60 protein-coding genes and 2 pseudogenes (1 of these 62 running past the window's edge) are annotated in these 54,836 nt (G+C 61.8%); 23 read left to right on the forward strand and 39 right to left on the reverse strand.

What is annotated here, in order from left to right:
* Positions 1-74 precede the first annotated feature (74 nt).
* The 8 genes from CK224_RS27030 (at position 75) to CK224_RS27065 (ending at position 8,393) form a co-directional block, all read left to right on the forward strand.
* Positions 75-1,094 carry a substrate-binding domain-containing protein gene (locus tag CK224_RS27030; protein WP_095779522.1) on the forward strand — a complete coding sequence of 340 codons (1,020 nt, stop codon included), beginning with the start codon at positions 75-77 and terminating at the stop codon, positions 1,092-1,094.
* A gap of 99 nt (positions 1,095-1,193) precedes the next feature.
* A complete protein-coding gene (locus CK224_RS27035) occupies positions 1,194-2,408 on the forward strand; it encodes a cytochrome P450 (RefSeq protein ID WP_095783898.1) in 1,215 nt (404 codons plus the stop codon).
* 2 nt (positions 2,409-2,410) lie between these two features.
* Positions 2,411-3,226, forward strand: coding sequence for an MBL fold metallo-hydrolase (locus tag CK224_RS27040; RefSeq protein WP_095783899.1), 816 nt, complete (start codon positions 2,411-2,413; stop codon positions 3,224-3,226).
* Entirely contained in the window at positions 3,223-4,245 is a 1,023-nt protein-coding gene (locus CK224_RS27045; protein WP_245426258.1) for a zinc-binding alcohol dehydrogenase family protein, read from the forward strand. Before CK224_RS27040 ends, CK224_RS27045 begins: the two co-directional genes overlap by 4 nt.
* Positions 4,242-5,096, forward strand: coding sequence for a fumarylacetoacetate hydrolase family protein (locus CK224_RS27050; protein WP_095783900.1), 855 nt, complete (start codon positions 4,242-4,244; stop codon positions 5,094-5,096). The genes CK224_RS27045 and CK224_RS27050 overlap by 4 nt, the downstream gene beginning before the upstream one ends.
* A 5-nt stretch (positions 5,097-5,101) precedes the next feature.
* Positions 5,102-6,169, forward strand: coding sequence for a Gfo/Idh/MocA family oxidoreductase (locus CK224_RS27055; protein ID WP_095783901.1), 1,068 nt, complete (start codon positions 5,102-5,104; stop codon positions 6,167-6,169).
* Positions 6,166-6,504: an antibiotic biosynthesis monooxygenase gene (locus CK224_RS27060; protein WP_095783902.1), complete on the forward strand. Its 339-nt coding sequence runs from the start codon at positions 6,166-6,168 to the stop codon at positions 6,502-6,504. Before CK224_RS27055 ends, CK224_RS27060 begins: the two co-directional genes overlap by 4 nt.
* On the forward strand, positions 6,501-8,393 hold the full coding sequence (locus CK224_RS27065) for a hypothetical protein (RefSeq protein ID WP_176478035.1): 1,893 nt from the start codon (positions 6,501-6,503) through the stop codon (positions 8,391-8,393). The genes CK224_RS27060 and CK224_RS27065 overlap by 4 nt, the downstream gene beginning before the upstream one ends.
* A 194-nt stretch (positions 8,394-8,587) precedes the next feature.
* Here the strand turns inward: CK224_RS27065 and CK224_RS27070 are convergent, their stop codons facing one another.
* From CK224_RS27070 to CK224_RS27085, 4 genes are all read right to left on the reverse strand, one after another.
* Positions 8,588-9,958 carry a TRAP transporter large permease subunit gene (locus CK224_RS27070; RefSeq protein WP_095779517.1) on the reverse strand — a complete coding sequence of 457 codons (1,371 nt, stop codon included), beginning with the start codon at positions 9,956-9,958 and terminating at the stop codon, positions 8,588-8,590.
* A gap of 3 nt (positions 9,959-9,961) precedes the next feature.
* Positions 9,962-11,062, reverse strand: a complete 1,101-nt coding sequence (locus tag CK224_RS27075; protein WP_095783903.1) for a TRAP transporter small permease subunit — start codon at positions 11,060-11,062, stop codon at positions 9,962-9,964.
* 60 nt (positions 11,063-11,122) lie between these two features.
* Positions 11,123-12,241: a TRAP transporter substrate-binding protein DctP gene (gene dctP, locus CK224_RS27080; protein WP_067320507.1), complete on the reverse strand. Its 1,119-nt coding sequence runs from the start codon at positions 12,239-12,241 to the stop codon at positions 11,123-11,125.
* Between the two features lie 635 nt (positions 12,242-12,876).
* Complete coding sequence (locus CK224_RS27085; protein ID WP_095783904.1) at positions 12,877-13,449, reverse strand: DUF1003 domain-containing protein; 573 nt, start codon at positions 13,447-13,449, stop codon at positions 12,877-12,879.
* A 182-nt stretch (positions 13,450-13,631) separates the two neighbouring features.
* On the opposite strand from CK224_RS27085, the gene CK224_RS27090 reads away from it, so the two are divergent.
* Both CK224_RS27090 and CK224_RS27095 read left to right on the forward strand, forming a co-directional pair.
* On the forward strand, positions 13,632-14,264 hold the full coding sequence (locus tag CK224_RS27090; RefSeq protein WP_095783905.1) for a hypothetical protein: 633 nt from the start codon (positions 13,632-13,634) through the stop codon (positions 14,262-14,264).
* Between the two features lie 253 nt (positions 14,265-14,517).
* Positions 14,518-15,492, forward strand: coding sequence for a nucleoside hydrolase (locus CK224_RS27095; protein WP_095783906.1), 975 nt, complete (start codon positions 14,518-14,520; stop codon positions 15,490-15,492).
* Positions 15,493-15,650: 158 nt separating this feature from the next.
* Here the strand turns inward: CK224_RS27095 and CK224_RS27100 are convergent, their stop codons facing one another.
* From CK224_RS27100 to CK224_RS27145, 10 genes are all read right to left on the reverse strand, one after another.
* Positions 15,651-16,550: a DUF3618 domain-containing protein gene (locus CK224_RS27100; RefSeq protein WP_095783907.1), complete on the reverse strand. Its 900-nt coding sequence runs from the start codon at positions 16,548-16,550 to the stop codon at positions 15,651-15,653.
* Positions 16,547-16,939 carry a phage holin family protein gene (locus CK224_RS27105; RefSeq protein WP_066994794.1) on the reverse strand — a complete coding sequence of 131 codons (393 nt, stop codon included), beginning with the start codon at positions 16,937-16,939 and terminating at the stop codon, positions 16,547-16,549. The genes CK224_RS27100 and CK224_RS27105 overlap by 4 nt, the downstream gene beginning before the upstream one ends.
* Positions 16,936-17,772, reverse strand: coding sequence for a hypothetical protein (locus CK224_RS27110; RefSeq protein ID WP_245426260.1), 837 nt, complete (start codon positions 17,770-17,772; stop codon positions 16,936-16,938). The genes CK224_RS27105 and CK224_RS27110 overlap by 4 nt, the downstream gene beginning before the upstream one ends.
* Positions 17,738-18,067, reverse strand: a complete 330-nt coding sequence (locus CK224_RS27115) for a hypothetical protein (RefSeq protein WP_095783909.1) — start codon at positions 18,065-18,067, stop codon at positions 17,738-17,740. The genes CK224_RS27110 and CK224_RS27115 overlap by 35 nt, the downstream gene beginning before the upstream one ends.
* A gap of 2 nt (positions 18,068-18,069) precedes the next feature.
* Positions 18,070-18,429, reverse strand: a complete 360-nt coding sequence (locus CK224_RS27120) for a hypothetical protein (RefSeq protein WP_095783910.1) — start codon at positions 18,427-18,429, stop codon at positions 18,070-18,072.
* A complete protein-coding gene (locus CK224_RS27125; RefSeq protein WP_095783911.1) occupies positions 18,429-19,649 on the reverse strand; it encodes a divalent metal cation transporter in 1,221 nt (406 codons plus the stop codon). The genes CK224_RS27120 and CK224_RS27125 overlap by 1 nt, the downstream gene beginning before the upstream one ends.
* A complete protein-coding gene (locus CK224_RS27130) occupies positions 19,646-20,077 on the reverse strand; it encodes a hypothetical protein (protein ID WP_141245488.1) in 432 nt (143 codons plus the stop codon). The genes CK224_RS27125 and CK224_RS27130 overlap by 4 nt, the downstream gene beginning before the upstream one ends.
* Positions 20,078-20,170: 93 nt before the next feature.
* On the reverse strand, positions 20,171-21,145 hold the full coding sequence (locus tag CK224_RS27135) for an alpha/beta hydrolase (RefSeq protein WP_095783913.1): 975 nt from the start codon (positions 21,143-21,145) through the stop codon (positions 20,171-20,173).
* Positions 21,146-21,234: 89 nt separating this feature from the next.
* A complete protein-coding gene (locus CK224_RS27140) occupies positions 21,235-21,489 on the reverse strand; it encodes a hypothetical protein (protein WP_095783914.1) in 255 nt (84 codons plus the stop codon).
* Between the two features lie 113 nt (positions 21,490-21,602).
* On the reverse strand, positions 21,603-21,920 hold the full coding sequence (locus tag CK224_RS27145) for a hypothetical protein (protein ID WP_095783915.1): 318 nt from the start codon (positions 21,918-21,920) through the stop codon (positions 21,603-21,605).
* Between the two features lie 176 nt (positions 21,921-22,096).
* Here CK224_RS27145 and CK224_RS27150 point away from each other — a divergent pair.
* Positions 22,097-22,337 (forward strand): annotated as a pseudogene (locus CK224_RS27150) (hypothetical protein).
* A gap of 56 nt (positions 22,338-22,393) precedes the next feature.
* Here CK224_RS27150 and CK224_RS27155 read toward each other — a convergent pair.
* A complete protein-coding gene (locus CK224_RS27155; RefSeq protein WP_095783916.1) occupies positions 22,394-22,786 on the reverse strand; it encodes a low affinity iron permease family protein in 393 nt (130 codons plus the stop codon).
* 66 nt (positions 22,787-22,852) lie between these two features.
* On the opposite strand from CK224_RS27155, the gene CK224_RS27160 reads away from it, so the two are divergent.
* Positions 22,853-23,062 carry a hypothetical protein gene (locus CK224_RS27160; RefSeq protein WP_095783917.1) on the forward strand — a complete coding sequence of 70 codons (210 nt, stop codon included), beginning with the start codon at positions 22,853-22,855 and terminating at the stop codon, positions 23,060-23,062.
* Positions 23,063-23,078: 16 nt separating this feature from the next.
* Here CK224_RS27160 and CK224_RS27165 read toward each other — a convergent pair whose 3' ends face one another.
* Both CK224_RS27165 and CK224_RS27170 read right to left on the reverse strand, forming a co-directional pair.
* Complete coding sequence (locus CK224_RS27165) at positions 23,079-23,600, reverse strand: ferritin-like domain-containing protein (RefSeq protein WP_066994822.1); 522 nt, start codon at positions 23,598-23,600, stop codon at positions 23,079-23,081.
* Positions 23,601-23,709: 109 nt separating this feature from the next.
* On the reverse strand, positions 23,710-24,012 hold the full coding sequence (locus CK224_RS27170) for a DUF982 domain-containing protein (RefSeq protein ID WP_095783918.1): 303 nt from the start codon (positions 24,010-24,012) through the stop codon (positions 23,710-23,712).
* Positions 24,013-24,413: 401 nt separating this feature from the next.
* Between CK224_RS27170 and CK224_RS27175 the strand changes: the two genes are divergently transcribed.
* From CK224_RS27175 to CK224_RS27185, 3 genes are all read left to right on the forward strand, one after another.
* A complete protein-coding gene (locus CK224_RS27175; RefSeq protein WP_095783962.1) occupies positions 24,414-25,403 on the forward strand; it encodes an SDR family oxidoreductase in 990 nt (329 codons plus the stop codon).
* 217 nt (positions 25,404-25,620) lie between these two features.
* Entirely contained in the window at positions 25,621-25,803 is a 183-nt protein-coding gene (locus CK224_RS27180) for a hypothetical protein (RefSeq protein ID WP_095783919.1), read from the forward strand.
* The gene (locus CK224_RS27185) at positions 25,800-26,027 is read left to right on the forward strand and encodes a DUF768 domain-containing protein (protein ID WP_095779498.1); all 228 of its coding nucleotides are present in this window, start codon (positions 25,800-25,802) and stop codon (positions 26,025-26,027) included. The genes CK224_RS27180 and CK224_RS27185 overlap by 4 nt, the downstream gene beginning before the upstream one ends.
* Before the next feature lie 40 nt (positions 26,028-26,067).
* On the opposite strand, the gene CK224_RS31025 is transcribed toward CK224_RS27185, so the two are convergent.
* Positions 26,068-26,376: a hypothetical protein gene (locus CK224_RS31025; protein ID WP_141245885.1), complete on the reverse strand. Its 309-nt coding sequence runs from the start codon at positions 26,374-26,376 to the stop codon at positions 26,068-26,070.
* 67 nt (positions 26,377-26,443) lie between these two features.
* Here CK224_RS31025 and CK224_RS32140 point away from each other — a divergent pair, with 67 nt between their 5' ends.
* Positions 26,444-27,163 (forward strand): KTSC domain-containing protein, encoded by a 720-nt coding sequence (locus tag CK224_RS32140; protein ID WP_245426262.1) that lies wholly within the window; start codon positions 26,444-26,446, stop codon positions 27,161-27,163.
* Positions 27,164-27,256: 93 nt separating this feature from the next.
* Here the strand turns inward: CK224_RS32140 and CK224_RS27200 are convergent, their stop codons facing one another.
* Together CK224_RS27200 and CK224_RS27210 are read right to left on the reverse strand one after the other, a co-directional pair.
* A complete protein-coding gene (locus CK224_RS27200; protein WP_095779497.1) occupies positions 27,257-27,442 on the reverse strand; it encodes a DUF3606 domain-containing protein in 186 nt (61 codons plus the stop codon).
* A 1,532-nt stretch (positions 27,443-28,974) separates the two neighbouring features.
* On the reverse strand, positions 28,975-29,298 hold the full coding sequence (locus tag CK224_RS27210; protein ID WP_082953717.1) for a hypothetical protein: 324 nt from the start codon (positions 29,296-29,298) through the stop codon (positions 28,975-28,977).
* 1,402 nt (positions 29,299-30,700) lie between these two features.
* Between CK224_RS27210 and CK224_RS27215 the strand changes: the two genes are divergently transcribed.
* Entirely contained in the window at positions 30,701-30,910 is a 210-nt protein-coding gene (locus tag CK224_RS27215) for a hypothetical protein (RefSeq protein WP_066994857.1), read from the forward strand.
* Between the two features lie 1,138 nt (positions 30,911-32,048).
* Here CK224_RS27215 and CK224_RS27220 read toward each other — a convergent pair.
* Together CK224_RS27220 and CK224_RS27225 are read right to left on the reverse strand one after the other, a co-directional pair.
* Positions 32,049-32,261 (reverse strand): hypothetical protein, encoded by a 213-nt coding sequence (locus tag CK224_RS27220; protein ID WP_141245886.1) that lies wholly within the window; start codon positions 32,259-32,261, stop codon positions 32,049-32,051.
* Positions 32,262-32,663: 402 nt separating this feature from the next.
* Positions 32,664-33,026: a hypothetical protein gene (locus CK224_RS27225; RefSeq protein WP_095783922.1), complete on the reverse strand. Its 363-nt coding sequence runs from the start codon at positions 33,024-33,026 to the stop codon at positions 32,664-32,666.
* Between the two features lie 483 nt (positions 33,027-33,509).
* On the opposite strand from CK224_RS27225, the gene CK224_RS27230 reads away from it, so the two are divergent.
* Positions 33,510-33,737 (forward strand): hypothetical protein, encoded by a 228-nt coding sequence (locus tag CK224_RS27230; protein WP_095783923.1) that lies wholly within the window; start codon positions 33,510-33,512, stop codon positions 33,735-33,737.
* 68 nt (positions 33,738-33,805) lie between these two features.
* On the opposite strand, the gene CK224_RS31030 is transcribed toward CK224_RS27230, so the two are convergent.
* Complete coding sequence (locus tag CK224_RS31030; RefSeq protein WP_141245887.1) at positions 33,806-34,039, reverse strand: hypothetical protein; 234 nt, start codon at positions 34,037-34,039, stop codon at positions 33,806-33,808.
* Positions 34,040-34,398: 359 nt separating this feature from the next.
* Here CK224_RS31030 and CK224_RS27235 point away from each other — a divergent pair, with 359 nt between their 5' ends.
* Complete coding sequence (locus CK224_RS27235; RefSeq protein WP_095783924.1) at positions 34,399-35,313, forward strand: YihY/virulence factor BrkB family protein; 915 nt, start codon at positions 34,399-34,401, stop codon at positions 35,311-35,313.
* A gap of 231 nt (positions 35,314-35,544) precedes the next feature.
* On the opposite strand, the gene CK224_RS27240 is transcribed toward CK224_RS27235, so the two are convergent.
* Positions 35,545-35,982: a CBS domain-containing protein gene (locus CK224_RS27240; RefSeq protein ID WP_095779493.1), complete on the reverse strand. Its 438-nt coding sequence runs from the start codon at positions 35,980-35,982 to the stop codon at positions 35,545-35,547.
* Positions 35,983-36,300: 318 nt separating this feature from the next.
* Here CK224_RS27240 and CK224_RS27245 point away from each other — a divergent pair, with 318 nt between their 5' ends.
* The 4 genes from CK224_RS27245 to CK224_RS27260 all read left to right on the forward strand — a co-directional run bounded on the left by CK224_RS27245 (position 36,301) and on the right by CK224_RS27260 (position 42,274).
* Entirely contained in the window at positions 36,301-37,401 is a 1,101-nt protein-coding gene (locus tag CK224_RS27245) for a chemotaxis protein CheB (protein WP_095783925.1), read from the forward strand.
* Complete coding sequence (locus CK224_RS27250; RefSeq protein WP_095783926.1) at positions 37,355-40,948, forward strand: CheR family methyltransferase; 3,594 nt, start codon at positions 37,355-37,357, stop codon at positions 40,946-40,948. Before CK224_RS27245 ends, CK224_RS27250 begins: the two co-directional genes overlap by 47 nt.
* Entirely contained in the window at positions 40,945-41,349 is a 405-nt protein-coding gene (locus CK224_RS27255) for a response regulator (RefSeq protein ID WP_066991949.1), read from the forward strand. The genes CK224_RS27250 and CK224_RS27255 overlap by 4 nt, the downstream gene beginning before the upstream one ends.
* Before the next feature lie 361 nt (positions 41,350-41,710).
* Positions 41,711-42,274: a sigma-70 family RNA polymerase sigma factor gene (locus CK224_RS27260; RefSeq protein ID WP_066992285.1), complete on the forward strand. Its 564-nt coding sequence runs from the start codon at positions 41,711-41,713 to the stop codon at positions 42,272-42,274.
* A gap of 9 nt (positions 42,275-42,283) precedes the next feature.
* On the opposite strand, the gene CK224_RS31545 is transcribed toward CK224_RS27260, so the two are convergent.
* The 15 genes and pseudogenes from CK224_RS31545 to CK224_RS27335 form a co-directional block, all read right to left on the reverse strand.
* A complete protein-coding gene (locus CK224_RS31545) occupies positions 42,284-42,460 on the reverse strand; it encodes a hypothetical protein (RefSeq protein WP_082980368.1) in 177 nt (58 codons plus the stop codon).
* Positions 42,461-42,643: 183 nt separating this feature from the next.
* Positions 42,644-42,862 carry a hypothetical protein gene (locus CK224_RS27270; protein WP_095783927.1) on the reverse strand — a complete coding sequence of 73 codons (219 nt, stop codon included), beginning with the start codon at positions 42,860-42,862 and terminating at the stop codon, positions 42,644-42,646.
* 64 nt (positions 42,863-42,926) lie between these two features.
* Positions 42,927-43,874, reverse strand: a complete 948-nt coding sequence (locus tag CK224_RS27275; RefSeq protein WP_245426264.1) for a methyltransferase domain-containing protein — start codon at positions 43,872-43,874, stop codon at positions 42,927-42,929.
* Positions 43,832-44,824 carry a GNAT family N-acetyltransferase gene (locus CK224_RS27280; protein ID WP_095783928.1) on the reverse strand — a complete coding sequence of 331 codons (993 nt, stop codon included), beginning with the start codon at positions 44,822-44,824 and terminating at the stop codon, positions 43,832-43,834. Before CK224_RS27280 ends, CK224_RS27275 begins: the two co-directional genes overlap by 43 nt.
* Positions 44,821-45,885 carry a glycosyltransferase gene (locus CK224_RS27285; protein ID WP_095783929.1) on the reverse strand — a complete coding sequence of 355 codons (1,065 nt, stop codon included), beginning with the start codon at positions 45,883-45,885 and terminating at the stop codon, positions 44,821-44,823. The genes CK224_RS27280 and CK224_RS27285 overlap by 4 nt, the downstream gene beginning before the upstream one ends.
* Positions 45,886-45,907: 22 nt before the next feature.
* A complete protein-coding gene (locus tag CK224_RS27290; RefSeq protein WP_095783964.1) occupies positions 45,908-46,840 on the reverse strand; it encodes a beta-xylosidase in 933 nt (310 codons plus the stop codon).
* Positions 46,833-47,594: a TIGR04290 family methyltransferase gene (locus tag CK224_RS27295; RefSeq protein WP_095783930.1), complete on the reverse strand. Its 762-nt coding sequence runs from the start codon at positions 47,592-47,594 to the stop codon at positions 46,833-46,835. Before CK224_RS27295 ends, CK224_RS27290 begins: the two co-directional genes overlap by 8 nt.
* Positions 47,595-47,596: 2 nt before the next feature.
* Positions 47,597-48,400: a sugar phosphate nucleotidyltransferase gene (locus CK224_RS27300; protein WP_095783931.1), complete on the reverse strand. Its 804-nt coding sequence runs from the start codon at positions 48,398-48,400 to the stop codon at positions 47,597-47,599.
* Positions 48,400-49,500: a glycosyltransferase gene (locus CK224_RS27305; protein ID WP_095783932.1), complete on the reverse strand. Its 1,101-nt coding sequence runs from the start codon at positions 49,498-49,500 to the stop codon at positions 48,400-48,402. The genes CK224_RS27300 and CK224_RS27305 overlap by 1 nt, the downstream gene beginning before the upstream one ends.
* A 13-nt stretch (positions 49,501-49,513) precedes the next feature.
* Positions 49,514-50,107, reverse strand: a complete 594-nt coding sequence (locus tag CK224_RS27310) for a histidine phosphatase family protein (RefSeq protein WP_095783933.1) — start codon at positions 50,105-50,107, stop codon at positions 49,514-49,516.
* On the reverse strand, positions 50,104-51,207 hold the full coding sequence (locus CK224_RS27315) for an inositol-3-phosphate synthase (protein WP_095783934.1): 1,104 nt from the start codon (positions 51,205-51,207) through the stop codon (positions 50,104-50,106). The genes CK224_RS27310 and CK224_RS27315 overlap by 4 nt, the downstream gene beginning before the upstream one ends.
* 191 nt (positions 51,208-51,398) lie before the next feature.
* The gene (locus CK224_RS27320; protein ID WP_066991972.1) at positions 51,399-51,557 is read right to left on the reverse strand and encodes a DUF3309 domain-containing protein; all 159 of its coding nucleotides are present in this window, start codon (positions 51,555-51,557) and stop codon (positions 51,399-51,401) included.
* Between the two features lie 452 nt (positions 51,558-52,009).
* A pseudogene (locus CK224_RS27325) lies at positions 52,010-52,966 on the reverse strand (UDP-glucuronic acid decarboxylase family protein); the annotation flags it as partial.
* A 23-nt stretch (positions 52,967-52,989) separates the two neighbouring features.
* Positions 52,990-54,099 carry a glycosyltransferase gene (locus CK224_RS27330; RefSeq protein WP_095783936.1) on the reverse strand — a complete coding sequence of 370 codons (1,110 nt, stop codon included), beginning with the start codon at positions 54,097-54,099 and terminating at the stop codon, positions 52,990-52,992.
* A protein-coding gene (locus CK224_RS27335; protein WP_095783937.1) for a glycosyltransferase crosses the window boundary here: on the reverse strand, positions 54,096-54,836 show its 3' portion. 354 nt of this gene lie beyond the right edge of the window; only the last 741 of its 1,095 coding nucleotides appear in the window; the start codon falls outside the window, past its right edge — the gene reads right to left on this strand; the stop codon is at positions 54,096-54,098. Before CK224_RS27335 ends, CK224_RS27330 begins: the two co-directional genes overlap by 4 nt.

Below are 54,836 nucleotides of genomic sequence, written 5' to 3' on the forward strand. Positions count from 1 at the left end.
GGAACCGAGGGGAATCCGGCAAGGCCGGTGAACTGCAAAAACTGGGAACAGAACCCAATCAGGAGGAAACGGGAATGCGCTTTATGATGAAATCGACATTGGTCGCCTTGGGGATAACGGCGCTCGCGGCAGCCGTGACGGCACCGGCGCGCGCGCAGGAATCGTCTTTCGGCCCGGCCGACGCGAAGGAAACCTACTACTGGATTTCCAACAAGGCCAACCTGCCGCTCTTCGTGCAATACGACTATGTCGGCATGAAGAAGATCGCCGAGGAGCTCGGCGTCAAGGTGGTTGTGGCCGGCCCGACCGATTTCGACCTGCCAGGCTTCATCGCCGCGGTCGATCAGGTCTGCGCCCAGAAGCCGAACGGCGTGTCCGTGGTGGGCGGCTGGGATCCGTCGCTGACGGAATCGGTCAAGAAGTGCCTGGAGCAGGGCGTCCCCACCGTCGTCGATGACGGCGACCTGCCGGACTCCGGACGTCTCGCCTACATCGGCACGAACTGGACGCAGGTCGGTGTTGCTCAGGCCAAGAAGATGATGGAGAAGCTGCCCAATGGCGGCAAGCTCGCCATGATGTCGATCATCAACGCCGGTAACATGCGGGAGGCAGTCGCCGGCTTCAAGGCCTATATCGAGGCCAATGGCGGCGGCAAATACAACATCGTCTCCAACGAGGACGACGGCGGCGATGCGCAGAAGGCGGCGCAGGTGACGGCCGCGATCCTCGCTGCCCATCCCGACATCGCCGGCTTAGCGGGCTTCGATTCGGAGTCGGGCGCCGGCATCGTGACCGCGTTGCGTGAGGCCGGCAAGAATCCGGGCGACATCAAGGTGACGGCGATGGAGCAGACGCCGGACTTCTTCAAGACCGCCAAGGAAGGCTGGGTCGACGGCATAGTGGTGCAGAACCGCGAACTGTTCATCTACTACGCGGTCAAGATCCTGCACGACTACAACCACAACGGACTGAAGTCCGCCGGCCTCGGCGCCAGCGACGGTGGCCGCCCGGTTCCGGACACGCTCGACACCGGCGTGCTGCTCGTCACCAAGGACAATGTCGACAAGGTGACGGCCGCGCTCGGCGTCAAGTAGTCGACCGCCACACTGAGGGCTCTGCCCTCTTGCCTCCGGCGTTTCACTCCCCGGCCGTCGGAGGCAACATCGAAGCCAGCCAACCCAGAAGTCGCGCCCATGGCCGCAATGGTGACAACGGACGAACCGAACATCCCGGACGAGGTGGACATCCACGATCCGGCGTTCGTTGCCGATCCATTCTCGGCTTTCGAGCATTTGCGCCGGAAATGTCCGGTAGCACGCTCGAACAAATACGGGGGCTTTTGGTTGCTGAGCCGATACGACGATGTACGGAGCGCCGCAATCAATTGGCGCGACTACACGTCCAGCGTTCCCGGCGTGACGGCCATTCCCGTGATCACGCCGCGGACCGAACCCCAACTGCCGATCGAAATCGATCCGCCCCGGCATTCGCGTTATCGCGCCCTGGTCAACCCGGTCTTCGCGCCGCAGCGAATTGCCGCGATCACACCTCGCGTAAAAATGCTGGCCCGGTCGCTCTTCGAAAAGATGATCGCTGCGGGAAAGGCCGAGGCCGTTGCCGAATTCTGCGTGCCGGTTGCGATCACGTCGCTCGCGGCCTTCACCGACGTGCCGCTGCAAGACTCGGACAAGTGGGTCGGCTGGATCACCAGCATGTTCAACGTGAAGGACCCGAGCGCTGGAGCGACGGCAAGCCGCGAACTCAACACCTATATCGAGACCCTCATTGCCGCGCGGCGCGCCAAGCCGACGGGCGATTTCGTCAGCATGCTGATAGCGGCCGAGATTGACGGCGAAAGGCTCGACGACATTCAGATCCGCTCGTTCATGACCGTCGTGTTCGGCGCGGGTTTCGAGACCACGGCGGACGCCCTTTCGGTCATGCTGCTCTGGCTGGCCGAGCATCCGGAGGCGCTGGATCGGCTTGCAAGCGAACCGAAGCTTGTTCCGACCGCGGTGGAGGAGTTCCTGCGCCATTCCTCGCCGATCGAGATTTTCGGCCGCAATGCCTCGCATGATTTGTGCCTGCACGGTCGCGATATAAGGCGGGGCGACATTGTGGCCCTTGGTTTCGGCGCGGCGAACCGGGACCCGTCGGTATTCGATGCGCCGGACGAGATGCGCCTCGATCGCAGTCCCAACAAGCATCTCACCTTCGGAGCCGGCCCGCATCTGTGCGCCGGCGCCGGCGTGGCGCGCATGGAAATGGCGGTGACGCTCGAAACGCTGATCGAGACCGGCGCGAGGCTCGCACCGGGATCGGAGCAAGAGCTTCGCTGGAAGACACGCGGCGACCGGCGCGGGCTCGCTCGACTGCCGCTCACAATCGACACGAGAAAGACGAACTGAAGATGACGCTTCAACCCACCACCCGCATCCGCTTCCACGGCGTGGCCGCCTACGAGATCGTGACGAGCAACGGGCTGCGCATCCTTTGCGACCCGTTCCTCGACCAGAATCCTGGAGCCGCGACCAAATCCACCGACTTCGACCATGTCGATCTGGTGATCGTCAGCCATGCGGCGTTCGATCATCTCGGCGACACCGACAAGATCGCCGCCGCGTACGGCTGTCCGGTTGTCTGCGGCGGCGAGGTGAAGGCCTGGCTGATGGATCGCGGCATCCCGGCCAGCCAGATCCGCGCGACGACCTGGGGCATTCGGGTCAAGGTGGCCGGCATTGAGATCCAGCCGCTGGAGTGCCATCACTGGTCGCAGATCAGGCTGATGGACAACTCCTTCATCTCCGGCGTGCCGATGGCCTTCATCGTCTATGCCGACGGGCTGCGCTTCTATCACTATGGCGATACCGCCATTTTCTCCGACCTGAAACTGCAGGGCGAATTCTATAAACCCAATGTCGGCTGCATCGGCATCGCCAATCCGCAGGAGATCCTGCATCTCAATCCGATGCCGGGAGAAATGCTGACGGGCGAGATGAGTCCCTATGAAGGTGTGCTGGCGACCCAGTGGCTCGGACTCGAGACTGTCTTGCCGTGCCACTACATCACGCTCGATGGCGACAAGGACGTCGCCGCCTACATGGAACATCACGGCGCGGCCAGGGCTCGCGGCGAGGCCATTGCCGATCCCTATCTGCTGCGGGCCGGCGACTGGATCGAATTCGATGCCGATGGCAGGGTCGTGCGCCCCGCGAAGGCGGCATGATGCGGGCCGCCATTTTCGACCAGCCGCAGTCGATCCGCATCGGCGATGCGCCGAAGCCAGTTCCTGGGCCGGGCGAAGTGCTGGTACGCGTCGGGGCCGCGGGCCTTTGCGCCGGTGATCTCTATATCTATACCGGCAAGAACCCCTATGTGACCTATCCTCGGATCGGCTGTCACGAAATCGCCGGCAGGGTCGAGGCTTACGGGCCAGGAGCGGCCGGTCCGAAGGTCGGGACGCGTGTCGTCGTCGACCCCTTCATCGGTTGCGGCCATTGCTATCCCTGTCGGATCGGCAAACGCAATTGCTGCGCCAATCTCACCATCATCGGGGTGCATCGCGAAGGCGGCTTCGCTGAATTCGTCACCGCGCCCGCGGACAATCTGAACGTCGTGCCGGAGGGGCTCTCCGACTTTGAGGCGGCGTTCGCCGAGCCCGTCGCGATCGGCGTGCAGGGCTGCCGGCGCGGCATGGTCACGGGCGAGGACACGGTCCTCGTCCTTGGCGCGGGTCCGATCGGGCTGGCGATCGTCGAGGTCGCGCGGGCCCATGGCGCAAAGGTCTATGCCACGGATCTGTCGGCGGAGCGGCTGTCCACCGCCGCCGATCTGGGCGCAATCCCTGTGGCCGGCGGTGAAGGGCTGCTTGAACGGGTGACGGAGATCACGAACGGCGAAGGCATGCCCGTGGTGCTGGAGGCTACGGGGGCGGCGCCGGCGATGGAGCAGACCATCGATCTCGTTGCCGCGGGCGGCCGCGTCGTCATTCTCGGTCTCGTCAAGAAAGGACAAGGCGTCACGCTGCCCGGGCTGGATTTCACCCGCAAGGAGGTCACCATCCTCGGTTCGCGCGCCTCCGTCGATTGCTTTCCCGAGGCGATCGACCTGCTTGCGTCGGGCAAGATTCATTATCCCAAAATCGCCAGCAGCTTTGCGCTGTCTGAGGCGCCCACCGTCTTCAAAACACTCGCTGACAATCCGATGGCTCTGCACAAGGCCGTCTTCATCCCGGAGGCCGCATGAAATTCGTCACTTTCTCTCACAGGCAGGCCGGGCATCGCCAGCACGCCGGCATTCTGGACGGCGAGCAGGTCGCCTGCCTGACCGAAGCAGGACTGGCAGCGTCGGTGCTCGAGGTCGTGCAAGGCGGCGGGGCGGCGCTGGAGAAAGTCCGCGCGGGACTTGCCAAGGCGCCGCGCTATGCGCTTGCCGATACTATCCTCGAAGCGCCCATTCGCCCCGGCAAAGTGCTCTGCTCCGGCATCAACTACAAAGGTCATGCCGAGGAAAACCCGAATGCCAAAATGCCGACCGAGCCGTTCTTCTTCGCCAAGCTGCCGTCATCGGTGGTCGGGCCCGATGTGCGGGTCGAAAAGCCGGTCCGGACGGAGCAGATGGATTATGAGGTCGAATTCACGGCCGTGATCGGCAAACATCTGCACAAGGCTTCCGAAGCCGACGTGATGCCGGCGATCTTCGGCTATACGCTGCTCAACGACATCTCGGCCCGCGACGTCCAATTCAAGGACAACCAGATCACCATCGGCAAGAATTTCGCGGGCTTCGCACCGATCGGCCCATGCATCGTCACCGCTGATGAACTGACCAGGCCGGACGACGTGGCGCTCAAGACAAGGCTGAACGGCAAGCTTTTGCAGAACGGCAGCACGTCGGACTGGCTGTTCTCGCTGCCGCGGCTGATATCCTTCCTTTCGCACTACGTGCCGCTGGAACCAGGCGACCTCGTCTCGACCGGAACGCCGGCGGGCGTCGGCGCCTTCCAGAAGCCGCAGATATTCATGAAGGCTGGCGACGTCGTGGAAATCGAGGCCGCCGGCATCGGTGTGCTTAGAACCCCCATTGTGGCCGGATAGAGGGCATGGACCGGTCCCTGCGCATCGGCGTGATCGGCTGCGGCTTCTTCGCGCAGAACCATTTGCATTCCTGGAGCGACCTCGCCGAACAGGGCGCCCAGCTTGCCGCCGTCTGCGACGTGGATGCCGCCAAGGCGCGCGCGGCCGGCGAGACATTCCGTGTGCCGTATTATTCGGACGCCGCAAAGATGCTCGAGGCCGAGCGCCTCGACGTGGCCGATATCGTGACACGCCGCGACACGCACAGGCCGTTGGCGGAAATGGCGCTCGCGCGCGGCCTGGCCACAATCGTGCAGAAGCCCTTCGCATCGACATGGGAAGATTGCATCGCGATCGTCGAAGCTGCGCACAAGGCAAATGCGTGGCTTGCCGTGCATGAGAACTTTCGGTTTCAGGCGCCGATGCGCGCCATCCGCAAGGTAATCGACAGTGGCGCGATCGGAACACCGAGCTGGGCAAGGATACGCTTCAGGACCGGCTTCGACGTCTACAAGACCCAGCCCTATTTCTATGACGAGGAGCAGCTCGCGATTGCCGATGTCGGTATCCACATGCTGGACCTGTCCCGCTTCTTCCTCGGCGAGGTCGAGCACATCTCCTGCGAAACACAGAAGCGCAATCCACGCATCCGCGCCGAGGACACGGCGACCATGCTGCTCAGGCATCAAAGTGGCGCGGTGTCGGTCGTGGAATGCACCTACGAGTCGCGCCGATTGCCGGATCATTTCCCTGAAACGCTGCTCGTCATCGAAGGTCCGAGGGGAGCCATTTCGCTCGAAACCGGTTGCAGCATGACGGTGACCAGCGACGGCGCGACGTGGACCGAAGACGCAAGCTCGCCGCTCCTGTCCTGGACCGCTTATCCCTGGCATGTCGCCCAGCAAGGCGTGATCGGTGCATGCGGCCATTTCCTCGACAGCCTGCAGCGCGGCGTTCCGCCCGAAACCAGCGGTGAGGACAATCTCAAGACATACGCGTTGGTCGATGCCGCCTATCGCGCCGCCAGCGAACGGCGCGCGGTCGAACCTAAGCGTTGGAACCATGGCTTAGCCAATGGCGGAGAGCGGCCATGAGCATTTCGCCTGCCGAAGCGGCCTTTGCCCTCACCGTCGTTTTCGATCTTGTCGAAGGGACCTTTCCCGAATTCTACCGGCTCGTTTCGCAGAACGCGTCTCTGTCGGTGGAACTCGAGCCGGGATGTCTGCGCTTCGATGTGCTGACGCCGTTAGGCACGCAAAAGCCGTCCCAGATATTCCTGTACGAGATCTATCGCGATCGGGCTGCCTTCGACCTGCACCTCGCTTCGGCTCACTATATGAGCTTCGATGCCAGCACGCGTGACATGGTGAGCCGCAAGACTGTCGTCACCTACAGGGTGGACGAGAATTCCAAGCAGGCGGTGGCATGACCGCCAATGCCGATCTCCTTGCGCTTTACGGCACCGACGAGCCGCTTCCGCAACGGAAGCTTCTTGCCGCCGGACCGCTGACCGCCGTTCTCGAGGACGGCAATCTGCGGACGATCTGTTTTGCCGGCGTGGAGGTGGTTCGGGCGATCAACTATCTTGCGCGCGATGCGTCCTGGGGGACTTACAAGGCCGAGCTTTCCAACATGCGAATTTCCGAGGACGGCACGTCGTTCGAGCTTCGCTATGACGGACTCTGCGCCGGCCCGCAGGGACGTTTCGCCTATCGCATGAAGATTCGTGGCGACGCGTCGGGCGAGCTGACCTTGCAAGCGGATGGCGTGGCGCTCACCGATTTTCCCACCAACCGCACCGGTTTCGTGGTGCTTCATCCTTCAGAGGCGGCGGGCAAAAGGCTGACCATCCGGCATAGCGACGGAAGCATCGAGGAGACGACATTTCCCAAATTGATCAGCCCGGACCAGCCTGCCTTCGACATTTCAGCGCTGACGCACGAGCCAGCACCCGGCTTGGTCTGCGCCGTCGCCATGGAAGGCGATGCCTTCGAGATGGAGGACCAGCGCAACTGGACGGACGCCTCGTTCAAGACTTATGTGCGGCCGCTCTCAAAGCCCCGACCTTATGTCATCGGCAAAGGTGTGAAGGACATACAGCGCGTCACGGTTTCCGTGCACGCCGAGACATCGGCGCCTGGACCGGCTATCAGCAGTCCAGCAACCCTGACCGTTGGCGGACCTGCCGGGCGGATGCCGTCGATAGCGCTGTTCGTCGATCCCGACCAACTGCCGGCAGCCATCGCCGGCGCGGCTTCGCTTGGCCCGGTGCCGGAGATCATACTGCGCTTCGACAGCGCGCGCGGGCATGATCGGCGCGTGCTGGAAAAGGCAGCCGAGCTTGCGAGCGCGCTTGGCGCCCGGCTGGCGCTCGAGGCGATCTTTGATGCGATCCACCCCGGGGCCGAGGCCCAGACCCTTGCAGCTATGGTTTGCTTGGCGGGCGTCGAACCGAGCGCCATTCTGGTTTCACCACGGCGCGAATTCAAGACACGCCCCTCGAACCATTTGCCGAACGGTGAGCGATCGATTGACGAGATCGTGCAGGCATTGCGGGCTGTCGGTCTCGCTTGCCCGATAGGGGCTGGTACGCCCTCCCTATTCACCGAATTCAACCGCAACCCGCCGACCGGCAATGCGGATTTCGTCTTCTTCGGCAACAGCGCCATCGTGCATGCCGCCGATGAGCAGTCGGTCATGGAAACCCTGACCGTTTATCCTGCAGTCATGGAGACAGCACGGCAATTGTGTCCCGGAAAGCCGATCTGGCTTGGGCCTTGCACGATCGGCTTGCGGCACAATCCCTATGGTGAGGTGGTCGCAGCCAATCCCGGACATAGCCGGGTGCCCGCCGCCGGCACCGACCCGCGTCAGCGGGCATTGTTCGGTGCCGCCTTTGCCGTCGGCGTCGCGGCCCGGGCCGCTGAGACAGCCGCCGAGCGGTTGATATTGGCAGAACCGACTGGCCCCTTCGGTCTCTTGAACGAGGACGGCTCCCGACGACCTTTGCAAGCCGTCCATGCCCAAATCGCTGAGGCCGCCGGCGTCGAACGCTATGGGATTTCGAGTGATTGGCCAGGCGTGGCAGCAATTGCCTTTCGTCGCGGCAACACGATCCGCGTGCTGGCGGCCAACCTGACCCCCGTGCCGATCGACATAGCGCTATCCTCGGATGCTAAACTGCTTTGCGTTGCAGGTGAGGACACGAAGCCGGCGAAGTCCCCGCTGACCACCCATACATTGGGGCCGTACAACTCTGTCGCTCTTCAGTTTGTCCAGACGCCAAGTCGACCGGACGGCAGGCCCAGGAAAAGCTGAACGTCAAGATACGCAATCCAAGGCGGGATGTCTCGTCTCCCAGCTATTTGCGTGGGCGGGATGATGGCGCCCGGCAGGAGCATGGAGTGCGCGGACAGGCCTCAAGATCAGCAGCTTCTGCAGGCGAGCGGCGTCTCTGAAGCGCTGAACCTTCGATTGTTGCGTCGGCGTCGAACCGCCAAAGACGTGTGCGGTCAACCGCCTCCGTACATGAGCTTCGGCAGCCAAATGACGATCGAGGGGAACACGATGCACAACCCTACTCCGATCGCCTGCAGGCATAAGAAGGGAACGGCGGATCGGAAGATCGTCGCCATCGATATCTCCGGTGGCGCGACACTCTTCAAGTAAAACAGTGAATAGCCGAACGGTGGGCTCAGGAACGCCATCTGCATGTTGACCATGAAAATGACGCCATACCACAGCGGCACGTCTTCAGGAGCCACACCGGCTAAGCCGAACGTACCGCCGAATTCGAGGGACTTAAGGATGGGCAGAAATATCGGTACGGTGAGAAGGAGAATGCCCACCCAGTCCAGAAACATGCCCAGGACGAACAGGATGATCATCATCAGAACAAGAATGCCGTAAGGCGCGAATCCAGTTCCGAGAATGGATTCGGCGACGAAGCTCTGCCCGCCCTTCAGGATGAAGAAGCCGACGAACATGGTGGCTCCGAAGAATATCCACATCACCATCGCAGTCGCCTTGAGGGTCGCCACGCCGGCTTCCCGGATCGTGTCCCAAGTCAGGCGGCGATGGGCGGCGCAGACGATGAAAGCACCGAATGTGCCGATGCCGGCGGCTTCAACAGGCGTTGCTATGCCAAGGAAGATGACCCCGAGCACAAGCAGGATCAGCAGAATGGGCATGAACGTGCGGCGCAGAAGCCTCAGCTTCTCCCCAAAGCCGATGCGCTCGCTCGGCGGCAAAGCCGGGCCGAGCTTGGGGTTGATGTAGCAGCGCGCCGTGACGTAGACGACATACATCCCCGACAGCAGCAGCCCTGGGAATACCGACCCGATCAAAAGCTCGCCTAACGACTGTTGCGCGACGACGGCGTAGACGATCGCCATCACCGAAGGCGGTATGAGGATGCCAAGCGTTCCTCCGGCGAGCAGCGAGCCGCAGGCGAGCTTTGCGTCGTAGTTGCGGCGGAGCATCGCTGGCAGAGCGATCATGCCCATTGTCACTTCCGTCGCACCGACGACCCCAACCATTGCTGCGAGCAGGGTGCACGAGATTATGGTGGCCGAGGCAAGTCCGCCTTTCAGCCCACCCAGCCATTTATAGACGACGTCAAACAGCTCCTCGATGATCCCCGCTTTCTGAAGGATCGCGGCCATGAAGATAAAAAGCGGCACCGCCGAGAGCTGATAATCCGTCATGAAGGGAAAAATCCGCGACGGCAGCATGTTCAGCATGGCCGCATTACCGAATAAGAAGAGGAAGAGAACGGCGAGGCTGCCCGTGCAGAAGGCCATTGGTAGCCCGAGCAATAAAAGAACGCCCAGTCCGCCGAACATCAGGATGCTCAGCCACAGGATTGGAAGCTCGAGACCCATGGCTTAGCGGAGCCTTCTTGTTGCGGTCGCGATGTCACGCATCAGGCGAGACACGCCTTGAAGCAGCAGCAGCGCGGCGCCAACAGGAATCGCCAGCTTCACCGGCCAATATTGAATACCCCACTCGGTGAAAGAACTCTCGCCCACCGCCATCGCGTCGCTGGCAAAACGCCAGCCGGCAACGAGCATTGTACCCACGAACAGGAAAAAGAACGCCGAGGTGATGATATCGCAGATCGCCCGGCCACGCTCGGAGAGGTGGCTGTACACGATGTCGACCCTGACATGGGTCTCATCGCGATAGGCATAGGCCCCAGCCAGCATGTATTGCATGCCGAACATCAGAAACATGCTCTCGTGCACCCAGTTGGTCGGGGAGTTGAAAACGAAGCGGGCGACCACCTCGTAATAGTACGCCATGACCGCGAGGACCGACCAATAGGCGACGAACTCGCCTGTCACTCTTACAAGCCAGTCGACCGGCCTAAATGGCGCAAGAGGCTGTTTGACGGGCGTCGCGGGCACATCGACGACGATCTCATGGTGGGTTGCGGCGCGCCCAGTCTCACGGGCGCGGGCGCGCCGCACAAGACCGGGTATGAGAAGGGCGTCGCCGACAATAATGAGACCGAGCAGAAGTCCCGCAATCCGGCTGATGCTGCTGTCCCACTCGAGCCCGTGAACGGCCGCCGTCAGATCGTTGCGCGCCGCCGCGGCCTCAGCCTCAGCTTTTGCAAGTCGATCGGCAGCCCCCTGCTTGTTGGCTGCCGTATCTGCCTTGGCACGCGGCAACAGTTTCTCGGCCTGCTCGCTCTGGGATCGCGCGAGTGAAACTGCCTCGCGTCCATCGCGCACCTGGGTGCTTGTCCAAAGTACCGCGATGAAGAACGGGATAAAAATGAATCCCCACCTGCTCTTCAGATAGAAGCGGTGCATGCCGAGGAAGCCGGCTGTGACCAGGAACAGATAGGCAAGAAACAGGTTTGGACCGCCGGGATCACGCTGTGCCCGTTCTCGATGGACAAAATGAACGGCGGCCAGCGGAAAGACCGCGAAGGTTAACCAGTAGAGCCAGTGCGGCAGCACAAATGTTAGGGAAGGCATCGGCGAACGCCTGCTGCAGGAGCGAGCGCCCGTCCGGCTCAGGACGGGCGAAAAGAGGGTTCACAGGTTGATGGTCAGCCCCTGGTACATGTCCGGAGTGACATAACCGACTGTCGGGTTCTCCATGACCTCGAGCTGCAACTTGAAGATGCGCGCTGCGTCCTTGTCCTTGTTGGCCCACTCGAACCAGATGGGTACCGCGATTTCCTGGAACTTCTGGAGGTCCTCCGGTCCAAGCCGATTGATTTCAATGCCGGCATCCAGGAATTTTTGCCAAGCCTCCATGTCGGCCTTCTGGATCGAGCCGAAATGGGCATTGGAATAGACTTGGATCTCGTCTTCCACGAACTTCTTGAGGTTGTCCGGGAGTTGGTTCCAGACATTCATGTTGACGGCAAAGTCCATCAGGTCGACGGGCTGGTATACGGACATCAGACCGGCTGGACCCATGGAAATGTACTTGGTCACCTGCTGGAAACCGAGGGCCCAGTTTACGGCCGGACCGGTGTAGTCGGCGGCATCGATCGTGCCCTTTTCCAGCGCGGAGAACACCTCGCCGCCCGGCAGCAACGTCGTCTTGGCACCGGCTTTCGCGAAGGTTTCGGCGATCATGCCGCCCGGTACGCGCAGTTTCAGATCCCTAAAATCCTCGATTGAGCGGATCGGTGTCTTTGAGTGGATGATGTTCGGGCCGTGATGAATGCGGTTGACGTAGTAAAGGCCTTGTTTCGCATAAAGGTCGCGCGCGGCCTGCAGACCACCTTTTGAATAGAAAAAGATATCCCATTCGTGCGGATAGCGTAGCCCCAACGTGTAAGAGGACAGGAACGCCGTAGCGGGAAGCTTGCCGGCCCAATAAAGTGAAAACGAGTTCATCGCTTCCAGAACCCCGTTCTTCACCCCGTCGAGGAGTTCGAAGTCACCAACGATATCCTTTGCCTTGAACGGCTGAAATTCGAGTTGGCCTCCGGTTTTTTCCTTGATGGTGCCACACCAGTTTTGGAAGGTTTCAAGTCCGACACCCGCCGGCCACGAGGTTTGGATTTTCCAGGTGATTGCGTCTGCGGCTCCGGCCCTTCGAACCCAGGGCGCGGTGACCGCCGTCGCCGTTAGCCCAGCGACAAGTCCACTCGTCTTCAGAAATTTTCGCCTTGATTGGGAACGCGATTCTCCGTCCATTGCTTTCCTCCCTGTTCGGCAAGCGGGCAAATGATGGGCCCGTCGCCGGTCTCAAATCGCAAAATCAATGACGCAAAGGATGTCCCGTTCTTGTGGGACCAGAGCTGCCTCCTTTTTCGCAGTCGTTTCCAGCCGGATGCCAACGCCACAAACGATAGCGACAGGGACCGGCGCAGCCTGTAAATAACATAACGCGGCGCAATCATTTTCAACCACTGCGCGCCCGATCCATAGTATGCCTGTGCGGCTGTAATAAATCCATTGGTGAGTCACGCCCAATGACGCGCTCGGGGCGTCGATCTGGTGCTTCAGGATTGGGATTGGGGTAAGAGCCATCGGCTCGTACTGAGCGAGTCTTACAGGCCCGCGAGGTCAGGCAAATGTAGGACGCGCGAGTTGCTGGTGATGAGCTGTTCGACACGCAGTTGCTGAACTACCGATTGAGATGGGGCACACTCAGTCCGAGCGCGTCCGCCATGACTTCCCCATGCGGTATAAACCAGCTCTGGCAAATGGCCCGTTCGGGCGTCTCCCAGCTATTTGCGCAGGCGGGATGATGGCGGCGCCCGGCGGGAGCATGGAGTGCACGATAGGCCTTCTGCAGCTTCTGCTGGCGTCCGGTGGATACGGATCGGTCAGCCGACCGTCGCTTGACCCGTTGCCTCCTTAATCTTGTCCAAGACCGCTTCAGGCGCCACGTCGCGCTTCAGCTCCTTCAACTCATTGTCTGCTTCCGTCGGAACATCCAGGCGCTTCGCGATCTCCTCGACCAGTTTGATGAGCTTGGTCGTCTCATGCTCGTTGAGCAGGCTCACCTGCAGATCGAGGTCTGCCCGCGCATCATCCTGGGCGGCCATGCGGTTCTGGTTGATTAGTACGAACGTTGAGAGAAAGATCGCCTCGACCGAGGCGAACATGGCCAGGATAACCAGAGAAGGATCCCAGGGTTTTATAAAGTTCACGATCCCGAAATTTAGGCCGATCCAGCCGCCAAAGAAGACGAGGTGGATGTAGACGAACATCATGCTGCCGGCAAACCTGCTGATTGCCGCCGCCGCGCGCTGCTCCAGCGATGCTGTCTTGGCATCGCGCTTCCGCCTCTCGACCAGTGCCTCGATGTTCCGCGCCAGGGCAGGGGCGAGGCCTTCCGCCGCCGGCGTGGTCGGAGTGGCGTAGCCCTGGTCCTCTGGGGCGGCTTTGGGATTCATTGTTGTCTCTCCCGTCTAGGCAGCCTAACTCGCTATTTGGCAATTCGCTCCATTTCACCGCTGTCCAGAGTGCCGAACGAGCGCCTTGTCCGGCGATCCTGCCCGATGCAACAGCGGTTGCTGCAGACCGGTGCAGGCTCGCTTCGCGTTGAGTTCGCAGGGCAGGACTCCTACTTAAGGGGATGCCCGCGAGCAGAAAAATCGATTCGACTGCAAGGCTGGTTGCAGAGTGGCCGCTATCCCCGGCGGCGACGCTTGGATCGTCGGTGCGGGCGAGGGGCATTTTTCTTGAAATGCGCGCTCGCCTTCCGACGGACTTGAGAAGCCTGCTCCATAGCGAGTCCCGGGTTCTTACCTTGCGTCTGCCGGAGGGCTCCCATGCCAATGTTGAGGCCGCATCGGCGATCGTGTCCAAAGCCATGCAGGACATCGAAGACCTGCCCGTCATGCCTCGCGAGGTCGAGGACATTCTGACGATCTCGGCGGGCGAGCGTCACCGCTGGCTCAAGGCCGGCCGCTTGAAGAGCGCAGGGACGCGGACGGTGAAACTGCGTGGCCGCGCGAGGAAGATCACCTTCCACGTTTTTGATCCGCGCCTGATCGAGGATGTGCTCGACCGTGACCTTGTAGCGGTCTGGCGCGAGGAAGACGCTGAGAGAGCCGCCGAGAACCGACGCCGAGCCGCTGCAAAGGCGGCGCTCAAGCGCTCGCAAAAGAGCCGCGGCGCGGCCGAAACCGACGACAGCCAAAGCGAGGCAGTCCACTCCAAGTTGCGCGGCTGGGAAGACTTCGAGAGCGACGGGCTCCTCCGCTGAGGCGGGACGCCGTGTCATCTTCCTGGGTGGACCGCAGCGGCCTTTGAGGACAGCGATGTCGGCCTCGCGGTCCACACCGGGCGGCGAGAGACGACGCGCCGACGAGAAACACGTCACGCGCGTCACCCGGCGACATATTCACGATACTCTTCGGTGGTGACACTCGGAGCCACGATTCTGTCGGCCTCGCTTCTCGAAGAAGGCTGGCTAAGACAATTGGCGGCAGTGTGGGAAAGAGCGTGACCATAGAGACATGACAAAGCAGAGAATTCTTTTCGATACCGATCCTGGCGTAGATGATGCCCTCGCGCTGCTTTACCTGCACCGTCATCCGAACATCGAACTGCTCGGCATCACAACCGTCTTCGGCAACGCATCGATATCGGTTACAACGCGCAATGCCAGGTTCCTCGCCGAGGCTTGGGGGATCAAAGCGCCCGTTCACGCCGGTGCTTCCGTTCCGCTAAACTGGTCCGGGGCGCCGCACCCCTATCCTGTCCATGTTCATGGCGCGAACGGGCTGGGGGATTATCCTATTGCCCAGGAAGCGCGGGAGGAGAAGGACACTGCCGCGCGATTCATCGTCGATACCGTCCGGCAGAATCCGCGTCAGGTGCGGTTGCTTGCTGTCGGAGGCCTGACCAACTTGGCGCGGGCACTGGAGGCTGATCCGGCGATAGCAGATCTGGTGCAGGACGTCGTCGTCATGGGTGGCGCGTTCGAAGTCCCTGGCAATGTGTCGCCCGTTGCCGAGGCCAATATCCACGCAGATCCGAAGGCAGCCGATCGAGTGTTTGCAGCCTCGTGGAAAGTGACCGCGGTTCCGCTCAATCTCACAAATCGAACGGTGATGACGCGACAGGATCTCGCCGCGGTCTCGGAAGGTGCCGATGCCGCCATGCAAATGGTAGCCGCACTGTCGCAAGGCTACATCGACTTCTACCTGCAATGGGGCGAAGCGGGTATGCTTGTGCACGACTGCAGCGCCGCCGTCTACCTGACCGACCCGCACTTATTCGCCACCCGATCCGGTTCGATTGTCGTGCTGGAGGACGGCCCGGCGGCAGGTATGACCGTGCAGAGACTGGGCGCCGCCAGTTACTCACCGAACGAATGGGATCAGCGTCCAGTCCAGTCGGTGTGCGTTGGTGGCGATGCTGCAGGAATCTTGGCGAGGATTTACGCTGTCTGCAGGGAAAGTTTCGCGGAGCCATCCCCAAAAAGCTAAAAAGGCTCGCTCCGGCGAGAAAGCCGCGATAGCGCGGCCGAGCCTGTGGCGCGGCTTCTACCCGCAGCCATCCAACGGGTCGGGCTCGAATGGTTCACCAGGCCCGACGCGAATGTTCCTCGAACGCGATTCTTGCAAATCGATTCGGTCTGTTCAGATCAGGACTTGTTCGTTGTGGACGGTTCGGTATCGGACAGCCTCCGGTGCACCGCCTCATCGGCTTTGTCGGCGGCGGACTTGACGACATCGCTGACCTTGTCAGCGAGCGTACCTTCGCTCGACGCCTGCCGTCCTGCTTCGTCGCTGGCCGCCTGGTAGGCTTCGGCTGCAACCTGCTTCACCTGGTCGACGCCCTTCTCGAGCGCGTCCTCGGCCCTTTCGCGAAGCTGTTCGCGATAGCCGCCGAGCCGCTCGTCTTCGAGTTGCGTGTGGGGCAGCATCGCGCCGATCGCCGCTCCGATCGCGAGACCGACAGCAGCGACTGCCAGAGGCTGATCCTCCATCAACTGCTGCGCGGTACGAGTGGCCCTCGTCGCCATGTCGGCCGTGGCTGTCGCCGAGTTCGTCAGCGTCTCCGCCGCGCCGCTGGCCATGCCAGATACGCTGCCGGCTGCGCTGCTGGCCATGTCAGACATGGTGCCGGCCGCACTGGTGGCCATTCCCGAGACAGTGCCGGCCGCACCGCTGGCCATGTCGCCGACAGAGGCATAGGTGTCCGAAGTCATGGCTCCGGTTCCCGCCGTGGATGTGCCGTCATGCCCGTCGGAACCGCGACGGGTCGCGTAGCCGGGCGCGGCGGTTGCGGCGGAAGCGCCGCTGCCCAGCATCAGCCAGGCCAGACCGGCGCCGATTACGGTCAATGGCAGAGGATTGTCTCGCACCTGAGCCTTCAGGTTGTGGAGCATGTCGGAGCCTGCACCGCCGCTGAAAATACCGGTGAACTCATCGAAGAGCTGGCCGGGCGTCATCTTGCCTCGAATGGACTCGGCGGTCGCCACCACCCTTGCTCGCGTGGCCTCGGCTTCGCGTTCGAGTTCGGCTGCGGATTTGTCGCTCATCTCGCTTGTTCCTTGATTACGTTCGCGTCACGCTTCAGTTGCTCCTGCGTACGGTCCGGCGCCAGCTCGGAGGGCGACATGCTTGCCATGCCGGTCCGCAGGAGGATGACACCCAGCACGGCAACGACCACTCCGACGAGCAAAGCGGACCAGCCGGCGCCCAGGCCGAGGCGGGTCAGGGCAATGACGAGCGCTTGCAGCAGCACTATCAGCGCGGCGAGAAGACATACCGCGCCGCCCAGAACCCCGACGGCGCCGGCCTCCGCTTTAGTCACGCTCTCGGATAGCTCCGCCCGCAGGAGTCTGGCCTCCGTTTGCACCAGCGTGCTCACCTGCTGTGCCAGGTCGGCGACCAGAGTGCCGAGGCTTTGGTTGTCTTGAGTGTTCATTTCTTTAGCTCCGCTGCCTTCCTGGAAGCGCCGCCGTCGACGCCCCAATTGGTCGTCGCGTCATCCCATGGCTCGCTCGCCTGCGCACCAGTCTGCCTGCTCGTTTCCCTACCAGTCTTCCCAGTCTTCCGTGGCGTCGCTGCGCTCTGCCCCGCGCGGCGTGTTTCCGGGGGAGAAGCCTTTATGAACCGTCCGAGCGCCAGTCCTGCCAGCACCGAACCAGCGATCAGAGTGCCCGGATTTTGGCGGCCGAAGTTCTGAATTTCCTCAAGCACCTCGCCGAAGGGCTTCTGCTTCAACGAGGAGGACAGCCTCTCCAGTCCGCCTGCCGCATCCCGCATGAAATTCGACGCCGAGCTCTGGTCGCTGTTTGCCAGATGGTCGCTTGCCGCACGCAGAGCGCCGCCGAATGCCGCCAGGCTCGATCCGATGTCGCGCTGCGTTTCCTCGGCCCTTTCCGACAGGGCCTCCTGTGCTTCCGACGCATAGTCGACTGCCCTGCGAGCAACCTCGTCGCGGGCATCGTGGAGCGCTTCGCCGGCGCTTTGGGTTTCTTTCTTAACTCGATCGGAAACTTCGTTCTTCGCCTTGCCGAAGTCGGCCGGCTCGCGGCCCTGATTATTTTCGCGCTGCATGACGCCTCCTAATGAAAGCCGAGAAAGGAGAGTATCGCGAGCACAACCACGATGAGACCGATAAGATAGATGACACTGTTCATGGCGCAGGCTCCTCCTTGCCTGTTCCAACTTCGCGCCCGCCGCGATGTTCCCTTCCGTGACCAGGATTTTTTGTAAGTAGCTACTTACCCCGATCGGCGCCTCCGAAGCCGGCAAGCTCGTCATCCGAACAGAGCAGCCGCGGCTGCGCCGGATCGGAGATATCGAGCTTGTCCCAAGGTATGCGGTAGAGGCCCTCGCGGCGGCGCAGCGCGAAGAGGTCGAGCAATGCAGTGCCGATGGCCGAGGCCGATAGGCGTTCAAAAGCTGCGAAGATGCCGACATGGAATTCGGTGACGACGAGGTCGTCGCCGTCCTGCTCGGCGATGACCTCCTCGATATGGCCGATGCTCCTGCCGCCCTGCGAGAGAACGCGCCGGCCAGCCAGATGCTCGAGATTCACATTTGCCATCCTCAGGCTCCCGGGATTCGGCCGACGATGCGATCGCGCAGCCAGCTCTGCCAGGCCAAGATCTTGGTCCTGCGCACGTCGATATCGAATTCGATGTCGACGCCGATGTCGCGCACCTTCGTCCAGGCGATGCGATGCGGCCGTGCCTGCTGCTTCCCGCTCAGCCTTGCGGCCAGCCGCGCGCTCAATCGACCAGGCCGAGCGCCAAGCCGTCGGGCCAGCGCAATCGCGCCAAGCTCGACCGCAACGACCCTCGGCGGCTTGCCCTGCCTCAGCTCGGCGACCAGTCCATCCACCTTGCCGATCTTGACCTGCTCGCGGTCGACGACCTGCTTGTCCAGGATATCGCGCAGCAGCTGCATCAGGTGCCTCCGAATATCTGCAGGGGAATAGTCACCACCGCCAGCACGAAGCCGAGCGCGATGACGAAGATCACGGCGGCATTAGAGACGACGCCGTTGCGGTGCTGACCGACATAGCGCTCGTCATTCAGAAGGAAGAGGAACGGCACGACCGTCAGCGGCAGACTGGCGGCGGTCAACGCCATTGAGAAGATGGTGAGCCTCAGCGGGTCGAGACCAAGCGCTATCGGAACGGCTGCAAAAAAAAGCGTGAGCGTGTAGACGAGACTGAAGCCGGGATCGTCGCGCGGCTTGAGATCCTCGCCCCAGGTCCAGCCGAACCCTTGCGCGACGAGATAAGCCTGCTGCAGCGCCACTTCCAGAGCGGCTCCGAAACAGGCGATGCCGAGCGATGCGACGAAAAGGACGAAGCCCCAGAAGCCGAACACCGAGATCAGCATCAGCGGGAGCTGGTTGTAGTCGTCCACCTGGTTCACGCCGTGGGCGCCGAGCACAAGCGCGGCCACGATCAGCACGGCCACGGAGATCGTTCCTCCGAAGCTCATGCCGAGACCGGCAATCGCCCGATTGGTGCCGAGGTAGCTCTTGTCCCATTGATCCTCGATCGCGCCCGAGGAATAGAACATGAAAAGGTAGGGCGAGATGGAAGCGCCGAGGATGCTGACGGCCATGAACCAGTAGTTCGCCGTATCGTGTTGCGGCAGGCTGGGCACGGCACCGGCAGCCACCTGTTTCCATTCGGGCTTCAGCATCACCGCTGCGACGACGAAGCAGAGCGTGATCAAGCCAAGCATCGATACGCCTTTCTCGATGAGGCCGAACGTGCCTTTCCACAGCAGCAGCCACGCGAGGAAAGCCGCTGGCAATGCCCACCATTGAAAGCTGATCCCGGTGGCAAGCTCGGCAGCGATGGCAACCCCGCCTATTTCTGCGGAGAGGACCAGGAAATTGACCAGAAGGACTGCAAGCAGCGGCCAAAGGAAAGCATTGAAGCCGAAGCGTTCGCGGATGCCGTCGGCGATGGTGTGGTGGCTCACGGCGGCGAAGCGACCGGCCATCTCGACCAAGAAAATGATGCAGATGGTGCCGAGCACGATCGCCCAGATGAGTTGGAAGCCGAACAGGGCACCGGCCTGCGCCGCCGTCGCCATCGAACCGACCTCCAGGAAACCACCGACGCTGGTCACGACGCCAAGCGAAATTTCCAGCAGCTTCTTCATCGTTGCGGCGCGAAATAGCCGCGATAGGCCGTGGCGAGATCCGCCTGCGCGGCGCGAAGCTCATTGCGTGCCCGGCTGGCCTGCGCCTCCTGTTCGGCCTCGACCGCGCTCTCGGCCCCGCTTGCCGCGGTGGACAGCCGGCTGACCGCCGCCTTCAGCGTGTCTCGCTTTGCAGGATCGGACGGGGAGGCCGATTCGACTTGCCGGCCGGCATCGGCGAGTGTCTCGGCGAAGGATTGTAGGGCAGAGGACGCGTAGTGGGACGGCGCGGCGCCGGAGAGCCAGGCATCGGTGACCAGCACCGCCGCCTGCGCGGTCGAGGCGGCACGCTTCGATTGCTGTTCGACGGTTTCAGACGAGGAGCAGGAAGCAAGTGTCAGTGCAAGCACCTGCAGTAAAGGCAGTTTCCGCCGAGCAATGCTGCGCAATGCTTCCTCTCACTGCTGCTGCTTCGAACATGGAGATAAAGCGGCGCCGATCGGAAGGTTCCCCGTCGAAGGCCGGTTGCACGGCACTGCCGCTCATCGGTCGCTCCGCTGCGCGTCCTCGGTGGTCGAAAGAGCGGCGATCTTGTCGATCATGGCGAGCACCGCCTGCGGGGCTGTCAGGTGCACCATATGCCCGGCATCGGAGACGATATCGACTACCGAGTTTGCGAGATCCACGTGCAGCCGAAACGCCTCGGCCGGCGCGTCGAAAAGCTGATCGCCGGCGCCGGCGATTATCCCAACAGGAACGGAAATGTCGTTGTGCCGAGGCGTCACAAACGCCGCTGCGATCCACATCAGGAAGGACTCCGCCGCGATCGACCGCAGTTGCGAGGGGCGGCTCGCCAACTCCCTCGTCGTTGCGGTGAATGCCGCCGAGATCGCCGCCGGGCCAAATATCTTTCGCATTGACCAAGCCCAGCCAAGCCTGACCAGCGGCGGCAGCAAGGTGTGGCGGAAGGCCGTTCCGATCAAAGGCAAGATCGGCAACCCCGACAAGGCGAGTTCGAACCTTGGCGATGGATAGTGGTAGCCGGAGACAAGCACGACCCCGGCAACGCGCCCAGGGCGCCGTCGCGCCATCTCGAGCGCAACGGCGGCACCCCAAGAGTGGCCAAGAACAATATAGCGTCCAATTCCGAGTTTGGCGGCCGCGGCATCGATCAGATCGGCCTGCGCGGCGGCCGACCAGATCCTGCCGATCGGGCGCGAGCTCCTGCCGAAGCCTGGTCTGTCGAAAGCCAGAACACGATAGTTTGCGGCCGCTTTGTCGACGATGCCGCTTGTCGTGAAATCCTCGGCCGAAGAGCCGTTGCCATGCAGCAGCAACAGCGGCATGCCCTTGCCGTCCTCGATCAGGTGCAGCCGCGCTCCGTCGACTTCGACGAAGCGTCCAAAACGGCGGCCGCGCAACGCCCGCCGCGCCCGCAGGCCATTGTAGAGCGCGAGCCCGGCCGCTGCCGCGGCGAGGAGGAGGACCACGCCGTTGAACGTGGCGATGTCAGGCATGATCCCGTGCTGCTAGGGAGCCATGGCACAAGCCGCTGTTGAGAGAAGCGGCGGATGTACCCAGGCGCTGGCTTCCAAAGAAGGAGCTTTCAGGCCGAGCCCTTCTGAGGCAGCTCCGTCTCCTCATCGACCTGTTCCTGGAAAGCCCTGCGTTCGCGCTCTCTTCCCTCAGCGTCGGCCGGTCGATCTTGCCGTTCAAGCTCGCGCTCCACCGTGTCACGCGCGCCCTCGACAGGATCTTCCTGCGGCAAACGCTTATCTGTTCGCTTTGTGCCTTGCTCGCTCGCCCGGTCACTGTCCGATCCCAGTTTGGACGGATCGTCCTTTGCAGAATGCTTCGTCATTGGCTTACTTACCTATCTGGCCTGCCACGTCGGCGGATCACGTGCCGATCTATTCAGAAGCAGCCCAACAGGCGAGCTGTCTCTTTGTTCCGGCCATCTCGTGCGGCAGTCGGTCAGTCCCGATCCTCATGGTCTTCCGCCTGTGCCGGTTCCGACTCCTCGAGAGCTTCAATGACCGGGGCCAGCAAGCTCTCTTCCTGAGGATTTGCTTCTGTCGGGTCCTCCTGCTCGGCCGTCATGTCGAGCGCCCGTTCGATTGCATCTTCGATATTGCCGATTTCCTCCTCGCGAACCTCGTGCCCGTAGCCCGCGGCGTCGGCGTCCTGCTCGAACTGTCGCACAAGCACCGGAACGCTGACTTGCGTGTCGGCAAGCAAGTTCCCGACGTTCTCCTCGAGCCAGCTTCGAAAGAACTCCTTGGTTGCACTCATGGGCCGCCTCCTTCGAGCTGAGAACGGCCGCCGTCTGCCAATGTTCCTCTGGCGGAGCTTGCGTTGCCGCGTCTTTCGTCTGAGCGGTTACAACGAGGATCAGACGGGTCGCTCTTGCGCATGTTCGGAACGATCGAGTCCAACTGCCGTTACCGACAAAAGAACAGGAGGAACCGGTGAGCGGACGCAGAACCCATGACCAGCAAGTGCGCATTCTGGAAGAACGTGAGAACACGAAGAACGCGCCCAAGGAATTCGACGCCAAGGCGGAGCTGAAGCAGCCGGCCGCGGAGCGCGATGCGGCGGAAAGGTTCGGACCTCAGGAGCGACACGCCCGACCTCGTCGGCTCCGATGACCGCAACATGCTTCGCGGCAAGAATCAGGAAAGCGGCCACAACAAGCATCGTGGCGACTGAAGCGCGTCACGCATGTCTTGGTCCCCAAGCCGGTTTCCACTTTCGGAAGACATGTTTTAGGCAGGGCGGCTTTCGGCGTGAGATGCGATCGTCCCCTTGCTGGCGGTCTTGGCCTCGGCACACCTGGTTCTGAATTCTTGGGCCTCCGCTTCCGTGAGATGCTCGATGCCGATGAAGTCGTTTTTTGCGCGGCCTGAGCGAATGAGCTCATCGAGTTTCGCCTGAATGGCCACGCCGTCGCGGTTCTGGGTATTTTGAATCAGGAAAACCATCAGGAAAGTAACGATCGTCGTCCCCGTGTTGATGATCAGCTGCCAAGTCTCGGAATAGTGAAAAGCCGGACCGGCAATGGCCCAGACGACCACCGAAACAAGGCACAAGGCGAAGGCCCATGCACGGCCCGCGGCATGGGCGACAATCTCCGCGAGCCGATTGAATGCTTTTTCCAATGTTGAACTCCGGACTTTCACCCTGACGAAATTTCCCGCCAAGCCAGCCTGACGATAGCGTATCGGATGAACTGCACCGAGATGCAGCCGTTTATCCTGTCCTTGGCGCTGGGCACCGGCAAGAAATCAACTGAAGGCGGGCGCGACGCCAAGAAGGCGACCGCTCCGCTGAAAAAACTTGCAGCGTTTCGCGAGGAGGCGGCCCCGTCATTAATCGCGGCCCCGGTCAAAGAGACCGGGGCCGCGTCGCCAAGTCGACTTTTGGCATGCGAATAAGCGTTTATCGGGCGCCTTACGCGGCCGCCTGCATGGCCCGCTTGTTCGCACCGCTTTCGCCGAGCTTGCTAAGTGTCTCGTCGGTAGCGGATTCTTCCTTGAGAGTGTCGCGCAGCAAGGGGAGGGCGTCTTTCAGGCCCAGTTGCTCCGCCCAGGCAATCAGCGTGCCGTAGCGCGCTATTTCATAATGCTCGACCGCCTGGGCGGCAGCCACAAGGCCCGCGTCGAGCGCCGGCTCGTCCTTGTATTCCTCGAGGATCTCCGAACCCTCTTCAATGATGCCATCGATCGCGGGACACGTCTTGCCGCGCGCCGGCTTGCCCAGCATTTCGAAAACCTGCTCGAGCCGGTCGACCTGAGCTTCAGTCTCGGTGCGATGCTTTTCGAAGGCCGCGCCCACTTCCTGTGACTGCGCCGCCTTGGCCATCTTAGGCAGCGTCTTCAGGATCTTTTTCTCTGCATAATAAAGGTCTTTCAGGCCATCCACGAACAGGCTTTCCAAGCCGTTCGCCGCGCCGGACGAACTTTTCTTTGCCATCGACGTCTCCTTCGTTCGACTTTCTTGACCAAACAAAACCGGTGGGATCGATCGATGTTCCCGCGAAATATTTTTTGAAGCCGCGACGACGCGCCGAGGTGCGCGAGCGTTACTTCGGCGTGCCCTTGCCGTTGCGGGACGAAAGTTGGTCGAGCATGCTGAGCGCTGCACTGGGCCCCGCATGCTCCAGCAGACCCTGCTCGCCGGCCGCCTTCTTGAAGGCGGCAAAGGCGATTGCCGGCCGGCAAATCCCATTGGTCGCGTCTTCCACCAGCCGGACCGCCTTGCGATAGGCTGGTGAGTCCTTGCTCTTCCATTTCCGGCCAAGCGCCTTCTTGGCGTCAGCGATCGACGACACCATCATCGTGCCGCCGTTGACGAAGTGGATGGTGAGGGGCAGGAATCTGCTCAAGGCTCTTTCACCGTCCTAGCCATTCGCACACAGGCCGGGCAGGCCCGACGAAGAGGTCCGCGGTCGGCGCCGCCGCCAAGGGATTATCGGTCCGAAAGGATTTCATGGTGCTACCGCCTGTTTGAGATCGCATAAAACGAAGCTGCCGCCGGGTAGTTGCATTCAGCCGGCCCGTGGCGGTCAAAAAACCTGCTCCTACTGATCGCTGTCCCGGCGAGCGGCGCCGGAGGTTGTGGCGGCCGTGATTGAGGTCTCGACGGATGTCGCGACGGATGTCCGGATTGAGAGCCGGCAGCTTCGGAGCGAGGCCAACCTTTTCTGTTCGCGTGCGTTGTCCCTCGAAAGCGAAGGAGACACCAATGCCGACGAAATCCGCCAGGATGACCGACTCCGCCACACCGATGAAATCGGCCCCGCGGACCAAATCCACCTCCGAGCAGGCGGCCAGCAAGCAGCGGAGCGTGCAACGCAAGGTCGACGCGACCGATCGCGCCAAGTCGAATGGCAAATCCAAATCACAAGGCGCCATGCAGGCCGGCGCACGGGAATACCCAGTGCCGCCTTTCCCGAAGCAGCATCATCCGAAACCCGGCGAGGAATGGGCGATCGAGCCCGCGCCGCTCTACGACGCGCCGTTCTGGCAGGGATCGAACAAATTGGAAGGCAAGGTGGCGCTGATCACCGGCGGCGATTCCGGCATCGGCCGCGCAGTTGCCGTGTTGTTCGCCCGGGAAGGGGCGGATATCGCCATCGCCTATCTCAGCGAGGATCGCGACGCGAAGACGACAAAGCAGGCAGTCGAGGCCGAAGGCAGGCGCTGCATCATCATGCGCGGCGACGTGGCCAGGCGGACCTTCTGCCACAAGGCGGTGGAGCGGACGCTGAAGGCCTTCGGCAGGCTCGACGTGCTCGTCAACAACGCTGCCTTCCAGGTGCATTCGACCGATTTCGCCGACCTCACCGAGCAACACTTCGACACCACGCTGAAGACCAATCTCTACGGCTACTTCCACATGGCCCAGGAAGCCGTTCCGCATATGAAGCCGGGTTCGGCCATCATCAACACCGGGTCGGTCACCGGCATCGAAGGCTCGAAGGAACTCATCGATTATTCGATGACCAAGGGCGGCATTCACGCCTTCACCCGGGCGCTCTCTGGTAACCTGATCAGCAAGGGCATTCGCGTCAATGCCGTGGCGCCGGGGCCGGTTTGGACGCCGCTGAACCCGTCGGAGAAGGAAGCGGAGAAGGTCTCGCAGTTTGGCGCAAAGACCCCGATGAAACGGCCAGCCCAGCCGGAAGAGATCGCGCCTGCCTATGTATTTCTCGCTTCGCCGCAATGCTCCAGCTATATCACCGGCGAGATCCTGCCGATCATTGGGGGCTATTGACCGCGGCCGCGTATATGAAGGTCTTCATGAAGAAGGCGGTTCTCGATCCGCCGGCCGTCTTGGTAATCCGGCCTGACGGCTGCCGCAGACAACCTGATTAGCAAAACGGGCGGCCAGGCAGTCGCAGACGCTGGCAAGAGTCCGAAGGAATTCAGATTTTTCGGCACAAGCCTGAACCTGTCGGCCTTTCGGCAGTTTTCAAGGCTAGGAGGTTTCGATGAACGAGCACACCGACAAAGGCGACTCGCATAACGGTGCCGTTGAGATCCTGGCCGGCCGATTGGTCAGGGAGGCAGACATTTCCAAAGAGCAAGCCCGCGAACTGATCGAGTTGATCGGGACCGATTGGAATTCCCTGCTTCGAGAGGCTCATTTTCTGAAGGCGCGGCATCGCCTATGAGCGAACGCGGGGCCGAATTCTTTGGCGAATGGATTACCAACAACGTGATGCGCGGCAGCGTCGGCGCTGATATCATTTCCGTCGCGGAATTGACGACCAAGCTCTTTGCAGATGCGAAGGCCGCAGGTGTTTCCGAGCATGAGATTGAAGAGGAGATCGGGAGCGCTTACGATGCCATACTGGCTGCAATCGTCGGACTTGAGGACTCGGGCAAGTCCGATTGAAAGCCAAGGCAGCCAGCAATCAACCCGGATAGGGGCGCGTTCAGCCCGCCTTGCGCGGAACGATGTAGCCCGTGCCTTTCGCGCCGCGGGATCGGCCGACAGACCGATGCTGCCTATGGGCTGCAGGCTCGATCGCCGGCGCTGTTTCCATCTGCGATCGCTCAGCGTCATCCGACATGACAAAGGAGAGCGCGATCAGATCGTCGGCGTCGATGCCGCCGCGACCGTTGTCCATAAGGTCGGCGACCCTTCGGAATGCCTGCATGTCATCCATGCTCACGTTGGCCGCCAGCAGCCTCTCTTGGAGACCCGTCAACTTGGTGGTCAAGGCCTTGGAAGTTTCGATCATAATTGCCTCCGTGGTTCCAATCTTAAGTGCCAGACCGAGGATAAGAGCCTCGAACAGTGCGGGGCCGATGAACAGACTGATTTGCCATTACCTGCTATCGCCCAGCCGCTCGGCCTGCCTGGCAACCTTTGCGAACTCTCCGTCTGTTGGAATGACCTCGAGGGTGGCAGGGGCTCATCCTCGCCAGTCGCGACCCAATGAAATTTCTGGCAAGATGTTCCTCCCCCCGACTTTTGAGTTGGCCCGTACGACATTTGTCCCGCATTCGCTGGGACCGGTGGCCGAGGTCCAGAATTTTAGGGAACGGTCGCTGTCGGATTTTGTTGATTGGATGCCTGCTGCGCACGTTGCCAGGTTTGCGCACTCAGGTACCAACCTCCAGAATACTCAGCCCGCAGGCTCCGGTCTGCGGGCTTTTTCGATGCCATGGAATGCGGCGCTCGCGCTGCCGCTGCCCGTCCGCATCTGGGACGGCGGCGTCGGCTGCGAGACTTGGCTCTCATTCACTAGCTTCGGAAACAAAAGGCCGGCCGGATCGTTCGCTCTATGCCAGATCACCGGGTGCCGTGCCATGCCATCCACCTCGATCAAGAAAACAGAATATGATCCGGCCAAAGGGATTCTTTCCGTATGGTTTGTGACCAGCGGGAAACGCTACGAGTTCGAGGGGGTGCCGCCGGAGACGTTCGCGGCATTCCGATCAGCCTTTGCCAAGGGCCGCTTTTTCAACGCGCACATCCGCAATCGCTTCCGATATCGTCGCGTAACAAGCGATGACGATGATTGACCGGCTATTCAGCGTCCAGTTCAAGCGGCTCGTGCTGCGCTGCTCATGATTTGGCGTGGATCCCGGCGATCGCCGCTGCGTTGGAGCTCTTGGTCATCCGCGAAGCCTTTCGGCCTCGCGTTCCAAGGTCTTCCGGTCGTTGCCGTGCTGTTTGATGAGATCGCGAACCTGTTGCGCCGTCAGCCCGACCTTGTTGGCGAAATGCCGGACTTCGTAGTCATCGTCCGCTGATACCCGGTTGCGGTCACTGCCACCACGCTTGCTCTTGTCGTCTGCCATCGCTTGTTCCTCCGGCAGGGAATAACAGCGGCCGCGCAGGAATGTTCCAGGCGTGGCAAGCGGCAATTTTAGGCGGGACTAACAAAAGTTATCGAAAACGGACTGCTCGCTCGTGCAGGATTAACGTCACTCCGCCCGCCACGGCGGAGGATGGGAGGACCGGCCTCAACAAAGCCGAAGGCCGGGTTACTTGGCCCGTTGCGCGGATCCCTTGGGCGCTGCGACGGGCCAAGGTCGCTTGCGTCAGTCTTTCCTCCAGCGGCGCCTTTCTCGCCAAGCCAGTAGTGAACCATTAACATTTGTTACTGCGGACCTGCTAATGAACTGCGTAGATGACTGGGCGGGCGTTGCCCTGGGCTTTGGAGTTGGGTTCGGTTTGCGGCGACAGTGTCACCGACTTGAGAAGCCAACCGATAGCTAGGCCCGTTGTCTAACCTTGGCGGGCCACGGCAACGGGTCTAGCGTTCCTCCGCTTGGGAATGGATTTCCGGCCGAAGATGAATGTGCCGTCTCTGACGGCGTTCACACTGCCCCCGATACGAGCCCGAAACACCTTCGCGGCATGAGGAGACAGCCCGCCAGCGCTCACAAGGAACTTTAGCGGCATCTAAAAGTTCTCCTCGGGCAATCCCGCACTCCTTGGGTCGAACGATGGCCGAGCTGGCATCAACTTTCGCATATTCATCAGGGCTGACCGGCGATGATATGCTAAGCGCAGTCGTGTCGTTACTGGCCGGCCTGCTGCTCTATAATGTCATGCGCGAACCAAGCCGATAGGGCTCCTGCCGAGACGAAATTCACAGACCGCGCAGTGACGCCGGACAAAAGTTCGGTGGGCGGCCGTTGCTCGGTAGCGCAGCATGGAGGCAATCGGCTATTTGCCCGGGACCTCAGTCCGATCCAATTGACTCGTAGCTGACTTTTTTTGGGTGTATCCTTTCCCCGTTGTGGCGTATCGGGGTGAGGTAAACGATGCGTGGAAGCAATCGCAATGCTGTCCCGCCCAAAAGTGCGGGATGCGGTATAGTTGAACCTGCAGAGGTCAACATTCTGGCCAAGGCGGTGAGTGACTACTGCTCCAGTCACAAAATCGAACGCAGGGACGAGCGCGAAAACGTCGCGGTCAAAGTCATGAGCCTTTTTGGACGCGGTGTAACTGACGCTGACCAGCTGTTGGAAGAACTCGAGAAGGTTCGCTAAAGCGAGCCTGGTGCCCTCGGCTGGAACAAGTCCACTAAAGCCGAAGTTCGCGTAGACGGGTTCTGAGCAAAATGAGCGCGTTCGGAAGAGCTTGTGTGAAATGATCCTCAGGCGATGCAGCACTGGGAGAGCGCTCTAGCCGAGAGACGCAACAGATGCCCGTCATTCCAGGAATGGCGGGCATCTATTTCACTGCTGCCGACGAAGAAGGTGACGCATTTCCTCGCCGGTCCTACCAAATGATGCATCGGGCAAGTTGTTTCTAGCATAACGACCAATGCGCCGGCCTGTCTAACCTCAGTAGAGCGGGAAGAGGTCGTTCCTCGACGGCACTAGTTGGGATCGCCGGACCTCGAGCCCCCATGGGCTCCGCCGCCATAGCTGTCCCCCCGCGACCTTCCGTTGCCGGATCTAAGAAACTTTGGCTTGGGACCGACGTGACCGTGGTTCTTGTCACCCCATCCATTGCCCGGACGTGTTCCTCCCGATTTGGCAATCGCCTTGGAGTTCAAGCTTGTGCCGAGCAGCAATGTAATGGCCGGAGGCGTCACCGCAGCAAAGCGTCCAGCCTGCTTGAGAAAATCGCGGCGCGCGTTGGCCTCTGAAACAAGCTTTTCGGAATTCTTTTCAATAAGCCTTTTGCTCTCATTCGGCATTTTAGCACTCCTTTCCTGCAAGATACTTTAATTGCTGTCTGCAAAGAAAGTAGTTCTCCAAAAGGCGTACACCGCGCCGGTGTCCGGAGCGGCCCGGCTCTCTGGCCGAAAAAGGCCAGAATTGAGCCGGGCCTGACCGGCGGGGGCTCGGAATCGCAACACGGCGCCGGCTGACCAATGAGCATATACCCCTGATTGTATAGCCGGAACGCATTCATAAGGATAAAGCCGAGCCGGATCAGTGCAGCCAATATTACGGCTTCAAGCTGGCGCTAATATTCGAGCAGGCTGATGGAACCCGAACGGTGCGGTCGGGTTGGTAACATGCGACCGCACTCGTTTTCTCCCATTCAGGGTGCGGCCGCTCTACTCCGTAAGCAACAGAAGCCCGTCGCGCTTGCGCCATTGCGCGACGGGCTTTTCTGGTCCACTGAACTTGTAGGTCGATACCCTTCATGTGCGAAGCAGCACCGCGAAGGCGGCTTGACGGCTGAAAACCCAAACAGGTACACCCGCCACCCGGGGGAGTGTATGGCGGGTACCTGACCTCTCTCCGCCGACGACTGAAGGATTCCGCCGGCTCTACCAAATGTCGGAACGGGCTTAATGTTTCAGTACTGGGACCAATGCGTTTGGATGTCCGACTTCCGTCCGGAGCGACAATGCTTTCAAATCATTGGTTCAACCAACCCGCACTAGACCTGGGAAGTGCTCGGACTGGTCTATGTTTTCATCAGCGCAATTCGATAGGCGCCTTTGTTCGCCACGCCATCCCAGATGAAGAACGCGGCAAGGGCGGCGACGATCAGCAGGATCGGTCGCATGGCTGGAATTCCCTCAAAGCTCCTCGTACGCGCGTGGCCTGATTATCCGCCTGTTCATCTATGTCTACAAGCAGTTGCTAACGTATTGCGAACTCGCCGGGCTCGCCGCCCCATAGCCCAGCCCCAAGCCCGACGAGTGCCGACCCGGGAGGGTACCGGCATCATCCTATTTGCAAGGCTGATGCCAGCATATTCCGTCCTGAAATGAAACAGAGGGTGTGTCAGCGTGCGCAGGCTTGAACGATGGCAAAGCCTATGCCGATGACAACCGGTACGGAAACACTCCTCCTGCCCGAGACAAACGGATCACCAAGAAAATGTTCCGCCATCGCGGAACACGTCGCATTCGAAGAGGTTTGGGGCGCGGCGGCGCAATTCCCTCCCGATCTGCCGGGCGGAGCCTCCCATTCTCCGCAGGCCCGCTCCCTGGCTCCCATCAGGGGCGGGCCTTTCTTTTAGATCTCGCGGTAAGGGAACGCTCACGGGAGTTCCATATTGAATCAAATTCGAGTTTCCCCATTGGGGTTCGCATGCGCACGCCTGCCGGCAGAGCCAGGCACGAATAGGAGTTCACCGCCATGGCGATCCGCCAAAGAGCACTGGAAGCGGAAATTTTCGATCCGGAAGAGCTGGAATTTCTGGCCCGCGTCTTCGACCGGTTGAAATATGATGGCCAAACTACGGAGCAGCGCGAGGCGCTGGCCTCTCGCATCATCGCCAACTTCATGGCGGGTATTGTGGACGAGAATGAACTGGTTTCGCTATCCAGGCTACCTTTAGGTAGGTAACGGTCTGAACGGACTGGACTGCCTGCCGCCCGCCCCTTGTGAATATTCGTCATTGTTGCCGCTGGGCTACAGCCCTTTGGGGGCGACTGTATTAGGAAACGCTTGTGCGGGGTTCCCGGAATCGGGCGGACCATCCGGGAAAGGGGCGCACAGTTTTGAGGGAAAATGGCCCGTCGGCTTTGGTCGGCGGGCTTTTCTTTTCTATGGCCTTGTCGTCGAGCAGCGCCGCTTTCCTCGTGCTTCGGCCCTTTCGTCGCTACTTCCGGACCTACATCTTTTTTAAATGACGGTCGGGTGCTGCCTCAGCCAGATCGGCGAGCCAACTTCAGCAAGGGGGATTCGCCATGAAGCGCACTTATGAAAAGCCCGTCCTGGTCAGGCGTGACCGCCTGTCCGCCGTTACGGCCGTGATCGTCGTCTCGCTCGTGAACGGCGCGACGTCCCGATAAGGACGATGCCCGTCACTCCAGGCAGGAAATGGCGGGCATCTCTCTAGCTGCGACCGACCAGGAAGGTGACGCACTTCCTCACCGGCTCTATCAAATGATGCAGCGAGGCTTAGGTTTCAGCATGGGGACCAAAGCGTCAGCCTCTCGGACTTCTGTCGCATCGGCGGAAGGGAACATTCTGCCAATCGTCCCGGTTGGGTCGCGCGGCGTGTGTCTCCGGCAGAGGTTCACCGCGCCGCGCGGAGGCGTAGCCCGTTCGATCTCAGGCGAGCGGGCTCTCTTGTCTGTCTTGGAACAATTCGGTGCCGCTGCAGTTCGCATTCTGGGTGCAGCTCCCGGCAAGAAGAGACGGTCGAGCGCGCCTTGGTCGGGTTGCCCCCGACGCAAAGAGCCCGCCCGCGGAGGAGGTGCGGCGGGCTCTTCTGCTGATCCGGCCTGGCCGGCGGCTCGCCGGGGATAGCAGTAGTGATTACTATCCGCAGGCCGACCGGGGTATAGTCTCCAATGGCCGTTCGGATAGCGGTTGTCCTGGCGCTTCTCGCCGCCTTCGCCTACGGGTTTGCAAAACTCGTAGAGCGGTATGGCGGTGCGGGCAATGATCCCGCATCACCCTGCGGAAAGGTGCCAAGCGTCGATTGCCCGGACCCGAATGCGCCGCCTCCCTTTCCCAAGCCCGACCGGACGGAGCCTCAAAGGCAGTCCGGTTCGTCAAGCCTGAAGGCATATTTGTAAATTGCGCGGTTTCCTTCATCGGTCACCCGCACCCAGAAATGTTCATCCCGTCTCGCCAGGACGTCTTTGCCGGTGACTTTCTGAGCAGCCTCCCAAGGGGCACGGGCATTGGCAACGTGATAAGCCACCACCTGGTCGCCAGCCATCTCTTCAACTCGGTATGTCTTCATGATCGCTCCAAGCAGCGACCCGAACTTGGAGCGAGGAGGGTTGTTCCGGGTCTTCCATTTTCGCTCGCCCATAGCGAGCGATTGCAGGGCAGCCTTGGGCGCCTCTAGGCGGGGCAGGTGGCCCGGTAGCCTTGGGTGGCTATGGGGGGCCACCGGGCCTTGGCCGGCAGGGGCTTAGGGAACACGATGCCGGCAAACGAGTATATGCGCATCTACTAATAAATCAAATTCAGCCAAAAGGCCGAGCTGGCCCTTGAAACGCCAACATGGCGGCTGGACACTCCAAGCGCCGATCGACGCGGGCATGTGTGCCACGGCCGGCAGCCTCGACTGCCATCGTCAGAAAGCTCGATGGCCGGCGGTCCGCGACCGCTTCGGGCCAGAACATCAATCTGGCCCCAATCAGCCCGCTTTGGAGAGCCGGTTGAAATTTGTTCGGACGCGGCGGCCGGCAGGTTTGAGTGCTGCGACCATGGACTCCTTCAGCGCACCGCCGCTTAGAAAAGACGGGCTCCGGCCGGATAGAACTTCAGGCCAAAACCTTAACGCCGATCGTAACATAACCAATTGCGCAGCGGCCATGCCTTCGGCGAAAGCAAGCGCCTTCTCGTTGACCGCAAGCATGGCCTCAATCCCTTTCGGGGCACGGCTGCTTGCATCTAAAGCAATCAGCGGAAGGCGCATGGCGACGACAGCGGGTGCCAACATCAGGTCTCCATAGAGCGAGAATGCATTTTGGGTGTGGCGCTTCTTGCGAGTTGACATTTTGCCCCCGTCTGGACCCGGCTGTTCAGCCAATACGCACCAGTCCGGGGTTTGTTCCGGGAGATGGCGGCCTTCATGAGCCCGTCATAAGGTGCGCGTACATTAGCGAGGCCGGATGTCCCATCATCGGCTCCTACAAAGTCTCCTGCCCGGTTTCGGCCGGGCATTCTTTTAGCCTTCTTCCAGGTGAGAGTTCATGGAACACAAGTCATCGCGCGACTTGCCCGGAACCTAACCCCGGAAGGACAAGAAACGTGAAACCCGAAATGCTGCCGCCGAAAACACTCGACAAGAAGCCGACTGGGATCGGGACAAGGTCGACGGCGAAGCTTAGAGCATTGGAATCGACAAGGACGAGCCTAGCGGTGAGAAGATCGAAAGAGGGATGAGGCTTCGGACCTCAGTCCGATCCATTTGACTCGAAGTCGACTTTTCTGGGTGTATCCTCTACCCGTCGTGGCGTGTCGGGTAGAGGGTAAACGGATGCGTGGAAGCAAGCGCAATGCTGTCCCGCTCAAGAACGCGGGTTACGGTATAGTTGAACCTGCCGAGGTCAACATTCTGGCAAAGGCGGTGAGTGACTACTGCTCAAGTCACAAGATCGAGCGCGTGGCTGAGCGCGAAGACGTCGCGGTCAAAGTCATGAGCCTTTTCGGGCGCGGCGTGATTGACCCCAACCAGCTATTGGCGGAACTTGAAAAGGTAGGCTAGGCGAACCTGGCTCTACTGGGCGCGCCCGGCCGCCAAATCCTGTGTCACCATGATAGCGGCCGGGTCGCCTAGGAGGCTTCACCATTTTGCGATGTCTGTGCCTCTCGCCGCTCTTCGACACCGAACTCGTGGACGCTGGAATTTCGTTCGTCAACGACGCGAAACCAGCGCTGGTGATCAGTTCGGGCAGAAATTTGGCCCCCGGTGACGGCTTTCACCGCGCTCATCGCGTCTGCAGCACGGGTAATGTGTCTTGCGAGGACAGTTTCACCCGCCATTTCTTCAACATGAAATTGGGGCATGCTCGGCTCCGTTTCTGGAGCAACCGTGCCCCGCCGGGAAGGTTCCAGCGTGACTCACGAAATCGTGACATCGAGCGTTATGAGCGGAGAATTCCGGTCATAGTCGCTTGGCTTACGTCTGGAATCGTTGGCGAGCATCCTTCATGAAATGCCGCGCAGGAGCGGTCCGATCGCATTTAGGCGGTGAACATCGAACAGATCGGAACCTCCCGCCCGCGGCGTCATTGACCTCTGCGGGCCGCGTCAGCCGGACCTGGTGGCAAAGAGAACAGGGTGGTTTTCCGGCTTCACATCCCGGCCAACGAAAAGGCAGTCGAGCTCTTGTCCCACCCGGCCCGCTTCAGTTCGGTGTCGAGCGCATGGCGGAAGACAGGAAATCAAGGACCGGCTGGCTTCAGGAGGCGTGGCTTCTGCTGAAAGAAAGCGTCAGCGGTTATATGGATGACAACGCGCTGAGCCATGGGGCGGCGATTGCCTTCTATGCCACCACCTCTCTTGCGCCGATCCTTCTGATCGTCGTGGCGGTCGCAGGTCTCGTCGTCGGCAAGGACGCCGCCCAGCTCGCGCTCTCGGCCCAGATCTCGGGCGTGATGGGTCCGCAGAGCGCCGACCTCTTGAAGGCGACGATCGAGACCGCTTCGCGTCCCTGGTCCGGCGCGCTTGCCACCATTATCGGGCTGGTGACGCTCCTGATCACAGCCTCCGGCGTCTTTGGCGAGATGCAGCAGTCGCTGAATGAGATCTGGAAGGTCGAGCCAAGGGCCATGTCGCTCTCGCGTTTGGTGCGGGCGAGGGCGGCGAGCCTTGGTCTCGTCGCCGCGCTCGGCTTCATGCTGCTCGTGTCGCTCGCGGCGAGCACGGCCATCTCGCTGTTGGCCGATGTCATCAACCAACACCTGCCGTTCGGCGAACTGATCGTGAGTTCGATCAACACGATCGTATCGTTCGCGTTGATCGCGCTGCTCTTCGCGGCGATTTACAAGGTCCTCCCGGACCGCAGTCTCAAATGGCGCGATGTCGCTGTCGGTGCGCTGGTCACCGCGCTTCTCTTCACCATCGGCAAGTCGCTGATCGGCTGGTACATCGGCAGCAGTTCGATCGCCACTTCCTATGGCGCCGCCGGCGCGCTGATGGTGGTGCTGCTATGGGTCTATTACTCGGCTCAAATCTTTCTGTTCGGCGCCGAAATCACGCGCGCCTATTCGGTGAGCAGCGGAAGCCGGGCCGACCTCAGGCGGGTTATGAAGCCGGAGGTCGGAAAGACGGAGAGGTGACGGTCAAGCAACGCCGGAGAACGCAACACTGCGCGCGACCCTCTGCCTAAAGAGATCAGGCGTTGGGCCAGACAGCGTTGGCTTAGGCTGACAACCTGAGAGGGATCGTCGCCACCTGTCGGTCCATCAGGACGTGATCAGGTTGCGAAGCCGCGATGAGGCCGCCGCAACCCAGTCACGCCCGGCGGGCGTCAACCGACGATCAAACAGACCCCGATGTCGTCGTTGTCATCAATGGGCGGTTTGCGAATGAACACCGCCCGGCGCCGAAATGCCGCTCAAAGCCTCTCCAGCCTCCCGTGTCTCACCCTTTCTTGCGAGGTCTCCGAGGGAGATGATGCCAACGAGCCGTTTGTCTCGGTTCAGAACCGGGAGCCGGCGCACCTGCAAGTCTCCCATGTTAGCAAGAACATGATCGACGTCTTCGTCATCGAAGCAATATCTTACCTCTTGGCTCATGACATCGCGCACCTTGGTATCGGGACCTTTGCCCAGCGCTATACCGCGGATGACCATGTCCCGGTCGGTGATCATCCCCACCAGCCGGTCATTTTCACCGACAGGCACGACGCCGGCGTCGAGCTTGCCCATCATCAGTGCCACCTCGCGGATCGACTGTTCGGGATTCGCGACGGCAACGTCCTTTGTCATGCAACTGCCGACCTTCATGGCTCTCTCCCTTTGTTGCGGAGCCCACCGCCGAACCTGAACTGAGAAAACAAATGCTTGGCGCTATTGGTTCCTTCAAATCTCGCGCGGCGGAAGGGCATGGAAATGTTCCGCCGTGGGGCTCGAATGACAGCCGGACAGGCGACCGGTCCTTGCGGAGGCCCGAGGGAAGCAGGCCGGCACCCCATCGCCCCATGTTCGGCCGAGACCCGTTCGTGCTGTTGCCGATCCGGCGATCGTTGCGTGCGCCGCCCATGGAACAGAGTCCTGCCTTCGCCCATTGTGTTATGGGCCGGGGGGCGACCCGATAGGGGTGCCATGGCCGACTTTCGAAACCGAATCTCACCTGCCCGCGAGGCTGAGACGAGCTCGCGGCAAGGAGAGGCGCGCAACCGCTCCATCATCGTCATCGGCGCGTCGGCGGGCGGCGTCGAGCCGCTGAGGAAGATCGTGAGCGACCTTCCCGCCGATCTGCCGGCGGCCGTCTTCATCGTGCTTCATGTCGGCCAGATCAGCTATCTGCCCGAAATCCTCGACCGTGCGGGAGCGCTGAAGGCCTCCGGCGCCAAGAACGGCGCGTGCTTCAAGATGGGAAACATCTATGTCGCGCCGCCCGGCTTCCACCTGCTCCTCCACGGCGATCACATGATGCTGCGGCGTGGGCCGCGTGAGAACCTGGCCCGGCCGTCGATCGACCCGTTGTTCCGCTCGGCAGCGCTGAGCTTCGGCGCAAGCGTCATCGGCGTGCTGCTGTCGGGCTCGCTTTCCGACGGCACCGCCGGCCTGAGGGCGATCAAGGCGGTCGGCGGCCTCGCGGTGATCCAGCACCCGAAAGACGCGCTGGTGCCGTCCATGGTGGAAAGCGCGCAGCTTTATGTCGAAATCGATCATTGCGAACCCGCCGCCAGACTGGGCGGCCTGCTGACGAAGCTGGCGGCCGAGCCGGCGGGCGAAACCTTACCGGCGCCGTCAGGCGTGCGGCTGGAAGCGGCCATCGCCGCGCAGGAGCATTCCACCATGAAAGAACCAGATCGACTTGGCGAACTGTCGGTGTTTACATGCCCGGAATGCCATGGGCCGCTGTGGGAGATCGAAGACGGTGACATGCTGCGCTATCGGTGCCATACCGGGCATGCTTTCACCGCCGACGCGGTGATGGAGGCGCAGGCCAGCGAGGCGGATGAGATCCTGTGGAGCCTGCTGCGGTCGCATCAGCAGCGGGCGGAGTTTGCCCGGCGCATGGCGGAGCGGGAGAAGACGCGACATCGCTCCCAACTCGCCAGCGAGTTCGGCAAGCGGGCGAGGGAATACGAAGCGGATGCCTCCGTCATCGAGCGCATCCTGGAAAGCAGGCGGACACAGGTAACAGGCAATGGCGCAGGCGGCGAGGAAGGCAAGCACAAGGAAGGCACGGACTAGACCGCGCCAGGATGAGAGAGAGCCCGCGCTGTTCCCTGTCATCGGCATCGGCGCATCGGCCGGCGGCATCGCGGCGTTGCAGAAGTTCTTTCCGGAAGTGCCGGCCGACAGCGGCTTTGCCTATGTCGTGATCCAACACCTCGATGCCGAGCATGAGAGTGTGCTCGCGAGCATCATCCAGCGCTCCACCGCGATCGAAACGCAGACCGCGGTCGAAGGCGCGGAAGTCGAGCCGAACAACATCTACGTCATCCCGCCGGGCGTCTCGGTGACCATCCGGGGACAGCGTTTCAACATGGCCAAGATGGCCGCCACGCGCGCGAAGCGGACGCCGATCGACGATTTCTTCACGTCCCTGGCACAGGATCAAGGGGAGGATGCGGCCGGGCTGATCCTTTCCGGAACCGGCAGCGACGGCACGATCGGGCTCAGGGCAATAAAGGAACATGGCGGCCTAACGCTGGCGCAGCAGAGCGCCGAATATGATGGCATGATGCGCAGCGCCGTGCAGAGCGGCCTGGTTGACATGGTGCTGCCGGCCGAGGAGATGGCTGCGAAGCTCGTCGGCTATTTCAGCCACGCCAACCGCGATGAAAGCGAACGCGACCGCCGCAAGCGCGAAGTGGGCGAACAGCTTTCGCGGATCACGGGGCTGTTGCGTACGCGCACGGGCCATGATTTCAGCGGCTACAAGGACAACACCATCCTGAGGCGCATCCAGCGGCGCATGCAGGTGCTCCAGATCGACGATCCCACCGTGTTCTACGAGAGGTTGCGCGACGAGCCGCAGCAGGTCGACCTTCTGTTCCAGGACCTGCTCATCGGGGTGACCAGCTTCTTCCGGGACCCGCAGGCTTTCAATGCGCTCGAACGCTTCGTCGTCCCCAAGCTCTTCGAGAACCGAAAGCCCGACGAGACGATCAGGGTGTGGGTGCCCGGCTGCGCCACCGGAGAGGAAGCCTATTCGATCGCCATGCTTTTGAAGGAGAACGCGCCGCGGGGCGCCGCTTCTCCCAACCTGCAGATCTTCGCCACCGACATCGACGAGCGTGCGCTGGAAGTGGCGCGCGCCGGCCGCTATCCGGCGACCGTCGCAAGCGACATCACGCCGAAGCGCCTGAAGGAATTCTTCTCGCGCGAGGACGGCACATATCGTGTTTCCGCCGATTTGCGAGAGGCTTGCCTGTTCTCGGCGCACAATCTGTTACGCGATCCGCCGTTTTCCAAGCTCGACCTGGTCGCGTGCCGCAATCTCTTGATCTATATGGGGCCGGAACTGCAGGAAAAGATCATCCCGATCTTCCATTACGCGCTGCGCAGCAACGGCTATCTCTTTCTCGGATCTTCTGAGAACGTCACGCGCCATGCGCGCCTGTTCTCGACCGTCGACAAGGCGAGCCGTATCTTCCAGAAGCGCAGCGGGGTCGCTGCGCAACGGCTGCCGGAATTCCCGCTTGCCGCCGCGGCCAGACAGGCTGCGCCGGCCGTGCGGCAACGGACGACGACAGGAACTGTGCAGGAAGTCGCCGAGCGTTTTCTCGTCGAGCGCTATGCGCCGGCCTATGTGGTCATCAACGCGGCGGGCGAACTGATGCACAGTTCCGGAGGCACGGGCAAATACCTCGAGCTCGCGGCCGGTGCTCCCGACCACAACGTTTTTTCCATGGCGCGGCGCGGGCTGCGCATGGATCTAAGGGCTGCGCTTCACAAAGCCGTCAGCACCGGCCAGGTGGCGGTTCAGAACAAGATCAACATCGGTACCAATGGCGGCCGCCAGACGATCAGCCTCGCCGTGCAGCCGCTGCCGGCCGAGGGCGGGACGGACCCACTCTACATGCTGGTCTTCCGGGACATCGGCGGCATCACGGCGGAGACCGAGGACGAGCCCGTCCACACGACCGACGATGTCGAAAGCGCCAATGTCAGTCAGCTCGAAAAGGAGCTGCGGGAGACCAAGGAGCGGCTCCAGATCACGACGGAGGAGCTCGAATCGTCCAACGAGGAGTTGAAGTCCTCCAACGAGGAACTGTCTTCCATCAACGAGGAGCTGCAGTCCTCGAACGAGGAACTGGAAACCTCGAAGGAAGAACTGCAATCGATCAACGAGGAACTGCAGACCGTCAATGCCGAGCTCAACATCCGCGTCGACGAGCTCAGCCGCGCCAACAACGACATGTCCAACCTGCTCGAAAGCACGCAGATCGCGACCGTGTTCCTCGACCGCGATCTTTGCGTCAAGAACTTCACGCCGACGGCGCGGGACCTGTTCAGGCTGGTCGAAAGCGATGTCGGCCGGCCGCTCGCGCATGTGCGGCCGCGCTTTGCCGCGGACCGGCTGCAGGCAGACATGGAGCAGGTGCTGCAGCGGCTGGGGACGATAGAAAGGCAGGTGGAAGTCATCGAAAGCGCCAAGCGCTACATCATGCGCGTGATGCCCTACCGCACCGTGGACAATGTCATCGCCGGCGTCGTCGTCACCTTCGTCGACATTACCCAGATCGCGCAGGCGGAGGAAAAGATCGGCGCGCTGTCGCACGACCTGCGCAACCGCCTCGAAAGCCTGGAGACTGTTCTGGATCTTGTGCCTGTCGGCATCTTGATCGCCGAAGACGACGACGGCGATGCCATCCGCGCCAATCGCCGCGCGGCCGAGCTCGCCGGCCGGCGCGCCGCGGACGGCAAGCTCAGCACTGTGCCGGCGGTCCTGCCGCTGATGGTGAACGGCTCCGTGGTGGAAACGCACGAGCAGCCGCTGCAGAAGGCGATGCGAACGGGCAAGCCCGTCCCCGGCTACGAAGCCCGAATCGCGCAGGGGGACGGCTCAAGCATCGACGTGATGATGTCGGCCAATCCGCTGTTTGACGAGTCCGGCAGGGTTCGGGGCGCTATTGCGGCCCTGGTCGATGTCTCGAACCATAAGGAGGCCGAGCGCGCTCAGGAGAGGCTGCTGCACGAGCTGCAGCATCGTGTGAAGAACATCCTAGCCACGATCACCGCACTGACCTCGCGCATGATCCGCTCGTCAAGCTCAATGGGGGAATTCGCGACATCATTCCATGAGCGACTGCACGCGATGGCGCGCACGCATGAGGTCCTGTCTTCCCACAATTGGGGCGACGCCGACCTCGAGGAACTGCTGAGGGCGACGATTTCCCCCTACAGCAGCACGGGACGCCAGAACCTAGTCGTTCACGGCCGGCCGTTCCACCTCGATGCGGCAACGGCGGCGGCACTCGGCATGGTGTTCTTCGAGCTTGCCAGCAACGCCGCCAAATATGGGGCGCTTTCCGCCGAGACCGGACGCGTCGAGGTCTCCTGGAACGTGGTGAAGTCGGGCATGCTTTCGATCAGCTGGAAGGAACTCGGCGGTCCGGCCGTGGAAGAGCCATCCCGCAGAAATTTTGGAACCACTTTCATCCAGCAGAGTTTGGAGTACGAGCTGAGGGGGAGTGTCGAATTGAACTTCCGGCCCACCGGCCTGGAGTGCCTGCTTGAAATCCCCCTTGCCCGAACCGAAGCCTTCGAGCCGCTGCCCGGCTACGCATGAACAAGAGCGCTCCATTATCGGGCCTGCGAATCCTCGTCGTCGAGGACGCTTTCCTGGTCGCGCTCGACCTCTCCGACGAATTGACCGATGCAGGCTGCCATGTCGTGGGGCCCGCGCCTTCGGTCCAACAGGCGCTCGAGCAGATCGATGGCGTCGAGCTGGATGGCGCGGTGCTCGACGTCAACCTGCAGGGCGAACGCAGCTTTCCGCTGGCCGAGCACCTCGCCGCGCGAGACGTGCCGTTCCTCTTCCTCACCGGCTATGACAGCGCGACGGTCTTTCCGGATCGGTTCCGGGATTCGCCGAGGCTGTCTAAGCCCGTGGAGACCAAAGTGCTGATCGAGGCGGTCGCGCGATTGGCGCGCGCAGGCACCGAGGCCGCGCGGCGCTCTCGCCTGTAGCAATCGGGCTCCTGCAAGCGTTTCGCAACATCCGATGCAGGCACTGGTCTGGGCTGGAATCGTGCAAGGCTTTGCCACTCCTCCGCTGCTGTTGATCGAACGATCGCAGGATCATGACCGACCAGGTCATAGGGAACACCAACATCGTTCGGGGGGCACGACCGCGGTGATCTTTGCGGCCGCCAGGGGATTGGTGGGAGTTGGTTCCTCTAGCTCGAACCGCGACGCCACCATCGGTTGGCCCAGGTTCAAGCAAGTTCGCTTACAACAGGAACGATCATCATCGTCACGCATTCTCCCTAATCAATGCCCATCAACTCTCTCTGCTGGGGTGAGAACCGTGTTACCCAAAGGCCATGCCGTGCCTGACTGCGTACCGGGCGAGGTCGCTGTCGTCGACCTCATTCCTGCCTTGCGTGCTTTTGCGCGCACTTTTTGCCGCTTGCCCGATGATGCCGACGATTTGGTGCAGGAGACCCTGACCAAGGGGCTTGCGAACTTGGACAAGTTCGAGCCGGGGACGCGATTGAAGTCCTGGCTTTTCACCATCATGCGCAATACGCATTATACGCGGGTCAAGGCGGCAGCTAGGGAGGCGCCCGGTTTGCTTGACTGCGCCTCCAGCCGGCCGATTTCGGAAGCCTCGCAGGACTGGTCCGTTCGGACCAAGGAAGTCTACCGCGCTATGCAGAAGCTTCCGATACATCAGCGCGAGGTGCTGACGCTGATCGGTGTGCTGGGCGTCAGCTATGAAGAAACCGCGGAGATATGCGATTGCGCGGTCGGTACCGTTAAAAGCCGTCTCAACCGCGCGCGTGCAAGCGTCTTGGAATTCCTTGATGAAAGCTCATCGCAAGCGCTGGTCGAAAGACACGACCATGTTGCGGAAGATCACTGGGACAGAAGCGCTGACAGGCATCGATGAGGCTTGCCGTCAGTTCTCCTTTTTGCACCGGCGCTTCTCGATCAGCGCATTCTGCAACTCGATCGCGAGCTTGGTCAGCCGATCAGGAACTTTTTCCTGCTCAATGGCGGTCAACAACGACGCGATCTCTTGGTCTATGCCCAGGCTTGCCTGGCTTACGGGATCGCGCTGGCTCGGACGAGACATGGCATTCTCTTAGCAAATGTGGCCCCTTCGAGATTCACTTGAGACCATACACGGCCGGAGTTTGCAAGGCGCTTACAGCCGCCGATCAGCTTCAGCCCCGCAGCAGATCGTGGCGGAGCGAAAACCCTTTGCCTGAACTGATCCGTTGCGAGCCGGCAAAGTCTTGCGATAGTCCCCGCAAGATCAGTCTTCCGGAATCCGGGTTGCCGCGTGGTCTTGATACTGATCGGACTTGATCCGATTGCTGTCGAGGCCGCGTTCTTTTGTATGCTGCTTCTTATCCCGGTTCGACAGGACGTCATTTTCGCCAATCATGTTTTTCGGAACCGTCGTCTTCGCTCCGGTCCCGGCACCTTTGCCCTGACTGCCGCGTCCCATGTGTTTCTTACCGCCGGACGCCATCTTCTTCTCCTGGGTCTTCCAGATTCTGCGCAAGTGGTCTGGGAGCCGAACTTCGGTCCGTCGGTTATGTTCCGCCGGTACGACGAATAAGAAAGGCGGTGCCGTCCCATCGACGGAAAGGCATCTCGCCATCGATGAGGACGTCCATGGCGCATATTCGGGCGAGATGGCGGATGTCGGAGGAATCGGCGGCGGGCGACATCCGGTATGAATAATTGAGGATTGCCACCATCCCTCCTGGCCGCAACACGCGCGCCACTTCGATAAAGTGCCGCTCGGCGACGCCGGCAAGTACCAGGTAAGGGAAGCTATCGACCGCCAACACGCCATCAAAACCCGCATCGACGAATTCGCCAAGGTCGAGGCCGGAGGTCCGGCGGAATTCAACATTGCCAAGACCGGCGCAGCGTCGGCGCGCGACGGCAACCATCCTTGGCGAGATATCGATGCCGACGATATGCTTAGCTCTGGCGTGGAGCGCGCATTCGAAGCGGCCGATGCCGGAGCCGATATCGAGTATTGTCTTGTCCGCGCCGGTAAAATGCTGTCGCTCCAGCCAGGAGACGATTTCGGCCGTTGCAGCCGAAAGCTTTTCCTCGTCGCCAAGCGACGAAAGTTGGACGCTGGCCGCCGGAGAGATGGCGACCGCTTCGTCAAAGCCCCCGGCCAGCCGGCGGATCGTCATCTCACCGGTTTCGCCGCGCAGACGGTCATGACAAACCGAAGCTGCCGTTGACCTCAGACTATCGAAGGCATCTGCCTTGCCCGAAAGAAGCACGGCTATGTCCTCGAGCCAGCCCCTTTGCTCGACAGCGCTTGCACGCATGTCCAATGCGACGTCCGCCAATTCTGGCGCGCGCATATCCGTCTCGACGGCCAATCTGGCGACCGCGACTTCGGCGGACAGGTCGGTCGCTATGCAATCCTCGAGGATGTGCCTCGCGGTCGTCCTCACTCGCTCTGCTGTGGTCATGGCGAGGCGTTGCGGGTCCAGACCCTTTGTATGGTCCATCGGTCCTCTGCTCCCCAGCTGTATTTGTAGCTCTCCCGGCCGCGTAGAAAATCGAACTCTCGCGCGCCGTCCTGAACGGCTTCGGCGATAGCCTTGCCGATCAGAATGGCGCCGGGGCTCTCCGATGCACAGGAGGGGTCGAAGCCGCCGAGATAGGCATAGGCGCGGTCGCGGTGATGAAAACCGTAATAAGCGCCGACGACTGCGCCGTCGATTTCCATCAGCCAGCACCGCGCCAAATGGCTCGCGGCGAGACGGGGCAAGGCATTGCGATGAAACTCGATCGCGCTTTTGGTCAGCACGCCGCCGCCCTGTCCGGCCCAGCGGGCGTCGTGAAGGCGGATCAGCTGACCCAGAAATATCTGCGGCGCGGCCTCCGCCCGCTTGATCGTCACCCGGCCTCTCCGTTGAGCGGCTCGCAGCGCGCGACGCAGCTGGCGTCTTCGCCGCGCGGGAACGGAGCGCGCAAGCGTCTCGTCGCCAGCCAAGGCAAGCACGGGGCAGGCGGCATGGCAGGTAGATCGGCTCTCGTCGATATCGGGCAGCAAAAGCTCCAGGGATGCGGCTTCACACGAAAGGTCCGGTAGGATCCATTGCGACCATTCGAGCGAAAGCACAGTCTCGGCAATCAAGGTACCGGCGGCTTCTTCGAACTTGGGTGCGCAAAGAATATCGAGATAGTCGCTCAGCGATATTCCGATCGGAAGCAGGCGCAAACCGGAAGCGTGCCGTTCGAGGTAGAGCGGTGCCAGGCCGACGAGATCGTTTCCGTTCCACACGGCGATCGCCGAGAGATCGCCCGGCGCGAATGTCCGCCACCATGGCAGGAGCCAGGCGGGTGACTGGAAAGGCGTAGCAGAGCCGCATTGCGACCAAAGCGACCACCAATGCTGCTCTAGACCGTCGAGCGCATCTTGGTCGCGGATGACATCGGCACGCAGGCCGCTCACCCGACGGCTCCCAACCGTGCGCGGGAATCGCCGAGCTTTGCCAATGCTCGATAGGCATCCATATAGGCCGAAACCATGCGATCGAGCGAAAACCGGTCTCGCGCCGCTGCCCGGCATGTTTCGTTGTCGAGGTCGGCCGAGGCGTCGATGGCTATCGCCATCTCGTCGATGTCATTGACCAGGAAGCCGGTCTTGCCGTGCTCAACGACATTGGGCAGGGCGCCATTCGGGAAGGCCACAACCGGCGTGCCGCAGGCGAGGGCTTCCATGGCAACGAGCGAGCTCGTTTCCGCGGCAAGGCTCGGAATGACCAGGCAGCGGGCGGCGTTGAGAAGCCGCCGCTTGGCGAAAAACCCGAGCGGTCCCAGGAAACGCCGCCGCCTGTCGAGGCGAGGCTCCACGTCCTCGGCGAAATACTGAACATGTGTCCGGTAGGGATATATCTGCCCTCCAATTGCAAGCGGCACTCCAGCGCGCTTCGCGGCGTCGATCGCCAGGTGGATGCCTTTTTCCGGGCATATTCGGCTTAACACGAGCGCGAAATTGCGATGCGACCGGGGATCGGTAAGCGCATTGACGTCAACCCCGTTTGGGATGGGCGCGATCAGTCTCGATCCGGCCGGCGCGGTTGCTTGCTGCGCCTCCGAGACCGCGTGCAGCCACAGGTCTTCACGGGCCGGGCTCAGCACTCCGGCCGGATACCAGGCAAGCGGCAGGTGCAGTGTCACGAGCGTGGGGCCGTCATCGGGAAGATAGGCATCGAAATCGATGCCATGCAGATGGACGACATCGATCGGCCAGCGCGCACGCGCGGCTGCGATCGCCGCGCGGTGCGCGTCCTGGGCGCGGCTCTTTGCCGTCTCGTCGAGCGCGCCTGTTTCGGCAGGCGTCTCGACCAGGGTCCCGGCCGCGCTGGAGCCCCGGCAGGCGACGACGATGGATTGATGACCTTGCCTGACCAGTGCGTGATCCAGCATCGACAGCACCTGCTCGGCGCCGCCGACCGCATCGAGGCCGACAGGCGCAAGCGGATAGGCGACGTTGAGCACGGTAAGCGTCATGGCTGATCGAGCCGAAGTGACCTCATGCGGCCGAGACCCGCCGCATCGGCATCGCGGCGTCGCGCACGCCAGGTGCGTAGCGGCGCACCATCTTCGCGCAGAATTCGGCGAACTCTTCGGGCGCCTGTGGCGGGCTGGTGTGATGAGGCTGCAGGCCTCGGTGCTCGGGCGTGAAGCAGAAAGTGATGGTGACGTTGAAGTCTGCCAGGGCTTCCATCTGGCGATCGAACCAATCGAGGGCATTCGGTCTGAAACTGTCGGCCCAAGAGAGGCCGGTGCGCAGACTGGTGACGCCCAGCCGCTTCATCCAGGCAACGGCGTCGTCCAGTCGGTGGTCCTCGAAATGGAACCACTGGACGAGGCCCATTTCCGGAGTGTGCCGCACGAACTCTTCGAGCGCGGGCTTGGGCGAGCCATCCTCGCGCAGAAGACCCATGTAGAAATGACGGTAATAGGAGGAGCCTTCCACCTCGCGATGCCGTGTGGTCGCTCCCCAAGCGTGAGGCAAATCATAAAGGCTATACCATTGGACGCGGGGCGCGTTGCCAAGCAGAAGCTCCGCCGTCCGCCGCAGGCCCCAGACCTGGACCTCCTCGGCGCCGAAGCTCGACACGCCGACTTCGCTGATCCAAATCGGCAGATCGGTGACTTCGGCGATCTCGCCGAGCTTTTGCGGCCATTCGTGGATCTGCCAAAGGTTCCAGTCGAGCGGGAAGCCGTGCACGGCGACGGCGTCGACATGGTCGAGGACACCATATCCCTTGATCAGCGACATGAAGCCGGCATCGATCGGCGAAATGCCGCCAAGCACCCTGGTGATCGCCGGGTTTTCAAGCCCGATCGCGTCCGCCGCCATGATCGTCATGCCGGCGAAGCGGCTCCAGTCCGGATCGAGCTCTGGGTCCCAATGCGACTTGTTGTTGGGCTCGTTCCAGATCATGGCGGCTTCAATCATCATTTCGTCCTTTCGACGGGTAGACCGCACCTTCACCCGCCGGCTCATCGGACGCGCGGCAGAAGTAGACCTCGTCTTCCGGGTGAAGCAGGATCTGGAAGCCGGCGCTGCGCAGCATCGCCTCGATGCAGCCGCGGTTCGGGATCCACCAGTTGGTCGGATCGTCGGCGTAGCGGTGCTCGATGAAGTGCAGCTTCGGGAATTCGGTTCGATCGAACAGGTCGAGCGTCCAAAAATCGTAGTTCTGTTCGAGCGCGAGGATTTCGCTGCTCCCGCGTTGCATCGACTGGAAGATCATCAAGTCGCGCGCAACATGTTCGCGGATGAGGTCGAGCGCCAGCAACGGGTGGCGTAGATGGTAAACCACGCCCATGAAGAGCACGATGTCGAAGGTCTCGCCGAGAGCGCCCACGTCGTAGACCGATAATTGCTGGAATTCGATGTCGCACTCGCCGATTTCGGCGGCGAAACGCGCTTGCGTCAGATAGTCCACGTCGAAATCGATGCCGAGCACGCGATCGGCGCCTCGCTTCTTCATTTCAATGGAATAGAACCCGGCGTTGCAGCCGATATCGAGCACCGATTTGCCCGAGAGATCGGCCGGGATCGCATCCGCGAATTTCTGCCATTTCACCAGAGGATAGTTGCCGAGGAAATGGTCGGGAGCGGTCTCCACGCCCGCCAGTTGCATGTTGTGGAACCACGGTCCAAGCGCATCGATGCGGCGGCGAATTTCCGCGTCGGAATGCAGCATGGTCAGCCTCCTTCGCCTGGCAAGGATGGCACGTGCGAGCGGCTCGGCGGCACGAACATCGCTGTGCCATCGTCTTCCGAGGCGTCGTTGTTTTCAAGCAGCCGGAGCGCCGTGCGGTAGCCGTTGACGGTGCCGACATCGACATAAGCCGAGCCCGCCTTGATGCCCCAGGCTTCACCACCGGCAGCAAGGTAAGCATTGACCAGCGTTCCGAAATACTCGTCGCAGCCGTCCCGCTCGCGCCAAAGCGCCGCGAGCCGCTGAAAGATGCAGCCCGGCATCTTGAACGCGCCCCAGACCCAGTCCGTGGCTGCGTCCTGCTGCTTGACCTGGATCTGCTCGACGCGGCCGTCCTGATCGACGACCACGGCGTCGAAAAGCTCGGGACGGTCTACAGGAAACAGCAGGAATGACAGCCGGTCGTCCGGCAGATGGCAGAAGCCGTCCTCGGGGAACCAGATCGTGTCCGGCAGACCGATCAGGACAGTCTCTTCCGGCGCGACGAGAGGGGCGGCGCGGAAGATCGCGTCGCAAAGACCGACTGGAGAGGGCTGGGCCACGAAGATCGCGGCCGCGCTGTCATAGCCGGCGGCATAGTATTCGAGGATATCGGACTTACCCGATCCGATGATGAAGCAGATCCTGTCGACGCCGTTGCGCACCATTCGGCGCACCAGATACTCGCTGACCGCGCACGGACGCTCGGTTTGCCCGTCCATCCGGCTGCCAACCGGGAGCAGTTCCTTGGAAAAACCCAGTGGTTGAATGCGGCTGCCGCGCCCCGCCGCAGGCACGATACCCAACATCAGACTGTTTCCTTGATCGGTTCGCTTGCTGGCGCGGTGGCGGCTTCGACCAGAATCCGGTCCAGTTCCGCGGCGCGGCGCGCGGATGTGTGTTCGTCGAGGACGCGTTCGCGGGCTCGGCGGCGCAACGCCTCGAGCTCGCCGTCCGACAAACCGAGCGCGGCGACCACATCGTCGGTGGCATGTGCAAGCAGGATTTCGCTGCCGGGCTCGAAGAAGTCGTCCAGACCCGGCCAGTCGTCGGAAACGATGGCGGCGCCGCAGGCAGCCGCTTCGAACAGCCGGCCGGAGGGGCACCAGCCCTTGCGCGCCATGGCCTCGCGGGTGACATTCAGCGTGAGACGTGACGAGCAGAAGAAGGCCGGATGATCGGCAGGCGGCAAATGCCTGACGAAGAAGATGTTGTCGCTCCACGGAAACTCCTGCGGATATTGAGCGCCGCCAATGACGAAACGGCGATCCGGCAGCCGGACAGCGGGCGCGACGAGCAGCTTCTCGACGCCGGCCTGGCGATCCGCGGCATAAGTGCCGAGGTAGGACAGATCGCCGGCAAACTCGGCCCTGGGCTTTGCCGGCCGATGACGCTCCGGATCGACATGACCGTAGAGCGGCACGACGCGGCGCGCCCCCAGCATGGACTTGAGCGCACCGAGTGCCTCGCCGCCGGTGTAGCTCAGCACCAAATCGAAATCGCGAAGGCCTTCCGGACCGAAATAGGGAGGCTGCTCGCCCTGCTCGATGCGCGCGAGCGTCACCGCGGTATCAAGATCGTAGAACACCTTGAGCCCACGGCAACTCTCCTGCGCGAGGCGTGAGGCTTCAACAGCATCCGGGCAGTAGGAGGTGACGATGACCGCGTCAGCCTGCCGGACCGCGATTGCCGCAGCCTGGGCAATATCATCCCATCCCGGATAGAGCACCACGTGGCCGCCATCGAGATGGGTGAGATCCCTTGCGCCGGCATAGTAGGGCGTGTCGCGCTCAAAGAAGCTGATCGACCAGCCGAGTGGCGCCAGCGCGCGTATCAGCCCGCGCCAAAGCGTGGCATGTCCGTTTCCCCAGGAAGAGGTGACCGTGAGGCCGAAGATCACCATGCGCATCGGGCAGCTCCAGTCAGGCGATTTCGTTCAGGCGAATGAGCTTAGAGCCCCAGTCGCCATGGACGACGGTGGTGATCGAGGCAGGTTCGATGTCGAAGCGAAAACAGTCGCCGAGCTGAAGGCCAAGCACCTTGCACACCGCAGCCTTGATGACGTCCGCGTGACTGATCAGTGCAACGCATCGGTTTGGGGCCTGTTCGCGCAGCACGTCCATGAGGTCGACGATCCGCTGCTGGGCGTCCTGCATGGTCTCGCCGCTCGGTGTTCGGGCGCTCTGTCGCTGGTCGTTCCACATCCGCCAGGCGGCGTCATCGGCCAGCTCTTCGAATGTCTTGCCGGACCATGCGCCGAAATCGATCTCGTCCAATTCCTGGCAGATTCCGATCTGCTCGATATTGCAGGCGACAGCGATCGGTTTCGCGGTTTCCAAGGTGCGCTTGCGCGGGCTGCTGAAAATGGCCGCGAGCGTTTCCCTCGCCAGACGGCGGGCCAGACGCAGCGTCTGTGCCTGGCCGGTTTGGCCAAGATCGATATCCTGGCGGCCTGCCAGATAGCGGCCGACATTGTCATACGCAGCATGCCGCACGAGGAAAATAGTCGTTGTCATTCCGCGGCGTCGAGCATCGGCTCGCCCCTACCGGCTATGAAGGCGAGCGTGCGCAGGCGGGCTTCGGCATCGGTGAACTGCTCCGGCGGAGACTTCATGAAATAACTGCAAGGGCCGGTGAGCGCCCCAGCGATACCGCGATCAAGCGCCAGCTTGGCGCAGCGCACCGCGTCGATGACCACTCCGGCGGAGTTGGGCGAATCCCAGACTTCCAGCTTGAGCTCGGCATTCAGCGGGACGCCGCCGAAGGTCGTGCCTTCGACCCGGATATAGGCCCATTTGCGGTCGGTGAGCCAAGGCACATGATCGCTGGGTCCGACATGGATGTCGCCGGGCTCGAGCGGTACATCGATCTGGCTGGTGACCGACTGCGTCTTGGAGATTTTTTTCGATTCCAGCCGCTCACGCTCCAGCATGTTGAGGAAGTCCGTGTTGCCGCCGAAGTTGAGCTGGTAGGTGCGGTCGATGCGCACCCCGCGCTCCCGAAACAGATTGGCGAGCAGCCGGTGAACGATGGTAGCGCCGACCTGGCTCTTGATGTCGTCTCCGATCAGGGGCAGGCCGCGCTCTTCGAAGCGGCGGCGCCATTCCGGCCGCGAAGCGATGAAGACCGGTATGCAGTTGACGAAAGCGCACCCGGCCGCCAACGCGCATTCGGCATAATAGCGGGTTGCCGCATCCGAGCCGACCGGCAGATAGGACACCAGCACCTCGGCCCCGCTTTCCCGAAGGTCTGCGGTCACGTCGGCGACCGGCTCATTCGCTTCCTCGATTTCATCGCGCAGATATTTGCCGATGCCGTCGAGTGTAGGTCCGCGTTGCACGCGCACGCCGATCGGCGCCACATCGGCAAAACGGAAGGTGTTGTTCGGGGCGTTGTAGATTGCTTCGGCCACATCGCGCCCGACCTTGCTCTTGGCGACGTCGAAGGCGCAGACGACCTCGATGTCTTCGACATGGTAGCCGCCGAGATCGGCATGCATCAGCCCGGGGATCGGCTCGTTGCTTTTTGCCTGACGATAATAGGTGAGGCCTTGCACCAGGGAGGATGCGCAATTGCCGACACCGACGATGCCGATGCGAACCTTTTTCGATGTCACGAAACCGCCGCCTCTGTTGTTGGAGGTAAGTTCCTCGCGCCGAACTGTGACCGGTCGGGAATGTTCCTTGAGAGGTGGAAAAATCGCGGATGCGGTCGACGTTCAAGACTCCCGTTGCCGGGTTGTCTCCGAACGGCCAGCGCAGGACGCGACGTTCGGAGTGCGGCTAATGGAATCTCGCCCGCTCGGCCTCAAATCCGGCCCATGAGCGCCATGATCACCAGGATGACAAGTATGACGCCGAGCACGCCCGAAGGCCCATAGCCCCAGCCCGACGAATACGGCCAGGCCGGGATCGCGCCGATCAGCAACAAGATCAGGATAATAATGAGGATTGTGCCGAGACTCATATCGGGTCCCCTTCATTGGCGAGGTGGACGTTCGGACCTCAGACTGCGGGGCTCATATGCTATTTGTTCGTCATTCGTCTGAGGCGCTGGGGGCTCAGTCCAGCCTGCGCAGCATGTCAGCTTCCCGCTCGAGGATGGTTGCGACTTCTTCGCGTTGAAGATGCGTCATCATCAGGCTGACGCAACATTCGAGGTAGGTGATGGAGGATCGTCGCAGGAAGGCGGCGGTTTCCGCGGCCGCCATCTGCTCGATGTCCTTGGCTGATCGCTTCGACTGCACGACTGCGTTCTCCGTGCCGGTTATCGGGCCCAACCAGAATCTCGGTCGGATGTTCCGCTTCGGTGAAAAGAACGCCGGACGCATCGGGATCCTGCGCGCCGCCGGTTTCAAATCCGTCTGCTCCGGGCCTGTTGGTCGCGGCGGCGGGCGACACGGTCGCGCTGCCTTCGAGTTCTGCGAAGTAAACGACCGTTTGCAGCAGGCCCTGCCGGAGAGGTACCTTGGGGGCCCATCCGAGAAGCTCCTTCGCACGGGCTATATCGGGGCGTCGCCGGCGAGGATCGTCTTCCGGCAAAGGCAGGAATTTCACGGGCGACCTGGTGCCGGTCAGTTCCCTCACCAGGCCGGCCAATTCGAGGACGGTGAATTCCCCGGGGTTGCCAAGATTGATCGGCTGGCGCGGATTGGGCTCGATGTCCATCAGCCGCAACAGGCCTTCAACCAGGTCGGTGACGTAGCAGAAGGATCGCGTCTGCCGGCCATCGCCGAATATCGTCATCGGCCGCTTTTCAAGTGCCTGCATGACCAGATTCGAGACGATGCGACCGTCGGCGGGGTCCATCCTTGGGCCATAAGTGTTGAAGATGCGGGCGACACGCACGTCGGCCCGATCGGCCCGAAGGTAGTCGAAGCAAAGCGTCTCCGCGGTGCGCTTGCCTTCGTCGTAGCAGGCGCGCGGGCCGATGCAGTTCACATGGCCGAGATAGTCCTCGCGCTGCGGATGCTGCTCGGGATCACCATACACTTCGCTGGTCGATGCTTGCAGGAACCGTGCACCGTCGCGAAGGGCAAGCTCGAGCAGATTGAGCGACCCGACCACGCAAGTGCGCGTGGTGTGAACTGGATCGGCCTGGTAGCGGGGCGGTGACGCCGCGCATGCCAGATTGAAGACACGGTCGACCGGTTCACCCAGTTCCAGCGGGCTGCAGATATCCTGCTCGATCAGCCGGAAGCGCGATTGGCCGATAAGCGGCGTGATGTTCTCCATTCGGCCGGTGAGAAAGTTGTCGACGCAGATCACGCGATAGCCGATGCCAAACAGGGCCTCGCATAGGTGCGAACCGAGGAAACCGGCACCGCCAGCGACAAGCGCCGTCCGTGTCTGTTGGGCCTTTCTTGAACGCCGCATCTGTGTGTTCTCCTGTCTGCCTGTCATGCTGCACTTTCGACATCCAGATCGAGCACCGGACGTGTCTGCCTTGCCTGCGCCAGCATCGACGTGAACTCTCGTGCCCGAGCAACTCCGGTGTGTCTTTCCAGGACCAGCGAATGGGCCTGCCTGGCCATGGTGAGCCTGGCGCGGTCCGGCTGTCCCAGAAGAATTCCCGTCACATCATCTGCGCTGCCGGCCGTCTGTATCGCCGTAGCCGGAAAGAAACTGTCGAGGCCGGGCCAGCGATCGCTGATGATCGGCGTCCCGCACGCCGCAGCTTCGAAAAGCCGGACGCTGGGCGACCATCCGGCTTCGACCATCGAAGTGCGTGTCACATTCAGCGTGTAGCGCTGCCGGCTATAAAATCCGGCATGCTCGGCCGGCGGCAGGTGCTCGATCCGCTCGACATTGTCGGGCCAGTCGATATCGTGCGGGTATTGCGAGCCCGCGACCACGAAGCGTCGATCCGGCAGTCGACGCGCAGGCTCGAGCAGAAGCGTTTCCAGGGTCTGCTGCCGATCCGGACTGTAGGTGCCGAGATAGCCTAGATCCCATTTGATCACATTTCGGTTTCGATGGTGCCGCTCGGGGTCGACGGAGCAATAGAGCGGTTCGGCCCGACGCGCGCCGAATTCGAGCTCCAGGCGATGGAGGGTCGGTCCGCCCGTGAAGGAGAAATAAAGGTTGAAATAGGGAACCTGCCGGCGGGCGAGATAGTCGCAGTCATCCTCGGCAACCCTGGCCAGCGTCACCGGCGTGTCGATGTCGTAGAAGCAGAATAGCCCGGTGCACAGCGACGCGAGGTCGTCGATGACCGCCCTGCCTTCAGGCACGAACGAGCCGATGACCACAACATCGGCTTGCTGAAGGTCTCGTTCATGGCTGCGACGAAGCTCCTGGACGGTGTCGTAATAGCGCAAGTCGCAATAATCGGGGTCGCGCAGGTCGCGGTGGTGCGCGTACCAGGGCACGTCGCGTTCGAAGAAGGTGACGCGATGGCCGAGCTCGTCGAGGCCCCGCAGCAGCCCCCGAAACGTCGTGGCATGGCCATTGCCCCAGGAGGAGGACAGAGAAAGACCCAGGAACACGATGTCGAGTGCCTTCGTCATTCTGCGGCCTCCACGGTCTCGCGCTCGAAATGCGCCTTGAAGATTGCGTCAACCCGTTCAGCCCTCAGTGTGTAGGTGTGCTCGGCCAGAACACGCCGAAGCGCTGCCGCCCCGATCGCCTTTGCGCGCCCTGGTGTGAGCGTGCACATGATCTCGACAACATCGGCGCCGTCCCGCGCCACCAGGATTTCCTCGCCAGGCGTAAGGAACAGCTCGATACCGGCCCAGGCGTCCGTGATGAGGCATGCACCGGCGCCGGCCGCCTCGAACACCCGCGTTGCCGGCGAAAAGCCGTTGCTGGCCATGCTGTCGCGGCTGATGTTCAGCACCGCCTTCGGCGTGACATTGAAGGCGTTGTGGTCTCGAGTGCCGACATGGCCGAGCCAGGAGACATTCTCCGGCATCGCCTTGTCGCCCCAGCCTGATCCGCCGAGCAGGAACTTCTGGTCCTCCAGCGCACCGGCCGGCTCGAGAAAGAAGCCTTCCACGCGCGCCTCGCGATCCGGCAGGCGATTGCCGAGAAAGGCGAGATCGCAGGCGAAGCGGGGATCTCGGGCGACGGGGAAATGCGTCTCAGGATCGAGCGCGTTGTAGATCGGCACACATTCGGCGGCGCCAAGCGCCCTATAGTCCCACACGACGGGATCTCCGCCGCCATAGGTCAGCACGAGGGAGATCCTTTTGAGCTCCTCGTGGAGAGGATGGGCGGCATCGTTCCGCAACTCGCTGAGCGTCGC

Source organism: Mesorhizobium sp. WSM3862 (assembly GCF_002294985.1).
Lineage (GTDB): Bacteria > Pseudomonadota > Alphaproteobacteria > Rhizobiales > Rhizobiaceae > Mesorhizobium.

Coding starts and splice junctions, on each gene's coding strand:
- CK224_RS27030 (WP_095779522.1), top strand. CDS start 75: ATGCGCTTTATGATGAAATCGACATTGGTCGCCTTGGGGATAACGGCG.
- CK224_RS27035 (WP_095783898.1), top strand. CDS start 1,194: ATGGCCGCAATGGTGACAACGGACGAACCGAACATCCCGGACGAGGTG.
- CK224_RS27040 (WP_095783899.1), top strand. CDS start 2,411: ATGACGCTTCAACCCACCACCCGCATCCGCTTCCACGGCGTGGCCGCC.
- CK224_RS27045 (WP_245426258.1), top strand. CDS start 3,223: ATGATGCGGGCCGCCATTTTCGACCAGCCGCAGTCGATCCGCATCGGC.
- CK224_RS27050 (WP_095783900.1), top strand. CDS start 4,242: ATGAAATTCGTCACTTTCTCTCACAGGCAGGCCGGGCATCGCCAGCAC.
- CK224_RS27055 (WP_095783901.1), top strand. CDS start 5,102: ATGGACCGGTCCCTGCGCATCGGCGTGATCGGCTGCGGCTTCTTCGCG.
- CK224_RS27060 (WP_095783902.1), top strand. CDS start 6,166: ATGAGCATTTCGCCTGCCGAAGCGGCCTTTGCCCTCACCGTCGTTTTC.
- CK224_RS27065 (WP_176478035.1), top strand. CDS start 6,501: ATGACCGCCAATGCCGATCTCCTTGCGCTTTACGGCACCGACGAGCCG.
- CK224_RS27070 (WP_095779517.1), bottom strand. CDS start 9,958: ATGGGTCTCGAGCTTCCAATCCTGTGGCTGAGCATCCTGATGTTCGGC.
- CK224_RS27075 (WP_095783903.1), bottom strand. CDS start 11,062: ATGCCTTCCCTAACATTTGTGCTGCCGCACTGGCTCTACTGGTTAACC.
- dctP (WP_067320507.1), bottom strand. CDS start 12,241: ATGGACGGAGAATCGCGTTCCCAATCAAGGCGAAAATTTCTGAAGACG.
- CK224_RS27085 (WP_095783904.1), bottom strand. CDS start 13,449: ATGAATCCCAAAGCCGCCCCAGAGGACCAGGGCTACGCCACTCCGACC.
- CK224_RS27090 (WP_095783905.1), top strand. CDS start 13,632: ATGCCCGCGAGCAGAAAAATCGATTCGACTGCAAGGCTGGTTGCAGAG.
- CK224_RS27095 (WP_095783906.1), top strand. CDS start 14,518: ATGACAAAGCAGAGAATTCTTTTCGATACCGATCCTGGCGTAGATGAT.
- CK224_RS27100 (WP_095783907.1), bottom strand. CDS start 16,550: ATGAGCGACAAATCCGCAGCCGAACTCGAACGCGAAGCCGAGGCCACG.
- CK224_RS27105 (WP_066994794.1), bottom strand. CDS start 16,939: ATGAACACTCAAGACAACCAAAGCCTCGGCACTCTGGTCGCCGACCTG.
- CK224_RS27115 (WP_095783909.1), bottom strand. CDS start 18,067: ATGGCAAATGTGAATCTCGAGCATCTGGCTGGCCGGCGCGTTCTCTCG.
- CK224_RS27120 (WP_095783910.1), bottom strand. CDS start 18,429: ATGCAGCTGCTGCGCGATATCCTGGACAAGCAGGTCGTCGACCGCGAG.
- CK224_RS27125 (WP_095783911.1), bottom strand. CDS start 19,649: ATGAAGAAGCTGCTGGAAATTTCGCTTGGCGTCGTGACCAGCGTCGGT.
- CK224_RS27135 (WP_095783913.1), bottom strand. CDS start 21,145: ATGCCTGACATCGCCACGTTCAACGGCGTGGTCCTCCTCCTCGCCGCG.
- CK224_RS27140 (WP_095783914.1), bottom strand. CDS start 21,489: ATGACGAAGCATTCTGCAAAGGACGATCCGTCCAAACTGGGATCGGAC.
- CK224_RS27145 (WP_095783915.1), bottom strand. CDS start 21,920: ATGAGTGCAACCAAGGAGTTCTTTCGAAGCTGGCTCGAGGAGAACGTC.
- CK224_RS27160 (WP_095783917.1), top strand. CDS start 22,853: ATGAACTGCACCGAGATGCAGCCGTTTATCCTGTCCTTGGCGCTGGGC.
- CK224_RS27165 (WP_066994822.1), bottom strand. CDS start 23,600: ATGGCAAAGAAAAGTTCGTCCGGCGCGGCGAACGGCTTGGAAAGCCTG.
- CK224_RS27175 (WP_095783962.1), top strand. CDS start 24,414: ATGAAATCGGCCCCGCGGACCAAATCCACCTCCGAGCAGGCGGCCAGC.
- CK224_RS27180 (WP_095783919.1), top strand. CDS start 25,621: ATGAACGAGCACACCGACAAAGGCGACTCGCATAACGGTGCCGTTGAG.
- CK224_RS27185 (WP_095779498.1), top strand. CDS start 25,800: ATGAGCGAACGCGGGGCCGAATTCTTTGGCGAATGGATTACCAACAAC.
- CK224_RS31025 (WP_141245885.1), bottom strand. CDS start 26,376: ATGATCGAAACTTCCAAGGCCTTGACCACCAAGTTGACGGGTCTCCAA.
- CK224_RS32140 (WP_245426262.1), top strand. CDS start 26,444: ATGAACAGACTGATTTGCCATTACCTGCTATCGCCCAGCCGCTCGGCC.
- CK224_RS27200 (WP_095779497.1), bottom strand. CDS start 27,442: ATGGCAGACGACAAGAGCAAGCGTGGTGGCAGTGACCGCAACCGGGTA.
- CK224_RS27210 (WP_082953717.1), bottom strand. CDS start 29,298: ATGCCGAATGAGAGCAAAAGGCTTATTGAAAAGAATTCCGAAAAGCTT.
- CK224_RS27215 (WP_066994857.1), top strand. CDS start 30,701: ATGGCGATCCGCCAAAGAGCACTGGAAGCGGAAATTTTCGATCCGGAA.
- CK224_RS27220 (WP_141245886.1), bottom strand. CDS start 32,261: ATGAAGACATACCGAGTTGAAGAGATGGCTGGCGACCAGGTGGTGGCT.
- CK224_RS27225 (WP_095783922.1), bottom strand. CDS start 33,026: ATGTCAACTCGCAAGAAGCGCCACACCCAAAATGCATTCTCGCTCTAT.
- CK224_RS27230 (WP_095783923.1), top strand. CDS start 33,510: ATGCGTGGAAGCAAGCGCAATGCTGTCCCGCTCAAGAACGCGGGTTAC.
- CK224_RS31030 (WP_141245887.1), bottom strand. CDS start 34,039: ATGCCCCAATTTCATGTTGAAGAAATGGCGGGTGAAACTGTCCTCGCA.
- CK224_RS27235 (WP_095783924.1), top strand. CDS start 34,399: ATGGCGGAAGACAGGAAATCAAGGACCGGCTGGCTTCAGGAGGCGTGG.
- CK224_RS27240 (WP_095779493.1), bottom strand. CDS start 35,982: ATGAAGGTCGGCAGTTGCATGACAAAGGACGTTGCCGTCGCGAATCCC.
- CK224_RS27245 (WP_095783925.1), top strand. CDS start 36,301: ATGGCCGACTTTCGAAACCGAATCTCACCTGCCCGCGAGGCTGAGACG.
- CK224_RS27250 (WP_095783926.1), top strand. CDS start 37,355: ATGGCGCAGGCGGCGAGGAAGGCAAGCACAAGGAAGGCACGGACTAGA.
- CK224_RS27255 (WP_066991949.1), top strand. CDS start 40,945: ATGAACAAGAGCGCTCCATTATCGGGCCTGCGAATCCTCGTCGTCGAG.
- CK224_RS31545 (WP_082980368.1), bottom strand. CDS start 42,460: ATGTCTCGTCCGAGCCAGCGCGATCCCGTAAGCCAGGCAAGCCTGGGC.
- CK224_RS27270 (WP_095783927.1), bottom strand. CDS start 42,862: ATGGCGTCCGGCGGTAAGAAACACATGGGACGCGGCAGTCAGGGCAAA.
- CK224_RS27275 (WP_245426264.1), bottom strand. CDS start 43,874: ATGGACCATACAAAGGGTCTGGACCCGCAACGCCTCGCCATGACCACA.
- CK224_RS27285 (WP_095783929.1), bottom strand. CDS start 45,885: ATGACGCTTACCGTGCTCAACGTCGCCTATCCGCTTGCGCCTGTCGGC.
- CK224_RS27290 (WP_095783964.1), bottom strand. CDS start 46,840: ATGATTGAAGCCGCCATGATCTGGAACGAGCCCAACAACAAGTCGCAT.
- CK224_RS27295 (WP_095783930.1), bottom strand. CDS start 47,594: ATGCTGCATTCCGACGCGGAAATTCGCCGCCGCATCGATGCGCTTGGA.
- CK224_RS27300 (WP_095783931.1), bottom strand. CDS start 48,400: ATGTTGGGTATCGTGCCTGCGGCGGGGCGCGGCAGCCGCATTCAACCA.
- CK224_RS27305 (WP_095783932.1), bottom strand. CDS start 49,500: ATGCGCATGGTGATCTTCGGCCTCACGGTCACCTCTTCCTGGGGAAAC.
- CK224_RS27310 (WP_095783933.1), bottom strand. CDS start 50,107: ATGACAACGACTATTTTCCTCGTGCGGCATGCTGCGTATGACAATGTC.
- CK224_RS27320 (WP_066991972.1), bottom strand. CDS start 51,557: ATGAGTCTCGGCACAATCCTCATTATTATCCTGATCTTGTTGCTGATC.
- CK224_RS27330 (WP_095783936.1), bottom strand. CDS start 54,099: ATGACGAAGGCACTCGACATCGTGTTCCTGGGTCTTTCTCTGTCCTCC.